This is a genomic window from Georgenia sp. Z1344 (assembly GCF_049856295.1).
Taxonomy (GTDB): domain Bacteria; phylum Actinomycetota; class Actinomycetes; order Actinomycetales; family Actinomycetaceae; genus JB111.
Window position 1 is genome coordinate 91,530 of record NZ_JBNDMZ010000003.1, and the last position, 57,511, is coordinate 149,040.

47 protein-coding genes and 4 tRNA genes are annotated in these 57,511 nt (G+C 74.0%); 20 read left to right on the top strand and 31 right to left on the bottom strand.

Going from position 1 to position 57,511, the window contains the following annotated elements:
- Positions 1–98: 98 nt before the first annotated feature.
- The 9 genes from ACPYO6_RS03910 to ACPYO6_RS03950 form a co-directional block, all read right to left on the bottom strand.
- Positions 99–3,995, bottom strand: a complete 3,897-nt coding sequence (locus tag ACPYO6_RS03910) for a DNA-directed RNA polymerase subunit beta' (protein WP_425713584.1) — start codon at positions 3,993–3,995, stop codon at positions 99–101.
- Positions 3,996–4,052: 57 nt separating this feature from the next.
- Positions 4,053–7,550 carry a DNA-directed RNA polymerase subunit beta gene (rpoB, locus tag ACPYO6_RS03915; RefSeq protein WP_425713585.1) on the bottom strand — a complete coding sequence of 1,166 codons (3,498 nt, stop codon included), beginning with the start codon at positions 7,548–7,550 and terminating at the stop codon, positions 4,053–4,055.
- 443 nt (positions 7,551–7,993) lie between these two features.
- On the bottom strand, positions 7,994–8,389 hold the full coding sequence (gene rplL, locus ACPYO6_RS03920; RefSeq protein WP_425713586.1) for a 50S ribosomal protein L7/L12: 396 nt from the start codon (positions 8,387–8,389) through the stop codon (positions 7,994–7,996).
- A 63-nt stretch (positions 8,390–8,452) separates the two neighbouring features.
- Positions 8,453–8,977, bottom strand: a complete 525-nt coding sequence (gene rplJ / locus ACPYO6_RS03925; RefSeq protein ID WP_425713587.1) for a 50S ribosomal protein L10 — start codon at positions 8,975–8,977, stop codon at positions 8,453–8,455.
- 389 nt (positions 8,978–9,366) lie between these two features.
- Positions 9,367–10,083 carry a 50S ribosomal protein L1 gene (rplA, locus tag ACPYO6_RS03930; protein WP_425713588.1) on the bottom strand — a complete coding sequence of 239 codons (717 nt, stop codon included), beginning with the start codon at positions 10,081–10,083 and terminating at the stop codon, positions 9,367–9,369.
- A gap of 92 nt (positions 10,084–10,175) precedes the next feature.
- Positions 10,176–10,607, bottom strand: a complete 432-nt coding sequence (gene rplK / locus ACPYO6_RS03935; protein ID WP_425713589.1) for a 50S ribosomal protein L11 — start codon at positions 10,605–10,607, stop codon at positions 10,176–10,178.
- A 54-nt stretch (positions 10,608–10,661) separates the two neighbouring features.
- Positions 10,662–11,516 (bottom strand): transcription termination/antitermination protein NusG, encoded by an 855-nt coding sequence (gene nusG, locus ACPYO6_RS03940; RefSeq protein WP_425713590.1) that lies wholly within the window; start codon positions 11,514–11,516, stop codon positions 10,662–10,664.
- An 82-nt stretch (positions 11,517–11,598) separates the two neighbouring features.
- Positions 11,599–11,850 carry a preprotein translocase subunit SecE gene (gene secE, locus ACPYO6_RS03945; protein WP_425713591.1) on the bottom strand — a complete coding sequence of 84 codons (252 nt, stop codon included), beginning with the start codon at positions 11,848–11,850 and terminating at the stop codon, positions 11,599–11,601.
- A 110-nt stretch (positions 11,851–11,960) separates the two neighbouring features.
- A tRNA-Trp gene (locus ACPYO6_RS03950) sits at positions 11,961–12,033 on the bottom strand.
- Between the two features lie 194 nt (positions 12,034–12,227).
- Between ACPYO6_RS03950 and ACPYO6_RS03955 the strand changes: the two genes are divergently transcribed.
- The 3 genes from ACPYO6_RS03955 to ACPYO6_RS03965 all read left to right on the top strand — a co-directional run bounded on the left by ACPYO6_RS03955 (position 12,228) and on the right by ACPYO6_RS03965 (position 16,016).
- Positions 12,228–13,439: a pyridoxal phosphate-dependent aminotransferase gene (locus tag ACPYO6_RS03955; RefSeq protein ID WP_425713592.1), complete on the top strand. Its 1,212-nt coding sequence runs from the start codon at positions 12,228–12,230 to the stop codon at positions 13,437–13,439.
- Between the two features lie 220 nt (positions 13,440–13,659).
- Positions 13,660–15,342, top strand: a complete 1,683-nt coding sequence (locus ACPYO6_RS03960; protein WP_425713593.1) for an ATP-binding protein — start codon at positions 13,660–13,662, stop codon at positions 15,340–15,342.
- A complete protein-coding gene (locus ACPYO6_RS03965) occupies positions 15,342–16,016 on the top strand; it encodes a response regulator transcription factor (RefSeq protein ID WP_425713594.1) in 675 nt (224 codons plus the stop codon). The genes ACPYO6_RS03960 and ACPYO6_RS03965 overlap by 1 nt, the downstream gene beginning before the upstream one ends.
- A gap of 119 nt (positions 16,017–16,135) precedes the next feature.
- Here ACPYO6_RS03965 and ACPYO6_RS03970 read toward each other — a convergent pair whose 3' ends face one another.
- The gene (locus tag ACPYO6_RS03970) at positions 16,136–16,534 is read right to left on the bottom strand and encodes a hypothetical protein (RefSeq protein WP_425713595.1); all 399 of its coding nucleotides are present in this window, start codon (positions 16,532–16,534) and stop codon (positions 16,136–16,138) included.
- Positions 16,535–16,692: 158 nt separating this feature from the next.
- On the bottom strand, positions 16,693–17,988 hold the full coding sequence (locus ACPYO6_RS03975) for a phosphotransferase family protein (protein ID WP_425713596.1): 1,296 nt from the start codon (positions 17,986–17,988) through the stop codon (positions 16,693–16,695).
- Between the two features lie 99 nt (positions 17,989–18,087).
- Here ACPYO6_RS03975 and ACPYO6_RS03980 point away from each other — a divergent pair, with 99 nt between their 5' ends.
- The 3 genes from ACPYO6_RS03980 to ACPYO6_RS03990 are packed head-to-tail and all read left to right on the top strand — an operon-like array spanning position 18,088 to position 20,890.
- The gene (locus ACPYO6_RS03980; protein ID WP_425713597.1) at positions 18,088–19,110 is read left to right on the top strand and encodes an adenosine deaminase; all 1,023 of its coding nucleotides are present in this window, start codon (positions 18,088–18,090) and stop codon (positions 19,108–19,110) included.
- The gene (locus ACPYO6_RS03985) at positions 19,107–20,096 is read left to right on the top strand and encodes an alpha/beta fold hydrolase (protein WP_425713598.1); all 990 of its coding nucleotides are present in this window, start codon (positions 19,107–19,109) and stop codon (positions 20,094–20,096) included. The genes ACPYO6_RS03980 and ACPYO6_RS03985 overlap by 4 nt, the downstream gene beginning before the upstream one ends.
- On the top strand, positions 20,093–20,890 hold the full coding sequence (locus tag ACPYO6_RS03990) for an esterase/lipase family protein (RefSeq protein WP_425713599.1): 798 nt from the start codon (positions 20,093–20,095) through the stop codon (positions 20,888–20,890). The genes ACPYO6_RS03985 and ACPYO6_RS03990 overlap by 4 nt, the downstream gene beginning before the upstream one ends.
- Before the next feature lie 20 nt (positions 20,891–20,910).
- On the opposite strand, the gene ACPYO6_RS03995 is transcribed toward ACPYO6_RS03990, so the two are convergent.
- The 9 genes from ACPYO6_RS03995 to ACPYO6_RS04035 form a co-directional block, all read right to left on the bottom strand.
- The gene (locus ACPYO6_RS03995; protein ID WP_425713600.1) at positions 20,911–21,345 is read right to left on the bottom strand and encodes a protein-tyrosine phosphatase family protein; all 435 of its coding nucleotides are present in this window, start codon (positions 21,343–21,345) and stop codon (positions 20,911–20,913) included.
- A 19-nt stretch (positions 21,346–21,364) separates the two neighbouring features.
- Entirely contained in the window at positions 21,365–22,510 is a 1,146-nt protein-coding gene (locus ACPYO6_RS04000; RefSeq protein ID WP_425713601.1) for a hypothetical protein, read from the bottom strand.
- A 16-nt stretch (positions 22,511–22,526) separates the two neighbouring features.
- Entirely contained in the window at positions 22,527–23,633 is a 1,107-nt protein-coding gene (locus ACPYO6_RS04005) for a UDP-N-acetylmuramate dehydrogenase (protein ID WP_425713783.1), read from the bottom strand.
- Positions 23,634–23,638: 5 nt separating this feature from the next.
- Positions 23,639–24,067 carry a MaoC/PaaZ C-terminal domain-containing protein gene (locus ACPYO6_RS04010; RefSeq protein ID WP_425713602.1) on the bottom strand — a complete coding sequence of 143 codons (429 nt, stop codon included), beginning with the start codon at positions 24,065–24,067 and terminating at the stop codon, positions 23,639–23,641.
- Positions 24,064–24,537, bottom strand: coding sequence for an FAS1-like dehydratase domain-containing protein (locus tag ACPYO6_RS04015; RefSeq protein ID WP_425713603.1), 474 nt, complete (start codon positions 24,535–24,537; stop codon positions 24,064–24,066). Before ACPYO6_RS04015 ends, ACPYO6_RS04010 begins: the two co-directional genes overlap by 4 nt.
- 43 nt (positions 24,538–24,580) lie before the next feature.
- Complete coding sequence (gene rpmG, locus ACPYO6_RS04020) at positions 24,581–24,751, bottom strand: 50S ribosomal protein L33 (protein WP_425713604.1); 171 nt, start codon at positions 24,749–24,751, stop codon at positions 24,581–24,583.
- 56 nt (positions 24,752–24,807) lie between these two features.
- Positions 24,808–24,881 (bottom strand) — tRNA-Met (locus ACPYO6_RS04025).
- A 54-nt stretch (positions 24,882–24,935) separates the two neighbouring features.
- Positions 24,936–25,008, bottom strand: a tRNA-Thr gene (locus ACPYO6_RS04030).
- 162 nt (positions 25,009–25,170) lie between these two features.
- A tRNA-Tyr gene (locus ACPYO6_RS04035) sits at positions 25,171–25,251 on the bottom strand.
- 128 nt (positions 25,252–25,379) lie between these two features.
- Between ACPYO6_RS04035 and ACPYO6_RS04040 the strand changes: the two genes are divergently transcribed.
- Positions 25,380–25,877: a YajQ family cyclic di-GMP-binding protein gene (locus ACPYO6_RS04040; protein ID WP_425713605.1), complete on the top strand. Its 498-nt coding sequence runs from the start codon at positions 25,380–25,382 to the stop codon at positions 25,875–25,877.
- A 15-nt stretch (positions 25,878–25,892) separates the two neighbouring features.
- Here ACPYO6_RS04040 and ACPYO6_RS04045 read toward each other — a convergent pair whose 3' ends face one another.
- The 3 genes from ACPYO6_RS04045 to ACPYO6_RS04055 are packed head-to-tail and all read right to left on the bottom strand — an operon-like array spanning position 25,893 to position 29,095.
- Positions 25,893–26,612, bottom strand: coding sequence for an SDR family NAD(P)-dependent oxidoreductase (locus ACPYO6_RS04045; protein WP_425713606.1), 720 nt, complete (start codon positions 26,610–26,612; stop codon positions 25,893–25,895).
- A gap of 51 nt (positions 26,613–26,663) precedes the next feature.
- On the bottom strand, positions 26,664–27,701 hold the full coding sequence (locus ACPYO6_RS04050) for a CNNM domain-containing protein (RefSeq protein WP_425713607.1): 1,038 nt from the start codon (positions 27,699–27,701) through the stop codon (positions 26,664–26,666).
- Entirely contained in the window at positions 27,698–29,095 is a 1,398-nt protein-coding gene (locus ACPYO6_RS04055; protein ID WP_425713608.1) for a hemolysin family protein, read from the bottom strand. The genes ACPYO6_RS04050 and ACPYO6_RS04055 overlap by 4 nt, the downstream gene beginning before the upstream one ends.
- A 172-nt stretch (positions 29,096–29,267) precedes the next feature.
- Here ACPYO6_RS04055 and ACPYO6_RS04060 point away from each other — a divergent pair, with 172 nt between their 5' ends.
- Positions 29,268–30,056 carry a hypothetical protein gene (locus tag ACPYO6_RS04060; RefSeq protein ID WP_425713609.1) on the top strand — a complete coding sequence of 263 codons (789 nt, stop codon included), beginning with the start codon at positions 29,268–29,270 and terminating at the stop codon, positions 30,054–30,056.
- A gap of 24 nt (positions 30,057–30,080) precedes the next feature.
- Here the strand turns inward: ACPYO6_RS04060 and ACPYO6_RS04065 are convergent, their stop codons facing one another.
- The 4 genes from ACPYO6_RS04065 to eccD all read right to left on the bottom strand — a co-directional run bounded on the left by ACPYO6_RS04065 (position 30,081) and on the right by eccD (position 35,758).
- Positions 30,081–31,481 (bottom strand): FAD-dependent oxidoreductase, encoded by a 1,401-nt coding sequence (locus ACPYO6_RS04065; RefSeq protein WP_425713610.1) that lies wholly within the window; start codon positions 31,479–31,481, stop codon positions 30,081–30,083.
- An 81-nt stretch (positions 31,482–31,562) separates the two neighbouring features.
- Positions 31,563–32,903: a S8 family serine peptidase gene (locus tag ACPYO6_RS04070; RefSeq protein WP_425713611.1), complete on the bottom strand. Its 1,341-nt coding sequence runs from the start codon at positions 32,901–32,903 to the stop codon at positions 31,563–31,565.
- Positions 32,900–34,417: a type VII secretion protein EccB gene (gene eccB, locus ACPYO6_RS04075; protein WP_425713612.1), complete on the bottom strand. Its 1,518-nt coding sequence runs from the start codon at positions 34,415–34,417 to the stop codon at positions 32,900–32,902. The genes ACPYO6_RS04070 and eccB overlap by 4 nt, the downstream gene beginning before the upstream one ends.
- On the bottom strand, positions 34,418–35,758 hold the full coding sequence (eccD, locus tag ACPYO6_RS04080) for a type VII secretion integral membrane protein EccD (protein WP_425713613.1): 1,341 nt from the start codon (positions 35,756–35,758) through the stop codon (positions 34,418–34,420). It lies immediately after the preceding gene.
- 378 nt (positions 35,759–36,136) lie between these two features.
- Here eccD and ACPYO6_RS04085 point away from each other — a divergent pair, with 378 nt between their 5' ends.
- The 8 genes from ACPYO6_RS04085 to ACPYO6_RS04120 all read left to right on the top strand — a co-directional run bounded on the left by ACPYO6_RS04085 (position 36,137) and on the right by ACPYO6_RS04120 (position 43,669).
- The gene (locus ACPYO6_RS04085) at positions 36,137–36,436 is read left to right on the top strand and encodes a WXG100 family type VII secretion target (RefSeq protein ID WP_425713614.1); all 300 of its coding nucleotides are present in this window, start codon (positions 36,137–36,139) and stop codon (positions 36,434–36,436) included.
- A 35-nt stretch (positions 36,437–36,471) separates the two neighbouring features.
- Positions 36,472–36,768: a WXG100 family type VII secretion target gene (locus tag ACPYO6_RS04090; RefSeq protein ID WP_425713615.1), complete on the top strand. Its 297-nt coding sequence runs from the start codon at positions 36,472–36,474 to the stop codon at positions 36,766–36,768.
- Positions 36,769–36,904: 136 nt separating this feature from the next.
- Complete coding sequence (locus tag ACPYO6_RS04095; RefSeq protein ID WP_425713616.1) at positions 36,905–37,282, top strand: hypothetical protein; 378 nt, start codon at positions 36,905–36,907, stop codon at positions 37,280–37,282.
- Positions 37,283–37,313: 31 nt separating this feature from the next.
- Complete coding sequence (locus ACPYO6_RS04100) at positions 37,314–39,254, top strand: hypothetical protein (RefSeq protein WP_425713617.1); 1,941 nt, start codon at positions 37,314–37,316, stop codon at positions 39,252–39,254.
- Positions 39,255–39,333: 79 nt separating this feature from the next.
- Positions 39,334–39,684 carry a hypothetical protein gene (locus ACPYO6_RS04105; RefSeq protein WP_425713618.1) on the top strand — a complete coding sequence of 117 codons (351 nt, stop codon included), beginning with the start codon at positions 39,334–39,336 and terminating at the stop codon, positions 39,682–39,684.
- A 46-nt stretch (positions 39,685–39,730) separates the two neighbouring features.
- On the top strand, positions 39,731–41,695 hold the full coding sequence (locus ACPYO6_RS04110) for a hypothetical protein (protein ID WP_425713619.1): 1,965 nt from the start codon (positions 39,731–39,733) through the stop codon (positions 41,693–41,695).
- An 85-nt stretch (positions 41,696–41,780) separates the two neighbouring features.
- Complete coding sequence (locus ACPYO6_RS04115; protein WP_425713620.1) at positions 41,781–42,143, top strand: WXG100 family type VII secretion target; 363 nt, start codon at positions 41,781–41,783, stop codon at positions 42,141–42,143.
- A gap of 17 nt (positions 42,144–42,160) precedes the next feature.
- A complete protein-coding gene (locus ACPYO6_RS04120; protein ID WP_425713621.1) occupies positions 42,161–43,669 on the top strand; it encodes a hypothetical protein in 1,509 nt (502 codons plus the stop codon).
- A 127-nt stretch (positions 43,670–43,796) separates the two neighbouring features.
- Here the strand turns inward: ACPYO6_RS04120 and ACPYO6_RS04125 are convergent, their stop codons facing one another.
- Entirely contained in the window at positions 43,797–44,468 is a 672-nt protein-coding gene (locus ACPYO6_RS04125; RefSeq protein WP_425713622.1) for an RDD family protein, read from the bottom strand.
- Positions 44,469–45,883: 1,415 nt separating this feature from the next.
- Complete coding sequence (locus ACPYO6_RS04130) at positions 45,884–47,263, bottom strand: hypothetical protein (RefSeq protein ID WP_425713623.1); 1,380 nt, start codon at positions 47,261–47,263, stop codon at positions 45,884–45,886.
- A gap of 207 nt (positions 47,264–47,470) precedes the next feature.
- Here ACPYO6_RS04130 and eccCa point away from each other — a divergent pair, with 207 nt between their 5' ends.
- The 3 genes from eccCa to ACPYO6_RS04145 all read left to right on the top strand — a co-directional run bounded on the left by eccCa (position 47,471) and on the right by ACPYO6_RS04145 (position 53,988).
- A complete protein-coding gene (gene eccCa / locus ACPYO6_RS04135; RefSeq protein ID WP_425713624.1) occupies positions 47,471–51,559 on the top strand; it encodes a type VII secretion protein EccCa in 4,089 nt (1,362 codons plus the stop codon).
- 105 nt (positions 51,560–51,664) lie between these two features.
- Complete coding sequence (locus tag ACPYO6_RS04140; protein WP_425713625.1) at positions 51,665–53,056, top strand: mannitol dehydrogenase family protein; 1,392 nt, start codon at positions 51,665–51,667, stop codon at positions 53,054–53,056.
- On the top strand, positions 53,053–53,988 hold the full coding sequence (locus ACPYO6_RS04145; protein WP_425713626.1) for a carbohydrate kinase family protein: 936 nt from the start codon (positions 53,053–53,055) through the stop codon (positions 53,986–53,988). The genes ACPYO6_RS04140 and ACPYO6_RS04145 overlap by 4 nt, the downstream gene beginning before the upstream one ends.
- Here the strand turns inward: ACPYO6_RS04145 and ACPYO6_RS04150 are convergent.
- The gene (locus tag ACPYO6_RS04150) at positions 53,985–54,380 is read right to left on the bottom strand and encodes a RidA family protein (RefSeq protein ID WP_425713627.1); all 396 of its coding nucleotides are present in this window, start codon (positions 54,378–54,380) and stop codon (positions 53,985–53,987) included. The two genes, ACPYO6_RS04145 and ACPYO6_RS04150, sit on opposite strands and share 4 nt — an antisense overlap.
- Positions 54,381–54,505: 125 nt before the next feature.
- Between ACPYO6_RS04150 and ACPYO6_RS04155 the strand changes: the two genes are divergently transcribed.
- Positions 54,506–55,471, top strand: a complete 966-nt coding sequence (locus tag ACPYO6_RS04155) for a helix-turn-helix transcriptional regulator (protein ID WP_425713628.1) — start codon at positions 54,506–54,508, stop codon at positions 55,469–55,471.
- A gap of 33 nt (positions 55,472–55,504) precedes the next feature.
- On the opposite strand, the gene ACPYO6_RS04160 is transcribed toward ACPYO6_RS04155, so the two are convergent.
- Complete coding sequence (locus ACPYO6_RS04160) at positions 55,505–57,511, bottom strand: thioredoxin domain-containing protein (protein ID WP_425713629.1); 2,007 nt, start codon at positions 57,509–57,511, stop codon at positions 55,505–55,507.

A 57,511-nucleotide genomic window follows, 5' to 3' on the forward strand; every position in this document is an offset into this window, starting at 1 on the left:
TAGAGTTGGGGGGGGTTGTTCCACTACCCGGTGTTTTTCTCTCCTTCTCCGGCGCCGGGTGGCAGGGGGCGCGGGAGAGCGTCGCTCCCCCGCGGTCCTCAGCGGAACTCGGGGTAGGTCTCGCCGCCGTAGGCGGAGAAGTCGATCTCGTCGAGCAGGACGGGCTCGCCCGCACGGCTCCCGACGAAGTCGAGCTCGGAGTACCCCAGCTCGGTGAAGGCCATCTGGCGCGCCTCCTCCGTGGGCTCCACGACCACGTCGTGGTAGCGCGGCAGGCCCGTCCCCGCGGGGATGAGCTTACCGAGGATGACGTTCTCCTTGAGGCCCAGCAGCGGGTCGCGCCGACCGCTCATGGCCGCCTCGGTCAGCACCTTGGTGGTCTCCTGGAAGGAGGCCGCCGAGAGCCACGAGTCGGTGGCGAGCGACGCCTTGGTGATGCCCATGAGCTCGGGCCGGCCGGCGGCCGGCTTCCCGCCCTCGGACACCACGCGACGGTTCTCGTCGTTGAACGCGGCCCGGTCGATGAGCTCGCCCGGCAGGAGCCGGGTCTCGCCCGAGTCGAGCACGGTCACGCGACGCAGCATCTGCCGCACGATGACCTCGATGTGCTTGTCGTGGATGTCCACGCCCTGCGAGCGGTAGACCTCCTGGACCTGCGCGACGAGGTGCTCCTGGGTCCGCCTGGGACCGAGGATGCGCAGCACGGCCTTGGGGTCGACGGCGCCGAACACGATCTGGTCGCCGACGGCGATGTGCTGGCCGTCCTCGACGAGCAGGCGCGACCGCTTGGAGACCGGGTAGACCACGTCCTCCTGGCCGTCGTCGCGGGTCACCCGGATCGAGCGGCCCTTGTCCGTGTCCTCGATCGTCACCCGACCGGCGGCCTCGGAGATCGGGGCCTCGCCCTTGGGCGTGCGGGCCTCGAAGAGCTCCTGGACACGGGGCAGACCCTGGGTGATGTCGTCGGCCGAGGCCGCACCACCGGTGTGGAAGGTCCGCATGGTCAGCTGCGTGCCGGGCTCGCCGATCGACTGGGCGGCGATGATGCCCACGGCCTCGCCGATGTCGACGAGCTTGCCGGTGGCCAGCGAACGGCCGTAGCACTTCTGGCAGGTGCCGACGCGGGACTCGCACGTGAGCACCGACCGGACCTTGACCTCGGTGACGCCGGCCTCGACCAGCTGCCCGATGAGAACGTCGCCGACGTCGTCGCCCGCGCTCGCGAGGACGGTGCCGTCCTCCGCGGTGACGTCCGCGGCGAGCGACCGCGCGTAGGCCGAGGTCTCGACGGTGTCGTCGAGGACGAGGCCCTCGCCGGAGGCGGACGGCACGCCGATCGTCACGGGGAGGCCGCCGCGGGTGCCGCAGTCGGCCTCGCGGACGATGACGTCCTGCGACACGTCGACGAGCCGACGGGTGAGGTAGCCGGAGTCCGCGGTCCGCAGGGCGGTGTCCGCGAGACCCTTGCGGGCGCCGTGCGTGGCGATGAAGTACTCGAGGACCGACAGGCCCTCGCGGTAGTTCGACTTGATCGGGCGCGGGATGATCTCGCCCTTCGGGTCGGCCACGAGGCCACGCATGCCGGCGATCTGGCGCACCTGCATCCAGTTGCCTCGCGCGCCGGAGGACACCATGCGGAACACGGTGTTGTCCTTCGGGAAGTTCGCGCGCATCGCGTCCGCGACCGCGTCGGTCGCGTCGCCCCAGATGTCGATGAGCTCCTGGCGGCGCTCGTCGTCGGTGATCAGACCCATGTCGTACTGGTCCTGGATCGCCTCGGCCTTCGCCTCGTGCTCCTCGAGGATCCCCGCCTTGGCCTCGGGGGCTACGACGTCGGAGATCGCGATGGTCACGCCCGAGCGGGACGCCCAGCGGAAGCCGGCCTCCTTGAGCGCGTCGAGGCTCGCCGCGACGTCGACCTTGGGGTAGCGCTCCGCCAGGTCGTTGACGAGGCGGCCGAGCCGCTTCTTGTCCACGACCTCGTCGATGAACGGGTAGTCCACCGGCAGCAGCTCGTTGAAGAGCGTGCGGCCGAGCGTGGTGCGCAGCACGACGGGCTCGCCCGCCGCCGCGGCCGCGGCCTGCTCGTGCCCCTCGGGCAGGACGAGGTCGGTGAAGCGGATCGACACCTGGGCGCCGAGCTCGAGCTCACCGTTGTCCATCGCGAGGATCGCCTCGGCCACCGAGGAGAAGTACCGGCCGGCGCCCGTGCCCTCGTCGAGCTCGGTCGTCAGGTGGAACAGGCCGATGATCATGTCCTGGCTGGGCATGGTCACCGGACGGCCGTCGCTCGGCTTGAGGATGTTGTTGCTCGACAGCATGAGGATGCGGGCCTCGGCCTGCGACTCCGCCGACAGGGGCAGGTGGACCGCCATCTGGTCACCGTCGAAGTCGGCGTTGAACGCGCCGCAGACGAGCGGGTGCAGCTGGATGGCCTTGCCCTCGACGAGCTGCGGCTCGAACGCCTGGATGCCGAGCCGGTGCAGCGTGGGCGCGCGGTTGAGCAGCACGGGGTGCTCGCGGATGACCTCGTCGAGGACGTCCCACACCTGCGTGCGCTGGCGCTCGACCATGCGCTTGGCGGCCTTGATGTTCTGGGCGTGGTTGAGCTCGACCAGACGCTTCATGACGAACGGCTTGAACAGCTCGAGCGCCATCTGCTTGGGCAGGCCGCACTGGTGGAGCTTGAGGGTCGGGCCCACGACGATGACGCTTCGGCCCGAGTAGTCCACGCGCTTGCCGAGCAGGTTCTGACGGAACCGGCCCTGCTTGCCCTTGAGCATGTCCGAGATCGACTTGAGCGCCCGGTTGCCGGGGCCCGTGACCGGGCGGCCACGACGACCGTTGTCGAAGAGCGCGTCCACCGACTCCTGGAGCATGCGCTTCTCGTTGTTGACGATGATCTCCGGCGCACCGAGGTCGAGCAGCCGCTTGAGGCGGTTGTTCCGGTTGATGACGCGGCGGTAGAGGTCGTTGAGGTCCGAGGTCGCGAACCGGCCACCGTCGAGCTGGACCATCGGCCGCAGGTCCGGCGGGATGACCGGGACGCAGTCGAGGACCATGCCGAGCGGCGAGTTGCCGGTCGTGAGGAACGCGTTGACGACCTTGAGGCGCTTGAGGGCGCGGGTCTTGCGCTGACCGGTGCCGCCGGCGATGGTCTCGCGCAGCGACTCGGCCTCGGCCTCGAGGTCGAACGTCTCCAGGCGCTTCTGGATCGCCGTGGCGCCCATCGAGCCCTTGAAGTAGATGCCGAAGCGGGCGTTCATCTCGCGGTAGAGCGACTCGTCGCCCTCGAGGTCACCGACCTTGAGCGACTTGAAGCGGTCCCAGACCTTCTCCAGGCGCTCGATCTCGCCGTCGCCCTTGCGCCGGATCTGGTTCGCCTCGCGCTCGGCGGACTTGCGGACCTTGTCCCGCGCGGAGGACTCGGTGCCCGCGGCCTCGAGCTCGGCGAGGTCGGCCTCGAGCTTCTGCAGGCGCTGCTCGACCGCGAGGTCACGAGCCTTGGTCAGCTCGGACTTCTCGAGGTCGACCTCGTTCTGCAGGGTCGTCTGGTCCTCGTGACGACCGTCCTCGTCGACCTCCGTGATCATGTACGCCGCGAAGTAGATGACCTTCTCGAGGTCCTTCGGGGCGAGGTCGAGCAGGTAGCCGAGGCGCGACGGGACGCCCTTGAAGTACCAGATGTGCGTGACGGGGGCCGCCAGCTCGATGTGGCCCATCCGCTCGCGGCGGACCTTGGAGCGGGTGACCTCGACGCCGCAGCGCTCGCAGATGATGCCCTTGTAGCGCACCCGCTTGTACTTGCCGCAGTTGCACTCCCAGTCCCGGGTGGGACCGAAGATCTTCTCGCAGAACAGGCCGTCCTTCTCCGGCTTGAGCGTGCGGTAGTTGATCGTCTCCGGCTTCTTGACCTCGCCGTGCGACCACTCGCGCACATCGCCGGCGGTGGCCAGGGAGATGTGGAGCTGGTCAAACAGATTGACGTCGAGCAACGTGTCCTACTTCCTTCAGTTCAGGTAGCGCTCGTGCGGATGCCGCTGCGCGGCGGGTCAGAGCTCGTCGACGCTCGAGGCGTCGGGGCGGCGGGAGAGGTCGATGCCGAGCTCCTCGGCCGCGCGGTACACCTCGTCGTCGGAGTCCTTGAGGTCGATGAGCGAGCCGGACGAGTCCAGCGCCTCGACGTTCAGGCACAGCGAGCGCATCTCCTGGATGAGCACGCGGAAGGACTCCGGGATGCCCGGCTCGGGGATGTTCTCGCCCTTGACGATGGCCTCGTAGACCTTGACGCGTCCTGTGACGTCGTCCGACTTGATCGTCAGCAGCTCCTGCAGGGCGTGCGCGGCGCCGTACGCCTCGAGCGCCCACACCTCCATCTCGCCGAACCGCTGGCCACCGAACTGGGCCTTACCGCCCAGGGGCTGCTGCGTGATCATCGAGTAGGGGCCCGTCGAGCGCGCGTGGATCTTGTCGTCGACCAGGTGGTGCAGCTTGAGGATGTACATGTAGCCGACCGAGATGGGCTCGGGGAACGGCTCGCCGGAGCGCCCGTCGAACAGGCGCGCCTTCCCGTTCGGGGCGACGACGCGCTCGCCGTCCCGGTTGGGCAGCGTGTGTGCGAGCAGCCCCTGGAGCTCCTCCTGCTGGAGCCCGTCGAACACCGGGGTCGCCACGGTCGAGCCGGGCTCGGCACGGTGCACGTGCTCGGGCAGGCTCTTCGTCCACTCCTCCGCGGCCTTGACCGCCTCGGAGATGTCCCAGCCGTTCGCGGCCGCCCAGCCCAGGTGCAGCTCGAGGACCTGGCCGACGTTCATGCGGCCGGGGACACCGAGCGGGTTGAGGATGACGTCGACCGGCGTGCCGTCCGGCAGGAAGGGCATGTCCTCGACGGGGAGGATCTTCGAGATGACGCCCTTGTTGCCGTGGCGGCCGGCGAGCTTGTCGCCGTCCGTGATCTTGCGGCGCTGCGCGATGTAGACGCGCACCTGCTGCTTGACGCCCGGGGGCAGCTCGTCGTCGTCCTCCGTGAACTCGCGGACGCCGATGACGATGCCCGACTCGCCGTGGGGCACCTTGAGCGAGGTGTCGCGCACCTCGCGCGCCTTCTCGCCGAAGATCGCGCGGAGGAGGCGTTCCTCCGACGTCAGCTCGGTCTCACCCTTGGGCGTGACCTTGCCGACGAGGACGTCGCCGGCGCTGACCTCGGCGCCGATGCGGATGATGCCGCGCTCGTCGAGGTCCGCGAGGATCTCCTCGGAGACGTTGGGGAGGTCACGGGTGATCTCCTCCGCGCCGAGCTTCGTCTCGCGGGCGTCGACCTCGTGCTCCTCGATGTGGATCGAGGTGAGCATGTCGTCCGTGACGACACGCTGCGACATGATGATCGCGTCCTCGTAGTTGTAGCCCTCCCACGACATGAACGCGACGAGGAGGTTGCGCCCGAGAGCCAGCTCGCCGTCGTCGGTCGACGGGCCGTCCGCGAGGACGGAGCCGATCTCGACCCGCTCCCCCTCGTTCACCAGCACACGCTGGTTGTAGGAGTTGCCCTGGTTCGACCGGTTGAACTTCATGATCCGGTGCGTGAAGCTCGAGCCGTCGTCGGCAAGCACGACCACCGAGTCGGCGGAGACCTCGGTGACGACGCCCGCGACCTGCGAGGTGACGACGTCGCCCGCGTCGACCGCGGCCCGACGCTCCATGCCGGTGCCCACCAGCGGCGCCTCGGCGCGGATGAGCGGGACCGCCTGACGCTGCATGTTGGCGCCCATGAGCGCGCGGTTGGCGTCGTCGTGCTCGAGGAACGGGATCATCGCCGTGCCGACGGAGACCATCTGGCGCGCGGACACGTCCATGAACGCGATCTCCGCGGGCTCGACGAGCGCCGGCTCGCCGCCCGGGGTGCGGCACAGGACGCGCTCCTCGACGAACGTGCCGTCCTCGTTCAGCGGGGCCGACGCCTGGGCGATCGTGTGCCGGTCCTCGTCGTCCGCCGTGACGTACTCGATCTCGCCGGTGACGCGACCGTCCTTGACCTGGCGGTACGGGGTCTCGACGAAGCCGAAGGGGTTGATGCGCGCGAAGGTCGCGAGCGAGCCGATGAGGCCGATGTTCGGGCCCTCAGGGGTCTCGATCGGGCACATGCGGCCGTAGTGCGAGGGGTGGACGTCACGGACCTCCATGCCGGCGCGGTCGCGCGACAGACCTCCGGGGCCCAGCGCCGAGAGCCGGCGCTTGTGGGTGAGGCCCGACAGGGGGTTGTTCTGGTCCATGAACTGCGACAGCTGGCTGGTGCCGAAGAACTCCTTGATGGAGGCGACGACCGGCCGGATGTTGATGAGCGTCTGCGGCGTGATGGCCTCGACGTCCTGCGTGGTCATCCGCTCGCGCACGACGCGCTCCATCCGCGACAGGCCGGTGCGGACCTGGTTCTGGATGAGTTCGCCGACGGCGCGGATGCGACGGTTGCCGAAGTGGTCGATGTCGTCCGTCTCGACGCGGACGTCGACCTTCTCGCCCTCGCGGGTGCCCGGCAGCGTCTCGACACCCTTGTGCAGGGCGAGGATGAACCGGATCGTCGACACGATGTCCTGCACGCGCAGGAGGGACTCCCCCGGCGGGGTCGTCATGCCGAGCTTCTTGTTGATCTTGTACCGACCGACCTTCGCGAGGTCGTAGCGCTTGTGCGCGAAGTAGTAGGAGTCGAGCAGGTTGCGGCCGGCCTCGACCGTGGGCGGCTCGCCCGGACGGATCTTGCGGTAGATGTCGAGGAGCGCCTCGTCCTGGGTCTTGACCGTGTCCTTCTCGAGCGACTCGAGCAGGACCGGGTAGTCCTCGAAGTGGCCGCGGATCTCGGACTCGGTGAGGCCGAGCGCGCGCAGGAAGACCGTGACCGACTGCTTGCGCTTGCGGTCGATGCGCACGCCGATGGCGTCACGCTTGTCGATCTCGAACTCGAGCCAGGCACCGCGGGAGGGGATGACCTTCGCCGTGAAGATATCCTTGTCCGACGTCTTGTCGGGGGTGCGCTCGAAGTAGACGCCCGGCGAGCGGACGAGCTGGCTGACGACGACGCGCTCGGTGCCGTTGATGATGAACGTGCCGCGGTCGGTCATGAGCGGGAAGTCGCCCATGAAGACCGTCTGCGACTTGATCTCGCCGGTCGTGTTGTTCATGAACTCCGCCGTGACGAAGAGCGGAGCGGCGTAGGTGAGGTCCTTCTCCTTGCACTCCTCGGCGGTGTACTTCGCGGGCTCGAAGCGGTGGTCGCGGAACGACAGCGACATGGACTCCGAGAAGTCCTCGATGGGCGAGATCTCCTCGAAGATCTCCTCCAGGCCCGAGATGGTGTGGGTCGACCCGTCGGGGTTCGCCTCGAGCCGGGCGCTCCAGGCGTCGTTGCCCAGGAGCCAGTCGAAGCTCTCGGTCTGCAGGCCGAGCAGGTCTGGCGCCTGCATCGGCTCGTAGATCTTGGCGAACGACAGCCTGGGCGACGCGAGGCGCTTCGCGACGAGGTCGGCGGACGGGGCGGCAGAGGTGCGCGAGGCAGCCAAAGGGGGTCCTTCCCTGCGGAGAGGTGTGCACGCGGCGCGCGTCGACTTCCGTGTCATGCCTCCGGAGTGACGCGCCTGGTGGCGCGGCTCGGGGTGACCAGGGCACATCGGTGCTCGGATGGGTGGAGGCAGGGCAGGCGTCGGCTAACGCAAGTGTCCACCTTACACACGGCTCCGTGTCCCGTCCAGACGCGCGCACCCGAGGGTGCCCGTGATCCCGCACTCACCGACGTGAGCCCGTGAGACCCGTCGGGCGTCCTTGCCCGGCCGGACCGGCCACCCGTGGGCGACCGCGACCAGTGTAGGGCACGCGTGCACGCGTCGCGCCAGACCTGCGGCCCGAGCGCCCGGCGTGTCCCGACGCAGGAACGGCTCGAGGCCGGGACCCGTACGGGTCCCGGCCTCGGGCCGGTGGATCGGGGCGCCCCCTCAGGGGGCGACGATCACTTGATGGTGACGGTGGCGCCGGCCGACTCGACCTGCTCCTTGGCCTTCTCGGCGGCCTCCTTGTCGACACCCTCGAGGATGGCCTTGGGGGCGGCGTCGACCAGGTCCTTGGCCTCCTTGAGGCCCAGCGACGTGAGCGCGCGCACCTCCTTGATGACCGCAACCTTCTTGTCGCCGACGGACTCGAGGACGACGTCGAACGAGTCCTGCTCGGCGGCGGCGTCCGCGCCGGCGTCGCCGCCGGCAGCGGCGGGGGCGGCACCCGCGACGGCGACCGGCGCGGCCGCGACGACGTCGAAGGTCTCCTCGAACTGCTTGACGAACTCCGAGAGCTCGATGAGCGTGAGCTCCTTGAACGCCTCGATGAGCTCGTCGGTGGTGAGCTTGGCCATGGTGGCTTTCCTTCCGTTTCGGTCCTGCTACGCGAGCAGAGGTGGGGTGTACTGCCGGGGCTCTCAGGCCTCGGCTGCTGCCTGCTTCTCGCGCAGGGCGTCGATGGTGCGGGCGGCCTGGGTGGCCGGCGCGGTGAACATGTAGGCCGCCTGGAACAGCGCGGCCTTGAAGGCACCCGCCGCCTTGCCCAGGAGGACCTCGCGGGACTCGAGGCTCGCGAGCGTGGTGACGTCGTCCGCGGACAGCTGGTTGCCGTCGAGGACACCGCCCTTGATGACGAGCTGCTCGTTGTCCTTGGCGAAGTCGCGCAGCGCCTTCGCGGTCTCCGAGACCTCGCCGTGGACGAACGTGATCGCCGTCGGGCCCGTGAGGGACTCACGGTCGATCTCGACGCCGGCCTGCTTCGCGGCGATCGCCGCGAGGGTGTTCTTCGCGACGACGTAGCGTGCCGAGCCCGCGAGCGAGCGGCGCAGCTCCTTGAGCTGGGCGACCGACATGCCGCGGTACTCGGTGAGCAGCACCGCCTGAGCCTCGCGGAAGCCCTGCTCGAGCTCGGCGATGGCCTCGGTCTTGTCCGGCCTTGCCATGAGCCCTCCTTCCGATATGGGACCGTCGGGTGTCCGCACATGGAAAGAGCCCCGCGCGCAGACGGCACGGGGCTCGGGGGCATCACGGGATGCTTCGGCTTCGTAGCTCGCCTGCGCCGGCTCCACCTGGGTGGACTTCGATCCGGGGCAGGTACCCCGCATGACCGACGGTCTGTGGCGTCGTCCATGGTAGCGGCAGGCGGGGGCCGGCGGACCCCCCGCCCGGCGTGGGCCTGCTCACCTCCCGGCCCGCAGGCGGCCGGGTGGGCGGGCGGCCTGCGGTCGTGCGGTGCCGCCCGCCCCGGGGCACGCTGCGCCGCGTGCTCCTGACGACGCCGCGGGCCCGGCCCCCACGGGGGGACCGGGCCCGCGAAGCGGTCAGCGTGACGTCAGGAGGCGTCCTCGGAGGTGAGGTTGCGCGTCTTGGTGGCGTCGAGCGGGATGCCCGGGCCCATCGTCGTGCTCATCGTGGCCTTGGTGATGTAGCGGCCCTTCGAGCTGCCCGGCTTGAGGCGGAGGACCTCCTCCTGGGCGGCGGCGTAGTTCTCGACCAGCTTGGTCTCGTCGAAGGACGCCTTGCCGATGACGAAGTGCAGGTTCGCGTGCTTGTCGACGCGGAACTCGATCCGACCGCCCTTGATGTCGTTGACGGCCTTGGCCACGTCCATCGTGACCGTGCCGGTCTTCGGGTTCGGCATGAGGCCACGGGGACCGAGCACGCGGCCGAGGCGGCCGACCTTGCCCATGAGGTCCGGGGTGGCGATCGCCGAGTCGAAGTCGGTGTACCCGCCGGCGACCTTCTCGATGAGCTCGTCGCCGCCGACCTCGTCGGCCCCGGCATCGATGGCCTGCTGCGCACGGTCGCCGACGGCGAAGACCAGGACCCGGGCGGTCTTGCCGGTTCCGTGCGGGAGGTTGACGGTGCCGCGGACCATCTGGTCCGCCTTGCGGGGGTCGACACCGAGGCGGAAGACGACCTCGACGGTCTGGTCGAAGCCGGTGCTCGCACCCTCCTTGGCCAGGCGCACGGCCTGGAGCGGGGCGTAGAGCTCGCCGTCGTGGATCTTCTCGGCTGCCTTGCGGTAGTTCTTGCTGCGCGTGGTCATGCTGCTTCTCCTGTGCTGGTACGTGAGCAGTCGTGGTCGGTCGGGCCCACGCCGGGCCCTGCCACTACGCCGCGGTCGCGGCGTCTGCGGGGTCAGCCGTCGACGGTGATCCCCATGGAGCGGGCCGTGCCCGCGATGATCTTCTCGGCGGCCTCGATGTCGTTCGCGTTGAGGTCCTCCGCCTTGGTGCGGGCGATCTCCTGGACCTGCTCGCGGGAGATCGACGCGACCTTGTCGGTGTGCGGGGTCGAGGACCCCTTCTGCACGCCGGCGGCCTTCTTGATGAGCTCCGCGGCGGGCGGCGTCTTCGTGATGAACGTGAACGAGCGGTCCTCGTACACGGTGATCTCGACGGGCACGACGTTGCCGCGCTGCGACTCGGTCGCGGCGTTGTACGCCTTGCAGAACTCCATGATGTTGACGCCGTGCTGACCCAGGGCGGGTCCGATCGGCGGCGCGGGGGTGGCTGCTCCGGCCTGGATCTGGAGCTTGATGTAGCCGGAGATCTTCTTCTTGGGAGGCATTCGGGTCCTTCGGTGTGTGGTTCCACGCCCGCGGCGGCGACCGCGGGCCGTCCCCTAGGCCTTGGTGACCTGGGAGAACGAGAGCTCGACCGGGGTCTCCCGGCCGAAGATGCTGACGAGCACCTGCAGCTTCCGGCTCTCCACGTGGATCTCGGAGATGGTGGCCGGCAGGGTCTCGAACGGACCGTCGGTGACGGTGACCGTCTCGCCGATCTCGTAGTCGACGAGGACGGGGACGGCCTCGCCCTGGGGCGTGGCGGTCTCGCCGGGGGTCTCGACGGCGCCCGCGGCGGGCTGCGCGAAGGAGACGTTGAGCATGGAGATCGCCTCGTCGAGGGTGAGCGGCATCGGGTCGTGCGCGTTGCCCACGAAACCGGTGACGCCCGGCGTGTGACGGACGACGCCCCACGACTCGTCGGTCAGCTCCATGCGGACCAGCGTGTAGCCGGGGATCCGCACGCGGTTGACCATCTTGCGCTGGCCGTTCTTGATCTCGGCCACGTCCTCGGTCGGCACCTCGACCTGGAAGATGTGGTCCTCCATGTTCTGGGTCGTGATGCGGTGCTCGAGGTTGGCCTTCACGCGCTTCTCGAAGCCCGCGTAGGTGTGCACGACGTACCAGTCGCCCGGGAGCATCCGCATCTCGAGGCGGTACGCGGCCTCGGGGTCGGCCTCAGGGGCGTCGGCCTCAGGGGCGTCGGCCTCGGCGTCCGGGGCGCCCGCCCCGGGTGCGTCCGTCCCGGCGTCGTCGGGCTCGCCCCGCTCGTCGGCGGGGGTCGCCTCCTGGTCGACGGCGGTGTCCGCCTCGGCGCCCGGGTCGGCGCCGTCAGGGGTCGACCCGGCAGCCTCGGCGGTGACGCCGAGGTCGTCGGTCGACGTGCTGTCGTCGCCCTGGAAGTCCACAGACACGAGGGAACATCCTCCTTGGATGTGTCGGTCGCGCGACCGGTCGGTCACGCGAGATTCACGGCCCGGGGGCCCGGCGATCGGCTCAGCCGAACGTCCACAGCGCGAGCTGGCCGAACACGAGGTCCAGCACGCCGACGATCGCCATCATCACGAGGACGAAGAGCACGACGACGAAGAAGTACGTGATGAGCTCGCGACGGGTGGGGCGCACCACCTTGCGCAGCTCGGCGAAGACCTGCCGGATGAAGCGCGCGATGCGGGCGAACAGCCCCCTGCGGGGCTCGACCTCCGACTTGCGCCCGGAGCCGCCCTCGGCGGCCGTCGTCTCGCTCACGTCTACCTGTCCCTCGCCTGTCGCCGGTGGCCCGCTCCCGGCAGGGTGCGGGCACGCCCACCATCGGTGGGTCGGGCCCGACGGCTGTGATCGTCCTGCGCCGTCAGGTGCAGGGCAGGAGGGACTCGAACCCTCAACCGCCGGTTTTGGAGACCGGTGCGCTGCCAATTGCGCCACTGCCCTTCGGCGGAGACTGCAGCCGTGCGGGCACGGGTGAGTCTGCGGTTCGTCACCGCCGATGGACCATAGTACGCACCGCGAGGGGTGGGGTCGACCGAGGTGCGGAAGGTCACGCGTCACACCGTGCACGACCGGACCGGTCCCGGGACGTGGGCCGGCACGAGACGCGGCGCACGCCTCGTGCCACGATGGTCGTCGTGACCGAGACAGCCGAGACCCGTCCCCGCATCTCCGCCCGACTCGCCGGCATCGCCGAGTCCGCGACGCTCGCCGTCGACGCCAAGGCCAAGGCGCTCAAGGCCGCCGGCCGGCCCGTCATCGGCCTGGGCGCCGGCGAACCCGACTTCCCGACGCCGAGCTACATCGTCGACGCGGCCGTCGCCGCCGCCCAGGACCCGGTCAACCACCGCTACTCCCCCGCCGGCGGCCTGCCCGTCCTCAAGGAGGCGATCGCGGCCAAGACGCTGCGCGACTCCGGCTACGAGATCTCGCCCGGCAGTGTCCTCGTGACGAACGGCGGCAAGCAGGCCGTCTTCCAGGCGTTCGCGTCGATCGTCGACCCGGGCGACGAGGTGCTCCTTCCCTCGCCGTACTGGACCACGTACCCCGAGGCCATCACCCTCGCCGGGGGCGTCCCGGTCGCGGTGTTCGCCGGGGCCGAGCGCGGCTACAAGGTGGACGTCGACCTCCTCGAGGCCGCGCGGTCGAACCGCACGAAGGTCCTCGTCCTGTGCTCGCCGTCGAACCCGACGGGTGCCGTCTACACGCCGGAGGAGACCGAGCGGATCGGCCGCTGGGCGCTCGAGCACGGCATCTGGGTGGTCACCGACGAGATCTACGAGCACCTCGTCTACGGCGACGCCGAGTTCACGCCCGTCCTGCGCGTGGTCCCCGAGCTGGCCGACACCACCATCGTCCTCAACGGTGTCGCCAAGACCTACGCGATGACCGGCTGGCGGGTGGGCTGGCTCGTGGGCCCCACCGACGTGGTCAAGGCCGCGACGAACTTCCAGTCGCACCTCACCTCCAACGTCGCGAACGTGAGCCAGCGCGCCGCGCTCGCCGCCGTCTCGGGCGACCTGTCCGCGGTCGCGGACATGCGCACCGCGTTCGACCGTCGCCGTCGGCTCGTCGTGGACCTCCTGCGCGGGATCGACGGGGTCGAGGTGCCCGAGCCGAAGGGCGCGTTCTACGCCTACCCGTCGGTCGAGGGCCTTCTCGGCCGGACCTTCCGCGGTCGGACGCCGCAGACGTCTGCCGAGCTCGCCGCGCTCGTCCTCGAGGAGGTCGAGGTCGCGGTCGTGCCCGGCGAGGCGTTCGGTCCCTCGGGCTTCCTGCGCCTGAGCTACGCCACGTCCGACGAGAACCTCACCGAGGCCGTGGGCCGCATGGCCGAGCTGCTCGGCTGACCCCACGCCCCGCAGCACCCGACGGGCCCGGCGCACGAGCGCCGGGCCCGTCGTCGTCCCGGCCCGCACGCGGAGCCCGCCGCACGGACGGCCGGTGCCGCCGGCCGCGGAGCCCGCCCGTCATGTGAGCGCCCCCTCCCGACTCTCATCTCCGCCTCATGCGGGTCGCGGACACTACCGTGGGGCGGGCCGCGCCGGGCGGCCCCGAAGGAGGCGCGACGTGAGTGGACGCGAGGGCGGCACCCGCCCGCGGTTCGTCGCCGCGTCGCGCGACACCGTCGCCCGTGACGCCGCCTCGCGTGCCGCGGTCGCCTCCGCCCCCACGCCCGACGACGCCACGACCACGACGCCGGACGGATCGTCCGCGCCTCCCCCGGCCCACCGACCCTGGTACCGCCGCAGCACGGTGCGCGCGACGATCATCCGCACGGTGCTCATGCTCACCGGGCTCACGCTCCTGCTCGTGGGGAGCACCGCGGTCTGGCTCGAGCGTGGCCGCGTCCTGGACTCGGTCGACGCCACCCTCACGCGCACCACGCAGGAGATGGCCGGCCTGCTGAGCGACGGACAGAGCGTCGACGCCGAGGACGGGATCTCCGGGGCGATCTGGACCGCGATGTCCTCGGAGGTCCCCGCCGACAACGAGGGCGCGATGGGCTTCGTCGGGACGGACGCGCGCTGGTGGCAACCCGGCGGGCTCGACATGGGTGCCGACACCGAGCTCATCGCGGAGCTCACCGAGGCGGTCGAGCGGGGTGAGGGCACGATCAGCTCGGTGACGACGTCGATGTCGACCTACCGCTACGCGCTGCTCCCGGTGACCGTCGACGACGGCTCGGACCCGTCGGGCGCCCCGACGTCGGGCGCCGTGGTCATCGCGTTCGACATGGACGCCGAGCTCGCACCGGTGTGGGCGTCCGCGCGCACCTACCTCGTGGTGTCCGTGGTCTCGATGCTCGTCGTCGGCCTCGTCGCCTGGGTCGTCTCGGGCCGTCTCCTCGCCCCGCTGCGCGAGCTGCGATCCACGGCCGAGCGGATCACGGAGACCGACCTGTCCGGTCGCATCGAGGTCCACGGCTCGGACGACGTGGCCGACCTCGCCCGCACGGTCAACGCGATGCTCGCCCGCCTCGAGGCGTCGTTCCACTCCCAGCGCCGCCTCCTCGACGACGCCGGTCACGAGCTCCGGACTCCCATCACCATCGTCCGCGGCCACCTCGAGCTGATGGATCCCACGGACGCCGACGACGCACGGCAGACCCGCGAGCTGACGATCTCCGAGCTCGACCGGATGCACCGGCTCGCGGACGACCTCGTCATGCTGGCCAGGGCGGACGGTCCGGCGTTCGTCCAGCCGGGGCCGACGGACCTCGGGCCCCTCCTCGACAACGCGCTCGACCAGGTCCGCCAGCTCGGCGACCGGCGGTTCGTCGTCGACGCCCGGCTCGAGGCGGAGGCCGTCGTCGACGGTCAGCGCCTGACCCAGGCCCTCATCCAGCTCGCCGCGAACGCCGTGAAGTTCTCGGAGGACGGCTCGACGGTCGCGCTCGGGAGCGCCGCCGAGGCGGGACGGCTGCACCTGTGGGTCCGCGACGAGGGCCGCGGCATCGCGCGGGAGGACCAGCGGCGGATATTCGAGCGGTTCGAGCGGACGAACCGGCCCGGCGAGGCGCGCACGGAGGGCAGCGGCCTCGGCCTGGCGATCGTCTCGGCGATCGCCGAGGCGCACGGCGGTCGGGTCGACGTCGACTCCACGCCCGGTCGCGGCTCGATCTTCCTCCTCGACCTGCCGGCGCGGTCGCTCGCGCTGGACCACGACGTCCCGCTGGACGCACCCGACGGCGACGGACCCGGCGAGCTGCCGGCGGACGCGTCGGACGACGAGAAGATCAGGAGCAGGTAGTGGCACAGATCCTCATCATCGAGGACGAGGTCGGCATCGCCTCGTTCGTCACCAAGGGCCTGACGGCGGCCGGACACCAGTCCACCGCCGTCACCACGGGCAAGGAGGGCCTCGACCACGCCCGCACGAGCGGGTACGACCTCGTGGTCCTCGACGTCGGGCTGCCGGACATCGACGGCTTCCAGGTCCTGCAGACGCTGCGCGGCGAGGGGCACACGCTGCCGGTCATCATGCTGACGGCGCGGTCCTCGGTCGACGACACGGTGACCGGGCTCGATTCCGGGGCCGACGACTACATGCCCAAGCCGTTCCGGTTCGAGGAGCTGCTCGCCCGCGTGCGGCTCAGGCTGCGCTCCGCCCAGCAGACGAGCTCCGGCGCCGACCCCACCCAGCTCCAGGTCGCCGACCTCTCGCTCGACGTGCGCACGCGTCAGGCGACCGTGGCGGGGCGGACCGTCGATCTCTCGGCGCGCGAGTTCTCCCTGCTGGAGACCTTCATCCTGCACCCCGGGCAGGTGCTCTCTCGCGAGCAGATCCTCTCGCGCGTGTGGGGCTACGACTTCGACCCCGGCTCCAACGTCGTCGACGTGTACGTGCGCTACCTGCGCAAGAAGATCGGCGCCGAGCGGATCCAGACGGTCCCGCGCATGGGCTACCGGCTCGTCACCGGCTGACCGGGATCGCGCTCACCCGCACTCTCGACGGGAACGGGCCACGCTCACCCGCGCTCTCGACCGGGACGGGAGTCGACGGAGCGGGTCAGTCGCCGGAGCGGGTCAGTCGACGGAGCGGGTCAGTCGCCGGAGTCGGCGCTCTCGGCGGACACCGGGGAGGCCGGCGAGTCGGGGCTCTCGACCGGCGCCGGGCGGGGCGCCGGCACGGGCGCCGGAGCCGGCGCGGGGGCCGGAGCCGGGGCGGGAGCGGGGGCAGGCGCCGGAGCGGGCTCGGGAGAGGCGGCGGTGACGGCGCTGCGCTCGGGCGGCACGGTCGTCGCCTCGTCGGTCGTGGGCTCCTCCGTGGTGGGCTCCTCGGTGGTCGGCTCCTCCGTCGTCGGCGACTCGGCCTCGTCGGTCCCGCCCGAGGGCGAGACACGCGCCGGGGGGATGGTCACGGAGTCCACCGTCTCGTCGTCGGGGTCGGCGCTGGCGAGCACCGTGCCACCGGCGACGGCGATCGCCGACAACGTGCCCACCGCGATCCACGAGCCCCTCGAACGCATCCTCCGCCGCCTCCCGGTCAGGTCGTCCTCACGCCGGCGCCGCGCCGACGGGTCCATCGTCGTCGGAGGCCGTGAGTCCACGACCAGCGCGAGATGAGAGGACTCTCATCCGTGCAGCCCCGGAGCCCCGGTCAGCCGACCGGCGGCGGCACGACGAACGGGCCGGTCACGCGCCCGGCGGTGAAGTCCCGGGCCCGGGCGAGCCACGCCTCCGCGGTGACGAGTCGCCCCTCGGCGTCGGCCCGCCACCGGCCGTCCGCCCGCTTCGCCCCCGCCACGAGCGAGAGCGTGACGCCGGCGGCGCGCGTGCACACCTGGACCGGGTCGACCATCTGCTCGCACAGCTGCGTCCACCGGGCGAGGACGTGCGGCACCGCCGGGTACCGGTCCGGGGCGAGGTGGACGAGGACCGAGACGTGCCCGAGGAGGCAGGCGAGGTCGTCGCTGCGGTGCCCCGGGCCGAGCGAGTCGACGTCGAGGAGGCTGGAGACCGCGGTGATCCCCTCGCGCGGGTCCATGAGGACGTTCGCCTCGTAGAAGTCCCCGTGCACGGGGACGACGGGCTGGGGCGGCCCCGAGTGCAGCAGCTGGTCGATCCCGGCGGCGAGCGCCCTCGTGCGCCCCTCCGCCTCGGGGACCACGGTGGCGGCGGCGTGCGCGTAGTGGCTCGCCCGCTCCGCCCAGGCCGAGCGGCGGGCGAGCTGCAGGGCCGCCGGCGGCAGCTGGTCGAGCGTGCGGACGAGGGCATGGAGGACGGCGTCGGTCTCGTGCCCCGGTCCCCGGTGGAGCACGCGGGCGAGTGACTCGCCCTGGCCCTCGGCGAGGACCGCGAGCCCGGCGGGCTCCTCCGCGACGACGGCAGGCGCCGGTACGCCGGCGGAGGTGAGCATGCGGTGCCGGCCCACGAGGTCGCCGAGCGAGACCGGGCGGACGACCTTGACGTAGTGGACGCGGCCGGACGCACCCGTCGCGCGCAGGACCGCGCGGCGCGTGGGACGGTACGCCACGAGCTCGAGCGTGACCTGCTCGCCGAGTCGCTGCGACATCTTCGTCGAGTCGCACGCGGTCGCGAGGGCGGGCAGCTCGGGGTCCGCCGGGTGCCGCCACAGATGGACCACCGGACCCCGGCCGTCCGGCGGCTCGAGCCGGACGAGGCCCGGACCGGCGGCCCGGGTCAGCCGCGCCGTGGTGGCGCACAGGTACTCCTCGGTGCGCTTGCGCGAGCCGTCGGACGCGGTGCGCTCGACCGTGGCGGTGTACCCCACCGTGACGCCCGCGCCCGGGCGGTGGTGGACGGTGTGGACGGCCCACTCCACGAGGCGGCCGTCGTCCGGGACGAGGGCGGACGTGAGGACGTCGCCGGCGTCGGGCCCCGTCAGCAGGGCGACGTCGGCCGGCTCCCTCATCGCCGCCGCCGAGATGCTCATGACGCAAATGAGATCACACGCCGGCGCCCGACGCGCCATCGGGCCCCGCGGAGCCCTCCCCTCGGCGTCGACGGGCCCGCGTCCTGGCATGATGTCCCGATGCGCGACCTGGGCCTGCTCCCCAAGGCGCACCTCCACCTCCACTTCACGGGCTCGATGCGCGTGTCCACGCTGCTCGAGCTCGCCGAGGCCGAGGGGGTCCGCCTGCCCGCGAACCTCACGGACGACGTGGCCCTGCGGGTCCCCGCCGACAAGCGCGGCTGGTTCCGGTTCCAGCGGGCCTACGACGCCGCGCGCGCGGTCGTGCGCTCCGAGGCCGCCATGCGCCGGATCGTCGCCGAGGCCGCCGCCGACGACGCCGCCGAGGGCTCCCGCCGGCTCGAGATCCAGGTCGACCCCACGAGCTACGCGCCGTTCGTCGGCGGGATCACCCCGGCGCTCGAGATCGTGCTCGACGAGGCCGCCGCCGCGTCCCGCGCCTCCGGCGTCCAGGTCGCCGTCGTCGTGGCGGCGTCCCGAACCCGGCACCCGCTCGACGCGCGCACCCTCGCCCGGCTGGCGGCACGCCACGCCGGGGACGGGGCCGGCCAGGTCGTCGGCTTCGGGCTGAGCAACGACGAGCGCCGCGGGACCACGTCGGACTGGGCGGCGGCCTTCCGGATCGCCCGTCAGGCCGGGCTCGCCGCGATGCCGCACGGCGGGGAGCTCCTCGGCCCGGACCACGTGGCCGACGTCGTCACCCACCTGCGCCCCGACCGGCTCGGGCACGGTGTCCGCCTCGCCGAGGCCCCCGACCTCCTCGCCCGGGTGGTCGACGCCGGGATCGCCCTCGAGGTGTGCCCGGCCTCCAACGTCTCCCTCGGCGTGTACCCCACCCTCGCGGACGTCCCCCTGCGCACGCTGATCGACTCGGGAGCGACCGTCGCGCTCGGCGCCGACGACCCGCTGCTGTTCCTCTCCCGCCTCGCCGACCAGTACACGGCCGCGCGCGAGGTCCACGGGCTGTCCGACGCCGAGATCGCGACCCTTGCGAAGGGGTCGCTCACCGCCTCGCGGGCCGACCGGCGGGACGTCGCCCGGTGGGCGGCCGAGGTGGACGCCTGGCTCGCGGACGACGCATGAGCGGCGGACGCCTGCGGTGGTGGCGACGGCTCACGGTCGCCGCGGCGGACCTCGTCTCCCCGCCCGCCGGGCAGCAGGTGCGCCTGCGGCCGGGGTCCCGGCGCACGGTCGCCAGGCTCTCGCGCACGGTGACCTCGATGCGCCTGCTCGACGGCGCGTTCGTCCGCGTCCACCGTGTGGGCGCACCAGGGGCCGGCGCGGAGCGGCACAACCCCGACGTCCCCGGGGACGGCCGGGTGACGTTCGTGCTCCTCCACGGGGTCGGGCTCTCGTCCGTCTACCTGCTGCCGCTCGCGGAGGACCTCGCGGTCCACGGGGAGGTCCTCCTCGTCGACCTGCCCGGGTTCGGCGACGTCCCGCCGCCTGCCCGCACGCTCGGCATCGACGGGCTCGCGGAGGTCGTCGACGACGTGCTCGTGGCCGCCGGCGTCCACGACCCGGTGCTCGTCGGGCACTCGATGGGCGCCCAGGTGGCGGTCGAGCTGATGGCGCGCCGTCCCGAGGCCTACCACCGCACGGTGCTCGTCGCGCCGCCGGTCAACGCCGCCGAGCGCCACCCCCTCACCCAGCTGTGGCGCTACCTCCAGTCGGCCGTCCACGAGACGCACCGCCTCCGGCTGCTCGCCACCCGCTCCTACCTCACCGCGACGACCCGGTGGGTGGCCGACATCCTGCCCGAGGTGATGGGCTACCGGATCGAGGAGCGCCTGGCGCTCGCCTCGGCGGAGGCGACCGTGTCGATCCTCCACGGCGAGCACGACCGGCTCGTCCCGCCGGACTGGGCGACGGACCTCGCGGGCCGGGTGACCCGGTGCGAGGTCGAGCTCGTGCCCGGCGCCGCGCACTCGGTCGTCGTCGAGGACCATCCCGCGGTGGTGCGCGCCGCGCTCGCGCACCTCGCCGTCGACGAGCGGAGCGGACCGGGCTCGGCGGTCCCCCCGGGTTCCGCGTCCGACGACGGCCGGAGCCTGACGGACGAGTCGTGAGCACGGCCTCCCCCGGTCCTGCCGGCCCCGCGGGTCCCGCCGCCTCCGCCCGGCGCGCCGCGCGCCGCGGTGCCGAGCTCCTCACCCGCCCCCTCGCCCACGGGCTCGACTACGCGTGGGTCGCGGCGACGGCGGCGCGCTCGGCCGGCGGACTCCTGCGCCGGGACCGCTGGCGTCCCGGCACCTCCGCCGGCACCGACACCGCCGCCGCGCCGGTCCTTCTGCTCCCCGGCGTGTACGAGTCGTGGCACATGCTCGCCCGCGTCGGCCGGGCGATCGTCGATGCGGGCCATCCGGTCGGCGTCGTCCCCGACCTCGGCCTCAACGGGCGTCCGGTGGCCGACGGGGCGCGGCGCACCGCCGACCACCTCGCGCGGCTCGGCCTGCGCGGGGTCGTCCTCGTCGCCCACTCCAAGGGCGGGCTGGTCGGCAAGGCGACGATGCTCGGGCCCGAGGGGCACCGGGTGGCGGGCCTCGTGGCGGTCGCGACGCCGTGGCGCGGCTCGGTGTGGGCGCGAGCCTTCCCGCCGCGATCGGCGGTGGGCGCCCTCAGCCCGCGTGGGCCGGACCTCGTCCGGCTGGCGGGGCGGACCGACGTGGACTCCCGCATCGTCTCGCTCGCGCCCGCGTGGGACCCGCACATCCCGGGCGGCTCGTTCCTGCCGGGCGCGCGCAACGTGCGGCTGCGCGAGCGCGGACACTTCCGCCCGCTCGGCTCACCCGCGGTGCACGCCCTGGTGGTGGCGCACGTCCGCCTGCTCGCGGCGGACGCTCAGGGCGGGCAGGACAGGTAGGACCAGGTGAGCCTCCTGAGTCACCCGAGCCGCCGCGCGACCTCCATGACCCACTCCCGCTGGCGCCTCGTCTCGACCGCCCGCCGGCGGTAGTGCCCGCGCACCCGGTCGACCGCCCGATCGGGCGGCAGGCCGCTGAGGACCGCGAGGACGGGGAGCGCCGTGCCGGTCCGCCCCGTCCCGCCGCCGCACGCGACCTCGACCCGTTCGGTCACCGCCCGCGCGTGCGCCTCGCGCAGCGCGTCGAGCGCGTCGTCGGTCGAGGCGGGCAGGCCGAAGTCGCGCCAGCGCACCCAGCGGTGGGGCCACCCGACGTCCCGCGGCGCGCGCCCGAGGAGATGGACGGCCAGGTCGGGCGGCTCGACGCCGCCGCGCGGGCGACGGACCCCGGTCCCGCGCACGCGCCGCCCGTCGGGGAGCTCGACAACGCCGGGGACGTCGCCCCAGGCTGTCACGCGTCCGCGCTCGGGGCAGTCACGCGGTGTCGCGCCAGATGCCGCCGGTCCGCTCGACGGCCCGGGCGAGCGCCGGGCGCGCGTCCGGGGCGAGGTCGAAGGCGTTGACGACGACCTCGAGCGGCCCCCGCGCGAGCGGCGCCAGCTCCTCCAGCGCCCACAGCAGCGACTCGACGACCAGGGCGTGCGGGTTGCCGAACACGCCCCCGCCGACGAGCGTGAGGACGACCCGCTCCCGGCCGGTGGCGAGCGCCCCGAGCAGCGTCCCCAGGTAGGCGGCGCGCAGCAGCTGCCGCATGACGTCGAGGTGGGCGCCGGTGGTCGCCCCGTCCCCGTAGCCGCCGTGCGCGAGCGCCGCGGTGAGCACCTGCGCGATGCGGGGGCGCCCGTCGACCCGCCCGTGCCACCCGGCGCCGAGCACCACCTCGACGTCGTCCTGCACGCCGACCCGGATGTCCTCGAAGCGCTCGGCGAGCGCCTCGGCGACCGCGGGGAGGTCGGCGAGGTACTGAGCGCTGAGGTACCCGGACCGCACGGCGCCGAGGTGCGCGGGCAGCGCGTCGGCCAGGAGGTCGACCTGCCGCCCCGCCCTCTGCTCGAACGTGCCGCCGGCGCCGTCGGGCGCCGCGTAGTGCCGCAGAAGCGTGCCGGGGAAGGCGCCGATCGAGGCCCGCGGTCCCTGCGTCGGGTCGGAGAGGTAGTCCGCCACCGGTACGAGGGACGGGCCGGGCGACTCGAGGCAGTTGAACTGGGAGGCGACCTGGAAGAGGGTCCCGCCCGCCGCGAACGCCTGGAGCGCACCGATGTCGGCCGTCGTGCCGCCGCCGTGGAGGACGGACAGCACCGGTGACGAACCGCGCTCGCCGGACCGGGCGGTCGCGCCGGACTCGCCGGCGTCGACGGCACGCCGCCGCAGCTCCCCGATCGTCGGCGTGGAGAACCGGCCGGCTCGGTACGTCCGCTCCCCCACCACGAGGTCGTACCCGCCCGCCGGGTCGCCGACGAGCGCGCCGCCGGCCCGTGCCGCCGCCTCCGCGGCACCCACGAGCGCCCGTGCCCGTCCCGGCGTCGCGTCGCCCTGCCGGCTCGCGGCCACGAGCCGCTCCGCCTCGCGGCGGTCCGCGTCGCTCCCGGTGAGGGCGACGTCGAGGAGGTCGCGGTCCATCAGCGCAGGACGCCCGTCACAGCTCGACGCCGAGGAGCACCGGCTCCGGGACGAGCTCGACCCCGAAGGCCGCCGCCACGCCGTCCCGCACCTCGCGGGCGAGCGCCACGAGGTCGACGGCGCGCGCGCCACCCCTGTTCGTCAGGGCGAGCGAGTGCCTGGTCGAGATCGCCGCGGGACCGGGCATGGCGTGCCCCTTGTGGAAACCGGACTGGTCGATGAGCCAGGCCGCCGAGGACTTCACCCAGGTCTCGCCCGACCCGTCCGGCGCGGGCGCGTCGAACCGGGGGGCGTCGTCGGGCAGGTTCGCCGCCTGCGCGGGCGGGAGGATCGGGTTGGTGAAGAACGATCCGGCGGACCACGTGTCGTGGTCGGCGTCGTCGAGCACCATGCCCTTGCCCCGGCGCAGCTCGAGGACGGCCTCGCGGGCCTCGCTCGAGCGCACGCGGGCACCGACCTCGACGTCGAGCCGCCGGGCGAGCTCCGGGTAGCGGATCGGCGCGGACATGATCGTCGGGGGCGTCTGGAAGGCGACGTCGAGGACGACCCACCGCCCCGTCGGTCCCCACGTGCGGCCGCCGCCGGCGTCGGCGTCGCTCAGCGAGCGCTTGAGGACCGACGTGCGGTAGCCGAGGCCGAGCTCCGTGAGCGCGAGCGTGCGCGGGCGGCCCGCGAGGCGGTCCCACACCCGGACGTGGCTGAGCACGCCGGCGACCTCCTGCCCGTAGGCCCCGACGTTCTGCACGGGGGTCGCTCCCGTCGAGCCGGGGATCCCGGAGAGGGCCTCGAAGCCGGAGGCCCCCTCGGCGACGGCGCGGGCGACCACGTCGTCCCACACGGCGCCGGCCGGGGCGGTGAACTGCCCGCCGCCGCAGCCCTCGACGCTGTCGACCTCGAGCTCGCGCCGCATGTCCCGCACGACGACGCCGTCGAACCCCTCGTCGGCCGCGAGCAGGTTGGAGCCGCCGCCGAGGACGAGGACGGGCGTGCCGGCGTCGTCGGCGGCCCGGACGGCGTCGACGATCTCGTCCGCGCTGTCGGCCTCGACGAGCTCGCCGACCGGCCCGCCGACGCGCAGCGTGGTGAGGTCGGCGAGCGTGGGGGCCGCGGTGCGTGCTCCCACGGCGCTCACAGCGCCCTCGCGAGGTCGACCGTCACCCGGGCGCGGGTGAGGACGGCGACGCCCTCGTGCCGGACGTCGACGTCGACCCGGACCGTGGTCCCCTCGACCTGGCCGGCCACACCGACGACCTCGAGGCTGGTGCCCTCGCCGGCGGGGACGACGACGGGGCGGGCGAACCGGGTCTGGACGTCGAGGACGGCCGCCGGGCCGCCCGCCCACGTCTCGACGAGGGCCGCGGCGATGCCGAGCGTGGCCATGCCGTGCGCGATGACGCCGGGCAGGTCGACCGACGCCGCGACGGCGTCGTCGTGGTGGATGGGGTTGAAGTCGCCCGACGCGCCGGCGTACCGGACGAGGGACGTGCGCGTGACGGGCACCGTCTCGCGCAGGAGCTCCTCGCCCACCTCGGGGACGGGGCGCGGCGCGGCGGTCATGCGTCCCCCCTGACGGCGAGCGTGGAGGTGACGGTGGCGACCGGGTCGCCCGTGCCCTCCTCCGCGATGTCCGCGCGGGTGGTGACGAGCGTGAGGGCGCCGCGGGCGAGGATCCGCTCGACGACGACGGTGGTGCGCAGCCGGTCGCCGTCGACGATGGGCCGGTGGTGCGAGAGCCGCTCGTCGGCGTGGACGACGCGGGAGAAGTCGATGCCCGACTCCGGCGAGGCGACGTACGCCTGCTCGGCGCGCTGCGCGAGGATCACGGCGAAGGTGGGCGGGGCGACCACGCCGGGGTAGCCGGCGGCCCGTGCCGCCTCCGCGTCGGTGTGGAGGGGGTGGGTCGCGCCGGTGGCCACCGCCATCTCGGCGATCTTCGCGGCGGAGACGACGTACGTCTCGGTGGGGGCATAGGTGCGCCCCGCGAGCGTCGTGTCGACGCCGGCGGGGCGCGGTGGAGTCTCGGTCATCGGCCCAGGCTAGCCGCGGGCGACGACGGCGTGCTCCGAGTGGTCAGCGGGTCTCGCGGTGACCGGTCTTCGCGTTGCAGCGGGGGCAGAACTTCTGCAGCTCGAGGCGGTCCGGGGTGTTCCGCTTGTTCTTCTTGGTGATGTAGTTCCGGCCCTTGCACGTCTCGCAGGCCAGGGTGATCTTCGGGCGGATGTCCGCCGACTTGGTGGCCATGATGTCCTCGTTCCTGTCGCTGAGCCCATCACCGCCGATGTGCGGTGCGGGCGCGGTAGCGGGAGGGGGGCTCGAACCCCCGACCTCACGATTATGAGTCGTGCGCTCTGACCAGCTGAGCTACCCCGCCACGCGTCCACGAGTGCGTCCACGCGTGGGCGCAGGCGGTGATGCTCGTGAACCGAGCCCCGAAAGGGAATCGAACCCTTGACCTTCTCCTTACCATGGAGACGCTCTGCCGACTGAGCTATCGGGGCGTGCCTCGGTCAGCTCACCGAGGCAGCGCGGACGAGCCTACAACGCGGCGACGGGGCCGGGCCAACCACAGAGGCCTCCTCCCGCGGTGAGTGTGCTCACAGGGCCCTGCCCACCCCCGGAACGACGAGGGCCGGACCCGCGCTGCGGGTCCGGCCTCTCGGTGGCGAGTGCAGGATTCGAACCTGCGAAGCTTGCGCGGCTGATTTACAGTCAGCTCCCTTTGGCCGCTCGGGCAACTCGCCTCGGCACCCTCGCGGGTGCGGATGGCACGATATCAACATCCGGGCGCCGGTCCGAAGCCGTCAGGGCGAGTCCTGCGTCACCCATCCGTCCCGTCCGCGACGGGACCCGTTCCTCATCGGAGGCTCACATGGCCGACTCCTCGTTCGACATCGTGTCCAAGGTCGACCGCCAGGAGGTCGACAACGCGGTCAACCAGGCCGCGAAGGAGATCGGGCAGCGCTACGACTTCCGGAACGTCGGCGCGTCGGTCGAGCTCAAGGGGGACGTCGTGGCGATGGCGGCGAACACGGCCGAGCGGGTGCTCGCGGTCCTCGACGTGCTCGAGACGAAGCTCGTCCGCCGCGGCGTCTCGCTCAAGGCGCTCGACCTCGGGGAGAAGGAGCCCGTCCAGTCGGGCAAGGAGTTCCGCCTCGCCGGCCCGCTCAAGGAGGGCCTCGACCAGGACGTGGCGAAGAAGATCACCAAGCTGATCCGCGACGAGGGGCCCAAGGGCGTCAAGGCGAACATCACCGGTGACGAGATCCGCGTGAGCAGCAAGTCCCGCGACGACCTCCAGGCCGTCATCGCCCTGCTCAAGCGGGCCGAGGACATCGACGCGGCGCTCCAGTTCGTCAACTACCGCTGACGCGGGAGCGGCGTCTCAGGCGGTCGCGCCGAGCAGTCCCTCGAGGGCGTCGACCGTCGGGGCCGCGATCGTCTCGTCGCGCAGTCCGGGCGTGGCGACCACGTGCGCGACGGCCTCGCCCGCCTGGTCGGCCGTCAGCCATTCCTTCTTCCCCTGCGGGCGGGAGCGGCTGACGATCGGTCCGAGGACGAGGGAGACGGCGCGCGGCGAGCCGGCCGCCTCGGCGCTGACGACCTGGCGGAGCATGAGCTGGGCCGCGCCCGCCATGCTCACCGGGCCGGCCGTCGCGACGGCCTCGACCGAGGCCGTCCCGGTGATGAACGTGTACGAGCCGTCGGCGGGCAGGGCGCGGACGAAGGCCCGGGCGAGCGCGACGTGCGTAGTGACGGTGCTGAGGAAGTCCCGGCGCCAGGTCTCCTCGGTCAGCTCCCAGACGTGCTCCCCCTGGTGCCAGCCACCGATCGCCGCGACGGCGTCGGTGAGCCCGTGGTCCGCGAGGCGGTCGGCGAGCGCCGCGGCGTCGTCGAACGACTCGTAGGGGTGGTCGACGAGCTCGAGCCGCGCGGCCCGCTCCGCCCCGAGCAGCTCGCGCAGCTCGGCCAGACGGCCCGGGCGGGCGCTGGGGACGACCACGCGCGCCCCGGACGTCAGGAGTGCGCGGACGATCCCCTCGCCGACGTTGCCGGTGCCACCGGCGACGAGGACGGTGCGGGCGGACAGGTCGTGCGCGCTCATGGCTGCTCCCGGTGCGCCGGGACGGCGGCGCGGGGACGACGATACGCCCGCTCAGACGGCCGGGCGACCCTCCTCGGTGCCCTGCGCCGGCTCGCCGGACAGCGCGAGCAGACGCGGGAGGAGGTCGGCGAGGGTGACCACGCCGACCCGGCCGTCCGTGCCCGTGACGAGGGCGATGTGGTGGCGCCCCACGCGCATGAGCTGTGTCGCCTCCGTCAGCGGCGTCGACGCGTCGAGGGCGAGCAGTGCGCGCACGTGCGGCGCCACGGGCGACCCCGGGGGTGCCATGAGGGTGTCGCGCACGTGCAGGACACCCGTGTACCGGCCGGCCTCGCCGACGACGAGCCGCAGGTGCCCCGAGGTGCGGGCGAGCTCCTGTGCGTCGGCCGCCGTCGCCCCCGGCGGGATCGCCGTCACCTCGTCGTCGCCCAGGACGTCGGCCATCGTCGCCGCACGCAGGTCGAGGACGCGCGTGAGCGACTCGTACGAGGTGGGGTCGAGCGCCCCGACCTCGGCGGAGTGCTCGACCAGGTGGCGCAGGGCGTCGGGGTCCTGCCCGGCCTGGACCTCGTCGACGGGCTCGACCCCGGCCTTGCGGGCGAGCCAGTTGGCCTGGCCGTTGAGCATCCGCAGCAGCGGCCGGGTGAGCGTGAGGAAGCCGCGCATCGGGAGGGCGAGCAGCATCGCGGAACGCTCGGGGTGGGCGATCGCCCACGACTTCGGGGCCATCTCGCCGACGACGAGGTGGATGAACGTGACGACGACGAGGGCAGCCACGAACGCCACGACGTCGGCGGCCACGTACGGCATGCCGGTGAGCTCGAGCAGCGGGGTGAGCGCGTGGTGCACCGCGGGCTTCGTCGTGGCACCCAGCGCGAGCGTGCAGACGGTGATGCCGAGCTGGGACCCGGCGAGCAGGAGGGTGAGCTCGGAGCTGCTGCGCAGGGCGGCGCGGGCCGAGCGGGACGTGGGCGCGAGCTCCTCGATGCGGTGCCGCTTCGCGGACACCAGCGAGAACTCGGTCGCCACGAAGAACGCGCTGGCCGCCACGAGACCGATCGTCACGAGGACGACGACGAGGGGGCTCATGCCTGCTCCTCCGCGTCGTCGGCGCGCAGGGCGTCGCCGAGCAGCGGCTCGTCGCTCTCCGGCCGGGTGACGGTGAGGCGGATCCGGCTCGGCACCCACCGGTCGATCTCGAGAACCTCGGCGTGCAGCACGCCGGGCTCGGGGTCGTCGCTGCGGGCGAACTCGCCGGGGTCGATGGGGAGCTCGACGTCGACGGCCTGACCCACCTCCGGCAGCCCGTCGGCCACGTCGATGACGAGGCCGGCGATCGTCTCGTAGTCGCCGTCGGGGAGCGTCAGTCCGAGCGCCCGCTCGATCTCGTCGAGGTGGACGTCGCCGGGGGCCTCCCACTCGCCGGGCTCCCGGCCCGGGGCGAGCTCCTGCGGGGCCGGGTCGTGCTCGTCGGCGATCTCGCCGATGAGCTCCTCGGCGAGGTCCTCGAGCGTGAGGACGCCCGTGAAGCCGCCGTACTCGTCGACCACGCACGCGATGCGGCCGCCGTGGCCGAGGTCCTCCATGGCCGTGGTCAGCGAGGACAGGTGGGAGACGACGAACGGCTCGCGCATGATCTCGGTGACGGGTGCGTCGCCCGGGAGCTCGGTGCTGAGGAGGTCGTTGAGGTCGACGATCCCGAGGACCTCCTCGGAGTCCTCCGCCAGCACGGGGTATCGGGTGTGCCCGCCGGCCATGACCTCGCGCAGGCCGGCGACGGTCAGGGTCTCGCGGACCACGTCGACCTGGGCGCGCGGGATCATCGCGTGCTCGACGTCGCGCTCGGGGAAGTCGAGGACGCGGTCGAGCAGCGTGGACATCGAGGGCGAGAGCGTCGCGGCCTCGCGCGACTCGGCGACGATGCTGCGCAGGTCACGGGCGGAGGCGGAGTGCTCGACGTCGTGCACCGGCTCGATGCGCAGGAGCCGCAGCAGCAGGTTGGAGGCGGCGTCGAAGACGCGGATGAGCCAGCCGAACAGCCGCAGGTACCACGTGGTCGACGGCGCGAGGCGGTCGGCGAGCGGGCCCGGGGACGCGATCGCCACGTTCTTGGGGAACAGCTCCCCGAAGAGCATCTGGACGTAGGTGGACAGGACGAGGGCGAGCACGGCGCCGATCCCGACGGCGACCGCCGTGGTCAGGCCGGCGGAGCCGAGGATCTCCCCGAACGCCTGCCCGACGAGCGGCTCGGCGACGTAGCCGACGAGCAGCCCGGTCACCGTGATGCCGAGCTGGGCGCCCGAGAGCATGAACGACGTCCGACGCGTGATCGCGAGGGATCGCGCGGCGGTCCGGTCGCCCGCGGCGGCGCGGGCGGCGAGCCTGGAGCGGTCCACCGAGATGTAGGCGAACTCCTGGGCGACGAAGTAGGCGGTGGCCGCCGTGATGAGGACGATGACGAGAACGCCGACGGCGATCGACACCGCCGGGATCACTCCGCACCCCCCGGGCGTGGTCGGGCAGGGGGCACGGGGCTGGTACTTCGGCCGGGCATCGGTGTCCTCGGGTCGCGGTGGAGCGGGTGCACGCAGGCTACAAGCATGCGACGCCCCTCGTGCGCATCGACGGCCCCCGACCCCGATCTACCCTGTCCCCGTGCCCCACGACCCCTCGAGCTACGGCGCGGCACCGCCGCCCGGCCGCGCGTCGACGAACCCGTACGGGAGCCCTCCGTCCGGCGGTCCCGCGGCGGGCTCCGACGTCGAGGCGATGCGGGTGGCCGCCGACGCATCGCCGTGGGCGCCCGTCGCCACCCGTGCCGACCACGAGCACCCGCGGGCAGCGCAGGGGTACGGCCGCCACGCGTCGCCCTGGTCGTGGCACTCGCTCCGCCCGAGGGTCGGCGCGACCCTGCACGGGCTCGTCCGGATCGGCCGCTGGCTCCTGCTCCCGCTCCTCGTGATGCTCGTCGTCGCGATCGTCCTGCACTCCCGGATGAGCAACGGGCGGGTCGACGTCCCCCTCGACGGGACGCCGACGAGCGTGACGGTCGAGCGCGGGTCCGACGTCTGGCTCTGGGTGCCCGAGGACGCGCCGGGCGTCGACTGCTCGGCCACCGACTCCGAGGGGCTCGGGCTCGAGCCGCGCTGGCTCCTGCGGCAGCTGACGAACGACGACCTCGTCTCGGCGCTCGTCATGCCCAGCGGGTCGACCGGCACGTTCGAGATCGCGTGCGAGCCGGCGGACGACGGGCAGCTCGTGCCCGCACCGGCCACGGCGCACGTCGGGGTGGCACCCGCGCCGTCCGCCGACCGGGTCGCGGCGTACTACACGCTCACGCGGGTGAGCACGGCGGGGCTCGTCGTCGTCGGGGCCGCCACGGTCGTGCTGTGGATCCTGTGGGGCGTCCTGCGCGCGGCGCGCGTCCTGCCCCGGCTGCGCTGACGACCGGCCGGACGGGACGACCGCTCAGACGAGCGGGCCGACGTCCTCCTGGCCCCGCGCGATCGCGGTCATCGCCTCGCGGGCGACGACCTTGACGCGCTCGCGCACGTGGGCGTCGGTCTCGCCGAGCCGCCGCTCGAACGCGTCGAGGGCCTCCCAGCCGGTCCAGTCCGTCCACGGGACCCCGGCGGCGTCGAGCTCCGCGGTCAGTCCGTCGCGGCCGGCCCGCTCCGGGCCCGTCCCGAGGACCCCGGCCTCGACGTCCTCGACCACGTGGCCGATCGTCTGCTGGGCGTCCGACTTCGTCGACCCGATGAGGCCGACGGGGCCGCGCTTGATCCATCCGGTGACGTAGACGCCGGGGACGAGCTCGCCGTCGTCGCCGAGGATGCGGCCCTCGACGTTGGGGATGACGCCGCCGCGGACGTCGAACGGGAGGCCGTCGATCGGCGCCGAGTAGTAGCCCACGGCCCGGTAGACCGCCTGGACGGGGGTCTCGACGAGCTCTCCGGTCCCGCGGACCGACCCGTCGCCGGTCAGCTCCGTGCGCTCGGTGCGCAGCGCGGTCACGCCCTCCTCGGGCGTGCCGAGCACGGCCGCCGGCGAGTGGAAGAGGTGGAGGTGGATCCGCCGCGACGCGGTGAGCGTCGCGGGGTCCCGCATGGCGAGGTCCATGAGGGTGTTGACGACCTGCTTGGTCTGGTTCGACGAGCGGATCGCCTCCTCGGACCCCTCGTCGAAGTGGAAGTCCTCCTCGTCCACCAGCAGGTCGACGTCGGGCACCTTGGCGAGCTCGCGGAGCTCGAGCGGGGTGAACTTGACCTGGGCGGGGCCGCGGCGGCCGAACAGGTGGACGTCGGTGACCGGGGAGGCCTCGAGGCCGGCGACGACGTTGGCCGGCACCTCGGTCGTCAGCAGGTCCTCGGGGTGCTTGGCGAGGATCCGGGCCACGTCGAGCGCGACGTTGCCGACGCCGAGGACGGCGATCTCGCGGGCCGTCAGGGGCCACGTCCGCGGCACGTCGGGGTGGCCGTCGTACCAGGACACGAAGTCGGCGGCGCCGTGCACGCCCGGCAGGTCGACCCCCGGGATGTCGAGCGGGGCGTCGGCGTCGGCGCCGGTCGAGACGATGACGACGTCGTAGAGCTCGCGCAGCCGCTCGAGGCTGACGTCCTTCCCGACGTCGACGTTGCCGAGCAGGCGGACGTCGCCGCGCGAGAGCACCTTCTCGAGGGCCCGGATGATGGCCTTGATCCGCGGGTGGTCCGGGGCGACCCCGTAGCGCACGAGCCCGAACGGGGCGGGCAGGCGCTCGAGGAGGTCGATGCGGACGTCGAGCCCGGAGGCCGAGAGGATGTCGGCGGCGTAGGTGCCGGCCGGGCCGGCGCCCACCAGGGCGACGTGCAGGGGGCGTGCGCTGGTCACTGCGTCCTCTCGGTGCGCGGAATGGTCCGTCGGCCAGTGTAGGTCCGCCCCGCCGCGCCGGGAGTGCCGTCCGGCGTGAGGTCAGCCGCGTCTGCGGGGCGAGCGGGCGAGCAGACCGGCTCCCCCGACGACGACGAACGCCCCGAACACCCACCAGGCCGCCGTGCCCTTGACCGCGTCGAGCGGGTCCGCGGGCCGCTCCGGCACGGGGACGTACGTGGGCGCGTCGGCGCTGGGGGCCTCGTGGACCGGGCTCGGCGGGCCGGGGGCCGCGCCGTCGTCGACGAACGCGAGCGCGTCGTAGGGCGCGACGATGCCCCAGCCGAGCTGGTCGGTGCGCTCGTCCGGGACCGCGCGCACCGCCGTGGACATGAGTCGGTGCTCCCACTGCGCGGGCGTCTCGTCCGGGTACTCGGCGGCCACGAGCGCGGCGATCCCGGCGACGTACGCCGTCGACCAGCTCGTCTGCCCGCCGCCCGGGGAGGAGTAGCACGGGCCGAGGTCGAGGTACTGGTACCAGGCCGGGTCGCCGGGTGCCGCGACCTCGACGTGCTCGCCGGGGATCGCGTCCTCGGTCACCTCGCCCTCGATCGTCGAGGCGGTCACCGCGAGCGCGCCCGGGTAGGCCGCCGGGTAGCGCGGGCCCGGCTCGACGTTGTCGGTGGTCCCGGCGTTGCCGGCACTGGCCACGACCAGCGAGCCGGAGGCGGCGGCGTGGGCCACCGCGTCACGCATCGCCGGGTCGTCCCGGTCCTGCGACATCGAGACCGAGATGATCTGCGCGCCCTGGTCGGCGGCCCAGCGGATGCCCTCGGCGATCCGGCCGGCGTCGGTGCCGTAGCCGGCCTCCTGGAGCTCGTCGTCCTGGTCGGTGACGTAGACGCGCACGGGGAGGATGTCCGCCTCGGGGGCGAGGCCGACCACCTGCGTGCCGTCGACGTCGCGGGCCGCGATGAGGCTCGCCGCGGCGGTGCCGTGGGAGTGGACGTCGGTGCGGCCGTCGGAGCTCGAGAGCGCCGGACCCTCGGTCACGCTCTCCGAGCCGGGCACGGTCCCCATCGGGTCGAAACCGGGCAGGACGACGTCGTCGGCCGGCATCTGCGGGTCGCTCGGCAGGACGCCGGAGTCGACGACGGCCACCGTGACGCCCTCGCCCCGCGAGATCTCCCAGGCCTGCTCCATCCCGAGCGCCGGGAGCAGCGGCGACGGCTCGGTCGGTTCCTCCTCGGGCGTGCAGCCGTCGGGCAGCTCGAGCTCGGTGACCGGGGCGACGGGTCCCGGCGCCGCCTGCGCCAGGGTGCCCGGGCCGAGCGCGCCCAGGACCGGTGCGGCGAGGATCGCACCGCCCGCGAGCGCGGCGGCGAGCGCTCCCGCGGGCCGGTCGGCGCGGCCGGTCCTGCACCGCGCGTGACGTCCGGTCACGAGCCGTCGCTCGCGGTCTCGCCAGATCCTCCGGTCGCCGTCTCGCCGCCGGTTCCACCGGTCGCGGTATCGCCGCCGGAACCGGTGTCGTCGCCGGAGGACTCCTCGGGGGTGGTGGCGGTCCCGCTGGGCGACTCGCCGTCCGGGGCGCCGAGCGCCGGGAGGTCGAGCGGCTGGAGGCCGGGCCCGTGCGGGAAGAGCCGGACCCACGGGTTCGGCACGGTGGCCCGGTCCTCGAGCTCGTAGCCGAGCATCCCGAGGGTCTCGCCCCGCGCGCCGAGCAGCGGGTAGGCCCGCCCGGTCTCGTCGATGAAGAAATCGGCCGTGAGCAGTCCGCCGCCGGACCCGGAGACGAGGGCGCCGGAGCTGCCCTGGACCACGACCGTGTCGTCGCCGACCTCCGGGACGTCATGGCCCGCGACGAGCACCGACGAGGCGGACGCGTCCATCGCGTCGGACACGAGCTGGGCGCAGGGTGCCACCCCCTCGTCGTCGACGACCGGTCCGGCGATCTCGTCTGGCCAGTCGGCCGGGTCCGCGTCGTCGCCGCTCGGCATCTGGCCGAGGTCGCCGGCGCTGACCGCCATGGCGTCGCGCTCGAGGTGCTCGCCGTCGCCGAGCCGGTACATCTCGTAGCCGACCGCGCTCAGCGGCTGCAGCTCACCGGCGGCGCCGAGGATGTAGTACGAGACGTCGTCCCCCTCGCCCATGGAGACGGCCTGCCCCGCGAGGACGTCGGGCATCCCCTCGATCGGTTCCGGCATCGGGTCGCCGGCGCCGGGGTTCGACATGGGGCCGAGCGGCGTGCCGGGGGCGAAGAGCTCGAGCCAGGCGGCGGAGGTCTCGACGACGGGCGCCGAGTCGAGGCGGAGCGCCCGGACGATGGCCTCCTCGTGCTCGGCGTCGATCTCGTGCCGCGTGGCGCCCGAGACGAGCCACAGGACGCCCTCGACGCGGACGACGGTGGCGCGGTCCTCCGCGGGCTCGGCCGAGACCTGGGTGCCGTCGGTGTCGATCGTCGGGCGCCCGACCGCGGTCCACGAGGCCCCCGACGGCGCGAGGCAGGAGAGCCACTCGTCGTTGACGAGGTCGCCCGGCTCCGGGAGGGAGTCGGGGGCGTCCGGGATCCCGACCGTCGGGCCGCGCGTGACGCCGGCGACCTCCTCCTGGGACAGGGTGTGGACGTCCATCTCGCCCGCGCCGAGGACGAGCCGCGCGGAGGCCGTGTTGAGCACCGGGTACATCACGCCCTCGGACGTGACGTACCGGGAGCCGTCCTCCTCGATGATGACGAGCGACCCGGCCTCCCAGCCCTCCGGGGTGCCCGGGGCGAGCCACCGAGAGACGAAGCCGCCCGCGAGGATGAGCCCGACGAGCACGAGGCCCCCGACGACGCCGCGCCACGGCTTGCCCGGCTCGAGCTCGCGTCCGTCCGGCGCGCCGGAGACGAACGAGGTGACGAGGCGCTGCCGGTTGAACCTCTGCGCGTCGAGGATGTCCTTGTTGGAGGCCACCTACACCACACCCGTGGCGAACGCCGCGAGGGGCAGGACGGCGAGCACGCAGATCACCTCGAGGGTGTCGCCCACCCGCTGGAGGGCGGGCCGGGGCCCGGGGCTGAGCACGGCCATGCCGACGATGCCCACCGTGAGGGCGGCGACGACGATCGCGACAGCGAGCCACCAGTCGGGGTGGACGACGACGGCGGTGAGGCCGACGAGCGCCGCCCCTGCGACACCGGTCGCCGTCATGACGATGACGTCGCGGCGCGCGTAGATCTCGCGCACACCGAGCACGAAGGCCACGCAGATGACGAGGACGAGCGCGGTCCCCCACACCCCGGTGGCGACCGCGTGCGGCGTGGCGAGCAGGATGGCCGCGGCGCCCGAGAGACGCATCGCCAGCAGCAGCCGGGACCCGCGGAGGAACTCGGACCGGACGCGCGCGGCGCGGATCTCCTGCCGTTCGGCGTCGAGCTCGGCCTGGTTGCGGGGAACCGTCACCCGGATGCCCGTCATCGACAGGGCGATCCAGGGCGCGGAGGAGAGCACGATGCCGGACACGGCGACGATGCCGGCGGCCACCTGGCCCGTCCGCAGGTCGGTGACGAGCGGCAGCCCGCCGAGCGCGAGGAGGGCGAGGCCGACGAGGACCGGGACGCCGGCGTACTCCCGCACGGACCCGAGGAAGGGCAGGGCGAGGGCGCCGACGGCGAGGACGCCGAGCCCGCCGTAGGCGAGCGGCTCCCCCGTCATCGGCCCCACGCCGAGGGCGAGGCCGGCGGTCAGGGCGAGGATCGAGGTCGCGCCGAGCATCGTCAGGCTCGCGGCGCCCCGGCCGAGGGCGGCGAGGACGCCGGTCACGCCGAGCGAGAGCACGGCGGCCGCGCCGGCGACGACCGGGACGAGGAGGGAGGAGTCGTCGGCGGTGAGCAGGACGACGCTGCCCGTGACGACGAGGACCAGGGTGGCCACGAGCGTCATGCGGGCCGAGTCGGCGGGCGTCCATGCCTTGTGCTGGTCCTCGACGGCGTCGGAGACGGCCTCGACGAGGTCGTCGTAGACGCGGCCCGCGGTGCCGGCGTCCCGGGCGACGAGGGCGAGCAGGGCGCCGTCCTCGATGCCCTGGGCGGCGAGCGACTGGTCGGGGGCGAGCTCGGTGCCGTCGGTGCGCGTGAGCCGGTAGCCGGTGACGGCGGCGCGAACCTCGAGCATCCCGAGCCTGCGGGCCAGGCCCGGCACGATCTCGGCGACCGGCACCGAGCCCGGCAGCGCGAGGTCCGTGCGGTCGTCGCCCTCGACGAGAGTCACCCGGACCACGGTGCCGACGGCGCGGCGGCTGACTGCCTGGCTCACGCGGTGCCCTCCCTCGACGCGATGTGTCGCGCCCGTGTCCTGAGCGCCCGCACGAGGATATCTGCAGCGGGCGGCGGGACAGGTCACGGACGTCGCACGACCGGTCACGTCCCGTGCCTGGAAGGTGTCCGGAGGGTGACGGATCGGTGACCGTCGCGTGCTCCCCTGGCGGGTCGTCACCGACCGCACGAACACTGGTCCCCGACCAGGTCGCAGGGGTGGGGAGGTCTCCCCGAGGAGGGCGGCTCCCGGCATCCGTCCGTGGCCGTAACGTGATGGTCGACGTCGAGAGCGGGTCAACCGGATCGGCGGAGTCAGGCCCCACGGGGCATCGGGTCCAACAGGTCCCACTCACGAGAGATTCAGTAGGAGGACAGCATGAACACCGTTGAGGCAGGCGAGGGCGCACTCGAGACCGCCGCTGGTCGTGTGGACGAGACCAAGGCCACCGTCGAGGGCGAGTTCACCCGACTGGGTGGCCAGCTCCAGGGCATCGGCATGCAGTGGACCGGCGCCGCGCGCCAGGCGTTCGACCGCGCGATGGTCCGCTGGGACGAGGAGGCCCGCCACACGAACGAGGTGCTCACCACCCTCGCCGAGAACCTGCGAGGCACGCAGTCCTCGTTCACCGCCCAGGACGAAGAGGGCACCGTCAACTTCAACCAGCTGCTCGGCTGACCCGACACACGACCTAAGAATTGGGAGCTATCCAGATGAACGACATCCGCGTCACTCACGCAGCCCTTCAGTCCGGCGCCGCCGACATCAGCTCGGCCGGCCAGCGGATCCGTCAGCACCTCGACGACCTGCACAGCGGGACCGCCGACCTGCGCGAGCGCTTCCACGGTGAGGCCCGCCAGGCCTGGGACACCGCCAAGCACCACTGGGACCAGAACATGGAGGACGTCGACTCCATCCTCATGCTCATCGAGTCCCTCGTCCTGCGCAGCCAGGGCAACTTCGCCGACGCCGACCGCATCTCGGCCGGCAACTTCGGCGGCAACGTCTGACACACGCAAGCCTCGGTCGCACCGGGACCGGACGGTCCCGGTGCCTCCGTGGCTCTCGTGCGTCGGCGCGTGTGGTGCCGTCCGGCCGAGCGCCGTTCCCGGTGCGGCGGAGAGATGAACTGGAGAGAGGTCCGGAATGAACATTGTCCTGGAGCCCGAGGTGCTGCGCGCTCGCGTGAACTACCTCGACACCGTCGTCACCGAGCTGACCAAGCTCAACGACGACATGAACAACGACGGCGTGAGCCAGCAGGCCATGTGGTCGGAGCTGTCGACGGTGAGCCGCATCGGGTCACCGCTGGCGACCGCGACCTTCGACCTCGCGACCGGGGTCACCGAGCTGCTCCGCAGCGCGGACAACATCCGCCTCGCGCTCGTGCGCGCGGCAGAGAACCTCGCCGAGACCGACGAGACGCTGATGGCGGACCTCGAGGCCATCGGCGAGCAGATCGACGAGGCCACCCCGCCGCCCCCGCCCGGGCCGCGCGGCGGACCGACCCCGATTGCGGTCTGAGCACGAGCCAGGACGATCGAGAGCTGACGAGATGACGTACCACAAGACCCAGCCGACCACGCTCACCGAGACCCTCGCGCGGATCCAGGGGCTCGAGAAGAGCGGCCTCCAGGGCATCGAGACCAACTTCACCGGCTACGCCGACCGGCTCGACGACCTCGCGTACGAGATGCGCACCCGGCGTGCGGAGCTCGGCATCGAGGGAGAGACGGGCGACGCCGCCGGCGCCGGATTCTCCGACCTCGAGGCGTGGGCCCGGCACCGGGCCGCCGAGGCCGAGGAGATCGGCAACGCGGTCCGCGAGGCGCGGACGGCCGGCGACGAGGCGCACTCGACGTACCGGATGGAGAGCGGCGACTGGTCCAACGACTCCGCGCGGGAGCGCTGGGACGAGATGACGGACGACGAGCAGCGCGAGCTCATCCAGCGCTACGACCTGCCGGCCGGCGAGACCATCGAGTCGCTCGACTACCGCGTCGAGGACGCGATCGACATGATCCCCGAGATCACGCCGGCGACCGGCTCCCCGTTCAAGGACCGGCACTACACCCCGGACCGCGGCGGCACGGACCACACCCGCTCGGGCGCGCCGCTGCCGGGGGGAGGTGGCAGCGGGACGGTCCCGACCTCTCCCCCGCCGCCGAGCGGGCCGGAGGGGCCGCGGGTCGGCGTCATCACCCCGACCCCGCCCGCTCCCGACCTGCCCGAGCCTCCGGGGACGAACCCTCAGCCGCCGCCCGGCGTCATTCGTCCCACGCCTCCCGACCTGCCGCCGACCGTCCCGCCGCAGGACCCCTGGGAGCCGCCGGTCGTCCTCCCGCCCCCGGGGCTCCCGGTCGACCCGCCGGCGCCGCCGCCGAACATCGACGCGCCGATGCCTACGGTCCCGACGCTGCCGGCCCCGCCGACGCCGACCCCGAACCCGATCATGCCCGGCCCGGCGCCGGTCCCGCCGCCCGGTGGTGGCGGCATGCCCGTCCCTCCGCCGATCGCCCCGGGCATCCCCGGTCCCGGCCTCGGCGGCCGTCCGCCCGGCGGTGGAGCCACGCCCGGACGCCCGCCGATCCACACCATCGGTGGCCCCGGTGCGGGCCGCCCCGGCGGCGCCGCTCGCCCCATCGGGGGCGGCGCCGGCGGTCGCGGGCTGCCCGGCGCACCGGGTCGTCCCGGCGCGGGTGCGGGCATGCCGCCCGCGGGCCGCGGCGGAGCCGTGGCCGGACGCGGCGCCACCGGCGCGCGCGGCGGTGCCGCGGGCACGCCTGGACGCGCCGGCATGGCCGGAGCCCCGGCCGGTGGATCACGCGGTGCGGCCCGGCCCGGCGTGGCCGGAGCCCCCGCGCGTGGAGCAGGTGCGGCAGGCCGCCCCGGCGCCGCAGGTCGGCCCGGAGCCGCCGGTGCGGGCGCCGCAGGACGCGGTGCAGGCGCGGTCGGCCGTCCCGGTACGGGTGCGGCGGGCCGTCCCGGAGCGGGAGCCGGCGCAGCCGGACGCGGTGCTGCCGCGGCCGGGCGCCCCGGTGCAGGCACGTCCGGACGTCCCGGAGCGGTCGGAGCTCCCGGCGCCGCCGGTCGCGGCGGCGCGGCGAACGGTGCTCGCGGGGCGGCTCGTCCCGGCACCCTCGGCTCCCCGGCCGGTGCGGGTTCGACGGGCGCGGCCGGTCGGGCCGGCGCGGGGGCCGCTGGTCGCGGCGGTGTCCGTCCGGCGTCGCCCGCCGTCGGCCGGTCGGGTGCGACCGCCGCTCGCGGCGGTGCCGCCGGCGGCTCGGCGCGCGGCCCCATGGGCGGCATGATGGCCGGCCGCCCGGCCGGGAAGGACAAGGAGCGCAAGCAGGGGGAGGTCGAGCACATGGACCTCGTCGAGCAGCTCGAGACCGAGAAGGCGCCCACGACCGCCGCGGGTGCTGCCAAGGGCTCGCGCACCGACTCCCGCTCGGCGCCGACGATCGCGACCGAGACCGAGAACGACGACTGGTGAGTGGTCCGGGAGCGGCGCACCCCGCACGGTGCGCTGCTCCCGACCGATCCCGTCCCGCTGATCCGCGAGAGGAACGACGATGGCGATCGAGCTCCAGCCCGAGGTGCTGGCGGCGCGGGTCCGGCTGCTCTCGACCACCGTCGAGGAGGTCCAGGAGATCCGCACCGAGGCGTGGAGCGGTCGCTACGACCACAAGCCCGGCTGGTCCGACCTCTCGACGATCAATCGGATCAGCGACCAGGTCTCGGAGCGGATGTATGAGCTCGGGGACGCGATGACGGCGCTGCTGTTCGAGCTCGACGGGCTCTCCCGCGCCCTCGAGGACTCCGCGGCACTCATCCAGGGGGTCGACGAGGAGACGACCGACCTGCTGGAGAAGACCCGGGAGCGACTCAGCGACATGGAGCTCGGCAACTTCAACGACCGCTAGGACGACCGACGCGTCCGCGCGCGGGGAGAGGACACAGGACCTTCCGATGAGTGACGAACCGACGACCCTGACCGAGACCCTGCGCAGGATCGGCCCGTTCCAGACGAACCCGATCGACAGCTACTCCACGAACCTCACCGGCCTGGCGTCGCGCCTCCGCACGCTGGCGGAGGACCTCGGCGCTGCGTCCGGGAACCTCGGGATCGAGGGCCAGGCCGGCGACGAGGCCGTGCTGGCGTTCGGTCGGGTCCAGCGCTGGGCCGAGCACAGGGCCGACGAGGTCGACCAGGTCGCCGCCGCCGTGGACTACGCGCGCGGGGCCGGCAGCTCCACGCAGACCTACTACTTCGACCTCAACGAGAGCTACACGGCCGCTCACGAGGGCGACAACTGGGACGACTCGCGTGTGCAGGAGTACAACCTCGCCGCCGGCGAGGCCATCGAGTCGCTCGACTATCAGGTCGAGGACGCGATCGCCATGCTTCCGGACATCGCCGACCCGAGCGGCGAGATCCCCGGTGCGAGCGGCGAGGAGCCGCCCGGCGGCGGCGGGCTCCCTCCCGGCGGTGGCGGCGGGCTCCCTCCGGGTGGCGGCGGCGGACTGCCGCCCGGTGGCGGTGGTGGCGGTGGGTCGCACGTCGTGCCGCCCCCCGGCGGGCCTGGCGGTCCCGGCGTCCCGCCTCTTCCGTTCAACCCGCCCCAGCCTCCCGAGCCGCCGTACTACCGCGACCCGGACGTCGACCCACCCGGGCCGCCGGACGACCGCTACCCGTGGCCGGACCCGCCCGAGCGTCCCGAGCGCCCGGTTCCGCCGGACGACCGCTACCCGTGGCCGGACCCGCCCGAGCGTCCCGAGCGCCCGGTTCCGCCGGACGACCGCTACCCGCGGCCCCAGCCTCCCGAGTACCCGGGTCCGCCCGACCGCACGGGCCCGCCGGGGAACGAACCGCCTCGACGGCCGGACTTCTACCGGCCGCCGCTGCCCCCGATCCCCGACCCGGGCCCACCACCGTCGGTCGACTCGCAGCTCCCGACGCTGCCCGGCGGCCCCGGCGCAGGTCCGGGCCTGGGCGGACCAGGCACACTTCCCGGCGCCCCGGGCGCAGGCCCCGGCATCGGTGGACCCGGTGCACTTCCGGGCGCCCCCGGTGGCGGCGTCGGCGTCGGCGGTCCCGGGGCTCTCCCGGGCGCACCCGGCGCCGGCGGGTCCCCCGGGATGATCGGCCCCATGATGGGTGGCGCCGGAGGCGCCGCCGCTCGAGGCGGACCGGGTGCGCGCGGGGGCGTCGGAGCTCGTCCGGGCGCCGCGGGGCGCCCTGGCATGGTCGGCCCCATGATGGGCGGGGCCGGCGCGGGCGCCGGTGGCCGTGGTGGCGGCCGGGCAGGTTCCGGCCGGGCGGGTGCCGGTCGCGCCGGTGCCGGGCGCGCAGGCACCGCGGGCCGCGCCGGCATGGCCGCGCCGCTCATGGGTGGCGCCGGCGGCTCGAGCGGACGAGGCGCCAACGGCCGCGGGGCGGCCCGCCCGGGCGTCTCCGGACGCACCGGCGCCGCACGCGCGGCCGGACCCGACGCAGGACGCTCCGGCGCAGCCGGTCGACCGGGCGCCGGCAGCGGCAGCGCCGGTCGAGCCGGCGCGGGCGCGGCGGGCCGCGCGGGCATGGCCGGTCCCCTCATGGGTGGGGCCGGCGCAGCAGGCGCTGCGGGTCGCGGCACCGGCGGCCGTTCGGGCGGCGCGGGTGCCGGGCGCGCGGGAAGCGCCGGACGTGCCGGAAGCGGCGGAGGTGCCGGCCGGGCCGGGGTCGCCGGCCCCGGGGTCATGGCAGGCGCCGGTGGCCGTGGTGGCGGCCGTCGCTCGAAGGACCAGGCGAACGAGGCCGAGCACATGGACCTCGTCGACCAGATCGAGACCGACGAGCGACCCGCTCGCGGTCTCGCCGACCGAGGAGGGCGCCGCGGCGAGTCCCGCCCGGCGCCCCGGCTGAGGACTCCCGACGAGTCCGACGAGTGGTGAGACGACGACAGAAGTGACGACCAAGAATCGGGGCGCATCGCCGTAGTAGCCGGACGGGCGCTCCATGATCCCGAGGGGGGACGAGATGAACGAGGTGGAGCTGAATCCGGACGTGCTCGAGGCCCGGGTGCGCCTGCTCGCGAGCACCGTCGACGACATCGCGGGGCTCAAGCAGCGCGTCAGCGACGAGATCGGGCACCAGGAGACAAGCTGGGGTGAGCTCCCCGGCCCCACGCGCATGCGGTTCGCCGTGGTGCAGGAGCTCAACGACATCAACGGCAGCATGTCGATCCTGCTGTCGCAGCTCGATGAGCTCGCTCAGTCGCTGACCGAGTCGGCGGCGCGCATCGAGGACGTCGACGAGGAGGTCTCCACCCTCCTCGCGTCGACCCGCTCCCAGCTCGAGGGGCTCGACCTGCCCCGCACGCCGGCCGCCGTCGAGGCCTGACGAGGAAAGGACGCAGCATGACGAACGACGACAACATCCCCACGGTCCTCACCGAGAACATGCGGCGGATCGAGACCTTCCAGGAGCCGGCCACCCTCGAGCTCTCCGAGGGGCTCGACGGCATCGCCCAGGAGCTCGCCCGGGTGGCCGACGAGCTCCGGAGCTCCCAGGGCGAGCTCGGCATCACCGGCGAGGCTGGTGAGAACGCGGTCGAGGTCTTCTCACGCGTCGAGCGCTGGGCGAGGCACCGCTCGGGCGAGGTCTGGGAGGTCAGCTCCGCGGTCGAGCACGCGCGCAGCGGCGCCGACACGGCCATGCGGACCTACGAGGACACGATCCAGAGGTACGAGCAGGATCGCGCGAGCGGCAACTACGACGAGTTCGACACCTTCCGGTACAACGCCCACGCGAGCAACTCCCTGTGGGACCTCGAGGACACAGTCCAGGAAGCCGTCGAGATGATGCCCGAGATCACCGCCGGCGGGGAACCGTGGCGCGAGGACGCGGGCGGACTCGCGCGCGCCCGCACGGCCAACGGCCCGTCGGTCATCCCCCCGCCCCCGGAGGAGGGCATGGCGATCGCCCAGCGGACACCGCCGCCCGAGGTGACTGGCGTGCCGGCGTACCGCTCGCTCCCGCCGGAGCCCGAGATGCACCGGATCATCGCGACTCCACGGCCGGGACGTACTCCAGACACCCAGATCCCCGAGCGGGACCTGCCCGGCCACGGGGCGCCGATCCTCTTCGGGGACCAACCGCGCGACACCTTCCCGCGGCCGGGCGGCCCGAGCTGGGGTCCGCCGGACACCCAGATCCCCGAGGCCGACGGTCCGTTCCTTCGCGATCCCTCCGTCGACGCGGCCCCGCCGCCGGGTGCCGGCGGTCCTGGCTCCGGCGGCCCGGGGACCGGTGGTCCTGGCGCCGGAGCTCCCGGCACGACGGCACCGCCCGTCGCCGGCGGACCGGGCACCGGAGCACCTGGCGCCGGTGGACCCGGCGCACCCGGCGCCGGTGGACCCGGGGGTGGCGGCTCCGTCGGCGTCGCTCCGGGCGGTGTCGCCGGTTCCGGCGGTCCGGGCGGCGGTGCTGTCGCGCCGATCGGCGGCGTCGCGGGCGCCCCGGGTGCAGGGGGCGGTCGGTCCGGGGGCACGACCCCGCCTCAGCCACGGACGCTGGCCGGACCTGCAGGTTCAGGGACCGGCACGGGTACCGGCGTCGTCGGGGCCGGCCCCGGCGGTTCGTCCGGATCCTCGAGCTCGACGGGCGCCGGAGCAGGCGGCCGGGGACCGATGATGGGCGGCATGCCGATGGGTGGCATGGCCGGCGGCCGCGGATCAGGGAAGCGGAAGAAGCGCAAGGACGGGGAGGACCCGGCCGAGGAGCTGGAGGCGACACCGCAGGAGGAGCCGCAGCGGCCGACGGTCATCGCACGCCCCGCGGGTGCGTACGGCGGCGACCGGACCGACAGCCGACCCGCGCCCGACGAGCTGCGCAAGGGCGACGACCAGAGGACGGACGAGTGGTGACCACCCGCTCCTGATCCGCGAGCGAGCGGCCCCGCCGACCGAACGGTCGGCGGGGCCGCTCGCTGTCCGCGCCGTCACGGGTGAGCCGTCCGCACACCGCCGGCGCCCGTTCGGTCCCGACTCCCGCTCAGTCCCGTCGGGTGCCGGACCCGTGCCGCGGGTCGTCGCCGAGCCGGGTGACCTGGCGACCGAGATCGATGCGGTCGGCGGGCAGCGGCGCCATCGTCGCGCGCACGCGCCGGCCGCCGTCGGGCTCCGTGGCGAGCTCCTTCGCGATCCGCCGCGCGGGCAGGACCCGCGTGCGTCCGACCCGGTCGTGCCAGGCCCGGCCCCGCTTCTGCGGGTCGAACAGGCCGGACAACGAGAGCACGAGGCCACCGACGACGGTGACGTGCGAACCGCCGAGGATGCCGGAGCGCGCGGCCTCGCGGGACAGGCCCGGGGCGAGGTGGTTGGTGCGTCGGGCCGCCCGGAGCCCCAGCACGAGCCCACCGGGCGTCACGCCGGTCCGCGCGCGGAGCAGGACGAGCAGGGCCGCGAGCTCGACCACCGTGATGACGGTGAGCACGATCGACTCGGTGAGGAACCAGACGCCGACACCCGGTCCGACGACGACGATCAGCGTGATGACGTACGACGCGAGCTGGAGCAGCGAGCTCGTGGTCGGGCGGCCGTCCGGGAACCGGCCCGGGTCGGCCCCGGTCGGCGCGGTGAGGTGACCGGACCTCGCTGCCTCGTCGTCCGTGCGGCCGCGGCCGCGCGGCTGCTCGCGCCGCCCCTGCGCGGGCACCCCGTCCATCGGTCGTGACCCCGCGGGCCGCGGACCGCCGCCACGAGCCGGCGACTGGGCCACGGGCGCGGACGGAGCCCCGGACGACGCGACGGCGGACGAGCCCGCGGACGGCGCCGAGGGCTGCTGCCACGGCTGCCCCTGCGCTCCAGGGCCGCGGTCGGCGGGTCGCTCGGGCGCCCGCGCGCCACCGGCGGGCGTCGCCGGCGGCGGTCCGGCGGGCCGGCTGCCCGCCCCGCGCGGCGGCTGGTACGCACGGCCGTCCGGTGCGGGGGCCGCGTCGGGGCCGGACGGGGCCGAGGGGAGGACCGCGTTCGGGCCGAAGCGCGCGTCCCAGTCGGTGTGCCCGGCCTCCGGTGCCGAGGCTCCGGACGGTGCCGGGGCCGAGCCGGCGACGGGCGCCGATCCCCCGGCCCGGCGCGGCGGTGGGGCCGTGGACGCCTCCGGTGCCGAGGCTCCGGACGGTGCCGGGGCCGAGCCGGCGACGGGCGCCGATCCGCCGGCCTGGCGCGGCGGTGGGGCCGTGGACGCTTCCGGCGTCGGACGACTCGCACCCGGAGCCGGCAGACCGGCGCGCGGACCGTCGGGAGCGGCGGCGGGAGCCCCGGCGCGCGGCTGGACGCGCAGCGTCTGCCGGTCGCGGTACGGGTCCTCGGTGCGCGAGCTCGGGTCGGGTGTGCCGGGAGGCGCCGCCTCGGACCGGGCGGACCCGGGGTCGGCCGGAGCGCCGTGGGGCCGTGCGGGCGGGAGGCCGGCACGCGCGCGGTCGCCCGAGGTGCGGCCCACGGTGCCCGTCGCGGCGGACGATCCCTGACCGGGTGCGCCGGGCGTGCTCGTCCCCTCGCCGACCGGCGTGGATCCGCCGGCCAGCGGTGAGCCGCTGCGCGGACCGCGCCGGCGGCCTCCCCCACCGACGATCGGTCCGGTCGCGCCGGTCCCGTCATGCCCACCAGGCGCCGGGCGCGACCCACCGGTCGGCGCGGGCCCCGAACCACCCGCGGGCGCCGGTCCTGGGCCGCCCGCGGAGCGCGAGCCCGCCGCGGGCCGAGACCCACCGGCGGGTCGAGAACCGCCGGGCGCCGGGCGCGAGCCACCTGCCGAGCGTGAACCGGCCTGGGCCGCCGGCCGGGATCCGCCCCCGGGCGCCGGGCGCGAGCCACCTGCCGAGCGTGAACCGGCCTGGGCCGCGGGACGTGAGCCACCATCGGGACGCGGAGCGCTGTCCGCGGGTCGCGAACCACCCGCGGGCCGGGACCCACCGGCCGGGCGCGCCCCACCTCGGGCGCCCCTCTCGCCCTGACCGGGCACCCCCTGGGCGGGCGGCGCGGCGTCGTCGGACGGGGGTGTCCCTCCCGGCGTCGGCGACTCCGGCCGGCCCTGCTCCCGGCGGTCGCGCCGGCGCGGTCGGGGGTCGTTGCCCTCGGTCACAGTCCCACCTGCCTCACCCAGTGGATGGCGCCCGCGGCCACGGCTCCGGCCGGCAGGGCGAGATGCGTGGCGAACCCCTGGACGATGTCCCCGAGGCGCGCGAGCGCGACGTTGCTGAGGCCGCGCGCCACGGCGATCGCGAGCCCGGCGATGACGAGCGCCGCGACGACGGCGACGATCCCGACCGTCAGCGCCTCCGCACGCCCGCCGACCACGGCCGCCCACGCGATCTGGCCGATGACGACGAACGCGGCCACGCGCGGCAGCACGCGCACGGTGCGGGCCCGGGCCCCGCGCGGGACGAGCAGCAGCGCGAGCACGAGCAGCACCACGGTGACGAGCGCCGCCCACCCGCGGATCCCGCCGACCGGGACGATCGCGAGCACGGACGGCGCGAGCATCGCGGCGAGCAACGACATGAGCACGACGACGAGGTCCTGCCGCAGCCGCGCGGTCGTGACGACCCGGCGCACGCGGGGCGCCGTCACCTCCGCGGGCGCCTTCGGCGCGGCCTGGCGGACACCGGTGGCGTCGCGGGAGACGTGCTCGAGGTCGAGCAGCTGGTCGTCGGGGACGTCGATCGCGAGGTCGGGCATCGCCAGCAGCAGCGGGGGGACGGCGCCGACGACGAGGGCGCCGACGACCGACATGCCGGTGTCGATCTCGAGGGTGGCGAGCGCGGCGATCGCGGCGCCGAGCCACACGGTGGCGACGAGGGCAGCGGCCGAGGCGGTGCGGTCCCGTCTCCGCTCGGCCGCGCCGGCGCGCAGCGCGAGGGCGGCTCCCGCCACGGCGGGGGCGACGACGAGCGCGAGCCGCAGCTGGGCGGGCCCGTCCGCGGGGACGACGAGGACGCCGGCGGCGACCGACACGAGCGAGAGCGCCGCGATGTCGAGCAGCACGACCCCCTCGCGCCCGCGCCGCAGCGCCAGCCCGAGCGCGGCGAGGGCGAGCAGGGCGACCACCGTCCCGCGCCACCAGGCGGGCAGCGGGTCGGTCATCCCCCACCACGCGGTGCCCGCGAGCAGCAGGACGCCCCCGACGACGAGGACCAGGCCCGCTCCGGCGACCGCGAACGAGTCGGCGCCGGCGGGCAGCACCCGGGCGCGACCCAGCTCGTCCGACTCGATCGACGCGCCGGCGGACCCGCGGGTGACGGTGAGCAGGACACCGTCGGGCACGTCGATCCCGATGACGTCGTCGGCGGCGACCCGCCAGCCGGAGGAGTCGGTGACGAGGACGGAGCGCGACCGCGCGTCGACCCGGAGGCGGCGCAGGACGTCGGCCACGGTGGCGCCGTCGGGGACGGCGACGTCGCGCACGACGGGTCCGAGGACCACGGTGGCGTGCACGCGCGGCTCGGCCGTCGTGGTCATCCGTTCCCCTCCCCCGTCCGGCGGGCACGATCTCGGCGGCCGTGGCACCTGATCAGGGCTGCCCCGTGCCGCCCCGGACCCTATATTAGGGGCGGCTCCGGACGTTCCGTCCGGTCGCGCGCACGCCGGCCCACCGGCCGGCGGCGCCGCGGTCCAGCCCCGGGGGAGGTAGGCACCTGGTCCCGGCGATCGACGTGGAGGAAGTCCGTGGTCCGTCCGTCCACCAAGGCGCCGCCGCCCCCGCCGCAGAGCGAGGAGACGCTGCAGGTCCCGCCCGAGCTCCCCGAGCCCGAGGGCCTGCAGAACATCCTCATGATGGTCGTGCCCATGATCGGTTCGATGGGCATGATGGGCGTGATGATGTTCGGGGGCGGCTCCGGCAACCAGCGGATGGTCCTCATGGGCGCCGCGATGATGTCCGCCATGGTGCTCATGGTGGCGATGAACATCATCCGCCAGCGCAACCAGCACAAGAAGGCGGTGATGGACTCCCGCCGGGAGTACCTCGCCTACCTCACGGACCTGCGCAAGAAGGTCCGTACCGCCGCGAAGATGCAGCTCGACTACTCGGCCTGGCGGATGCCCGACCCCCGGTCGCTCGCGGCCCTGGGCGAGGAGGGCTCCCGCACGTGGGAGCGCAGTTCCGAGGACGAGGACTTCCTGCTCACCCGCATCGGGTCGGCCACCCAGCCGCTGTCGCTCGACCTCAAGTCTCCCGAGATCCCCACGCTCGCCCAGCTCGACCCCGTCACGGCCTCCGCCGCGCACCGGTTCCTCGTCACCCACCGCGAGGTCAGCGGCCTCCCGCTCGGCATGGACCTCCAGGCGTTCGCCCGGATCGAGGTCGCCGGCTCCGAGGACTCCGCCCGCGCGCTCGCCCGCGGCGTCATCACCCACCTGGCCACCTTCGTCTCGCCCGAGGACCTGAAGATCGCGGTCATCGCGTCGGAGGACGCGCTGCCCGAGTGGGAGTGGATCAAGTGGCTCCCGCACGCCCTGTCCCCGCGGGTCAACGACGCCGTGGGCCCCGCCCGCATGCTGACGACCTCGCTCGCCCACCTCGCCGACCTCCTGCCCGCCGGCATCGCGGAGCGGCCCCGGTTCGGCCTCTCGGGCGGCGACCCGGAGCTGCCGCACGTGCTCGTCGTCGTCGACGGGGGTGACGTCCCCGCCGTCAACCCGGTGCTCACGCCCGACGGCGTCATGGGCGTGACCGTCGTCGACCTGCCCGAGACATGGGAGGCGCTCGTCTCCCCCTCGACGCTGCGGCTGCTGCTGCACGACGAGGTCGACGAGGGTCCCCTGACCGGCGCCACGCCGGTCGAGATCCTCCAGGTGGGGGCGGAGCCGCAGATCGGTGTCGCCGACCAGCTGAGCGTCGCCGAGTCCGAGGCGGCCGCGCGCCGACTCACCGCCCGCCTCGCCTCCATCCGCTCCGGCCAGGTCGCCGACGACTCCGGCGAGTCCGGCGAGGCGCCCGCGGAGGTCTCCGCCGAGCTGACGGACCTCCTCGGCCTCGGCGACGTGCGGGACTTCGACGTCAGCCAGGCTTGGCGACCGCGCCTGCCCCGCGACCGGCTCCGCGTGCCGATCGGGCTGACCCCCGAGGGCCGCGTGGTCCAGCTCGACATCAAGGAGTCCGCGCAGCAGGGCATGGGGCCGCACGGCCTCATCATCGGCGCCACCGGCTCGGGCAAGTCCGAGGTGCTCCGCACCCTGGTGCTCGCGCTGACGATGACCCACAGCTCCGAGGCGCTCAACCTCGTCCTCGTCGACTTCAAGGGTGGCGCGACCTTCGCCGGCATGGCGGACATGCCGCACGTCTCCGCGATCATCACCAACCTCGGCGAGGAGCTCACGCTCGTCGACCGCATGGAGGACGCCCTGCGCGGCGAGATGGTCCGCCGCCAGGAGCTCCTGCGCGCCGCCGGCAACTTCGCCAACGTCACGGACTACGAGAAGGCGCGGACGAACGGCCGCACCGACCTCGAGCCCCTGCCCGCGCTGATGATCATCTGCGACGAGTTCTCCGAGCTCCTCACCGCGAAGCCGGAGTTCGCCGAGCTGTTCGTCGCGATCGGCCGGCTGGGGCGCTCGCTGTCGATGCACCTCCTGCTGTCCTCGCAGCGGCTCGAGGAGGGCCGCCTGCGCGGCCTGGAGTCGCACCTGTCCTACCGGATCGGTCTGCGCACGTTCTCCGCGCAGGAGTCCCGCACGGTCCTCGGCGTGGCGGACGCCTACGACCTCCCGCCGATGCCCGGCGTGGGCTACCTCAAGCCGGACACGACGACGATGATCCGGTTCCGCGCCGCCTACGTGTCCGGCGCGCCGCCCGTGCGGCGCCGCCGCAAGCGCTCCGAGGGTGGCGGGGCCGAGCAGCAGGTCGAGCAGATCGACATCGACATCTCGCCGTACACCGCGGCGCCCGTGCTCGGCGAGAGCCCCGAGGAACTGCAGCGGCGCCTCGAGGCGGCCGACGACGCGACCCGGGCGATCGAGGAGCGCAAGGCGGAGGAGGCCGAGAAGAAGGCCGAGGAGGAGCGGAAGAACCAGCCCTCCACCTTCGACATCGGCGTGAGCCGCATGGAGGGCCAGGGCCCGCCGGCGCACGTCGTGTGGCTGCCGCCGCTCGACGTGCCGCAGACCTTCGACGAGCTCATGCCCGACCTCACGGTCACCCCGGAGCTCGGCCTGCACTCGCCGCGGTGGCGAGGCGCCGGCGCGCTGACGATCCCGCTCGGCGTGGTCGACAAGCCCCTCGAGCAGCGCCGCGAGGACCTCGTCTTCAACCTCGACGGCGCGGGCGGCCACATGGCGATCGTCGGCGGCCCGCGGACGGGCAAGTCGACGGCCGTGCGCTCGATCGTCGCCGCGCTCGCCCTCACGCGCACGCCGCAGGAGGCGCAGATCTACGTCCTCGACTTCGGTGGCGGCACGTTCGCCGCGATGACGGACCTCGAGCACGTCGCGGGCGTGGCCACGCGCGGCGAGCCGGACGTCGTGCGCCGGATCGTCGCCGAGATGCGCCAGCTGGTCGACGAGCGCGAGGCGTTCTTCCGGGCGAACAAGATCGACTCGATCGAGACGTACCGGACCCGCCGGGCCGAGGGCCGGGTGGACGACGGCTACGGGGACATCTTCCTCGTGGTCGACGGCTGGCCCACGATCAAGGCGGACTTCGACGACCTGGAGATCCCCCTTCAGCAGCTCGCCGGCCGCGGCCTCACGTTCGGCTTCCACCTCATCGGCACCGCGAACCGGTGGATGGACTTCCGCATGCAGCTCAAGGACATGATCGGCTCGCGCCTCGAGCTCCGGCTCGGCGACGCGCTCGACTCCGACGTGGACCGCAAGCTGGCGAAGAACATCCCCAACCGGCCCGGGCGGGGCCTGGCCAAGTCGAAGCACCACATCCTCACGGCGCTGCCCCGCATCGACGGCGACGGCAGCTCGGGCACGCTCGGCGCCGGGGTCGACGACCTCGTGCGACGGGTCGGCGAGGCCTGGACCGGCCGCCCCGGACCCAAGCTGCGTCTCCTGCCCGAGCAGATCGGCCTCGACGAGATCCGCGCCCAGGCCACGCCCGAGGAGCTGGCCGGCGGCATCCTCCTCGGGGTCGACGAGGCCCGGCTCGCGCCGGTCGTGCTCGACCCGGCCGCGGACCCGCTCATGTTCCTCCTCGGCGACTCCAAGTCCGGCAAGTCGACGTTCCTGCGGGCCTTCGCCTCGGAGGTCGCGAGGCTCAACGGCCCCAAGGAGGCGCAGATCATCGCCGTCGACCTCCGGCGCGCGCTGCTCGGCGAGCTCCCGGAGTCGCACCTCGGTCTCTACCTGTCGACCCACGACATGGCGACGACCGAGCTCAAGGGGCTCGCCGGCTTCCTCAAGTCGCGCCTGCCCGGACCGGACGTCACGCCGGACCAGCTGCGCAGCCGCTCGTGGTGGTCAGGCGCGGAGGTCTACATCCTCGTCGACGACTACGACCTGGTGAACACCTCCGCCGGCAACCCGCTGAGCGCGATCCAGCCGCTCATGGCGCAGGCCAAGGACATCGGCCTGCACGTCGTGATCACGCGCCGGATCGGTGGTGCGTCGCGCGCGATGTTCGAGCCGGTCATGCAGACGATGACCGACCTCGCGGCCCCCGCCTACCTGCTGTCCGGCAACCCGGACGACGGGCCGGTCATCGGGCGCATCCGGGCGAAGAAGACGAACCCCGGCCGCGCGCAGATGATCACCCGCGACCGCGGCAACGAGGTCGGCCAGCTCGCCTGGCTGCCGAAGATCCACGGCTGACGCGGCCCGCGCCCGGACCCTTCAGGGGTGGCGGGCGCGGGGCCGCGTTGGCATCCTGGTGTCCCTCGGGCCGGACCCGGCCCGCGACGACCACGGGGGGCTGCGATGACGCAGATCGAGGGACCGACGTACGACACGGGCGCGCTGACCACGGGCATCGTCCATTTCGGGGTGGGCAACTTCCACCGCTCGCACCAGGCGATGTACCTCGACCGCCTGCTCGAGGCGGGCGGCGCCGAGGACTGGGCGATCTGCGGCGTCGGCCTGTTCCCGGGGGACAGGGCGATGCGGGACGACCTCGCCGCCCAGGACTTCCGCTACACGCTCGTCCTGCGCGACTCGCGCCGGCCGCTCGAGGCGCGCACGATCGGCTCGATCGTCGAGCTGCTCTACGCGCCCGACGAGCCGGATGCCGTCGTCGAGCGCATGGCCGCGCCCGAGACCCGGATCGTCAGCCTGACGATCACCGAGGGCGGCTACGGCGAGCACCCCGCCGAGGACGGCACGCCGAGCGCGTTCGACTACGTCGTCGACGCCCTCGCCGTGCGCCGCGAGCGCGGGACGCCGCCGTTCACGGTGGTCAGCTGCGACAACATCGAGGGCAACGGGCACGTGGCCCGGCGCAGCGTCCTCGGGCACGCGCGGGCCCGCGGCGGCGACCTCGCCGACTGGATCGAGAAGAACGTCGAGTTCCCGGCGAGCATGGTCGACCGCATCACCCCGGTGACCACGGACGACGACCGGGCGATGGTCAGGGACGAGCTCGGCGTCGAGGACCGCCGGCCCGTCGTGGGTGAGCCGTTCGTCCAGTGGGTGCTCGAGGACCGGTTCACGGACGGCCGTCCCGACCTGGAGTCGGTGGGCGTCCAGCTCGTCGACGACGTCGTCCCCTACGAGCGGATGAAGCTGCGCATCCTCAACGCCACCCACCAGCTGCTCGGCCACACGGGGCTGCTCGCCGGCCACACGTACGTCCACGAGGCGGTGACCGATCCGGTCCTCGGCCGGCTCGCCGCCGCCTACATCGCCGACGAGGCCGCCCCCACGGTGGGCGAGGTCGAGGGGATCGACCTCGCGGACTACGGGGCGACGATCGTCGACCGGTTCGGCAACGAGGCGATCGCCGACACCCTCGTCCGCATCGTCACGGATGCCTCGGACCGGGTGCTCGCCTTCGTCGTCCCGGTCGTCGAGGACCTCGTCGAGCGCGACCTGCCGGTGCGGGCCACCGCGTTCGTCCTCGCCGCGTTCGCGACCGTGTCCGCCACCGACACGCACCGGGAGGCCGTCTCCGACCGGCAGCGCGGCCGGCTCGACGAGGCCGTCGCCCGCCTTCGGGCGGACACCGGGACCTTCCTCGACGACGAGACCCTCTTCGCCCGGATCGGCGCCGACGACCGCTTCCGCGCGGCGTTCGTCGCCGCCCACGAGGCGATCGCCGCGGACGGCGTCGTCGCGGCGGCCCAGGCGCTGCTCGACGGCTCGGACGACGCATGAGCGGCACGGCGGCGGACGCTCCCGGCGCATCCCGCGTGCTCGTCGTCGGCGAGGCTCTCGTCGACGTCTTCCCGGACGAGGAGGGCGGCCCCGCGCGGGCGAGCGGCCGCGTGCCCGGCGGCAGCCCCGCGAACATGGCGGTCGGGCTGGCCCGGCTCGGCGTCGACGTCGCCCTGCTCACCCACATCGGCGACGACGAGGACGGCGCCCTCGTGCGGGACCACCTCGTCTCCTCCGGGGTCGAGGTGCTCGCGGGCTCGGTGACCCCGGGCCGCACGTCGACCGCCGTCGCCACGATCGACGACGCCGGGGTCCCGGCCTACGAGTTCGACATCGCCTGGGAGCTGCCGCCGGTCGCGGATCTCGCGATCCCGGCGGCGGTGCACGTCGGCTCCTACTCCGCGTTCGTCGAGCCCGGCGCCACGCGCGTCCGGGAGATCGCCGCGCGGGCGCGGAGTGCAGGGGCCCTCGTCTCCTTCGACCCGAACGTCCGCGCCGCCCTGCTCCCGCCGCTCGAGCAGGTGCAGTCCGGCTACGACGAGCTCGCCGCGCACGCGAGCGTCGTCAAGATCTCCGACGAGGACGCCGAGTGGCTCTTCCCGGGCCTGTCGGGGGACGACGTCGTCGCGCGCACGCTCGCCCTCGGCCCCCGGCTCGTCGTGCTGACGATGGGGGCCGAGGGGGCGATCGTCGCCGACCGGGAGCGGTCGGTGCGGGTCCCGGCGGCCGGGGTCGAGGTGGTCGACACCGTGGGCGCGGGCGACAGCTACATGGCCGCCCTCATCGACTCGCTGCTCAGACTGCCGGGCGACGCGCCGCTCGACCTCGAGGCGATCGGCCGGCGCAGCGCCGCCGCCTCGGGCATCACGGTGAGCCGCCGCGGCGCCGACCTGCCCACGGCCGCGGACCTCGAGGGTCTCGCGCCCCGCTAGGCGACCGCCGTCCCCTCGAGCTCGACCACCTGCCCCGGGATCGCGAGCCGGTCGACGCCGAGCATCGTCGTCGTCGGGGCGACGCCCGCTGCCCCGAGCCTCCCGGCGAGCATGCCGTAGTGCGGGAGCAGCGCGTCGATGTCGGTCGCGTAGACGTTGAGCCGGACGAGGTTCGCGAGGGACATGCCGGCCCCGGCGAGCACCGCCTCGAGGTTCTCCACGGCCAGTGCGAGCTGGGCGCCGACATCCCCGTCGTGCTGGGGGCGACCATCCGCGCTCGTCGCCGTCTGCCCGGAGATGTAGAGGGTTCGCGTCTCCCCCGACACCATCTCGCCCTGGTTGAAGCCCATCTCCTGCGACCACGTCACCGGGTTCACTGCCGTGCGTTCCATCGCGTCTCCTGTCCCACGTCGTGCACGCGCCCGGCGGCCCGACGACCGCCGTCCTCGACGCTGCCCCTCGAGCCTGGCAATCAATCACGACACCGCCTGTCGTGATTTCTGAGAGGGTGACCCCCGTGCGTGCGGATCGGTTGGTCTCGCTGGTGCTGCTCCTGCGCCGGCGCGGCCGCATGACGGCGGACCAGCTCGCGACGGAGCTCGAGGTGTCCACGCGCACGGTGCTGCGCGACATCTCCGCGCTCTCGACCGCGGGCGTCCCCGTCTTCTCGGACCGGGGCCGGTACGGCGGCTTCTCGCTCTTGCCCGGCTTCCGCACGGAGCTGACCGGGCTCAACCATGACGAGGCCTTGGCCCTGCTCACCGCGGCATCCGGTCGTGGAAGCTCCGTCCTCGGGCTCGGCGCGCCGCTGGCCGCAGCGATGCGCAAGGTCGTCGACGCGCTGCCGGCCGGTCACCGCGCACGCCTGGACGACGACGCCGGACGGCTGCTGATCGAGCCGCAGAACGACCTGCTGGCGAGACGAGCACCGGGCGAGGACCTCGCCGACGGCGTGGTGGACGCGGTCCGTTCCGCGGTTCTCGAGGGCCGACGGCTCCGCTTCGACTACGCGAGACCGGAGACGCCTCCGAGCCCACGGACGGTCGACCCGATCGGGCTGGTCACCGTGCGCGGCCGCACCTACCTGCTGGCCACCACGCACGGGAAGGACCGCACCTACCGGCTGTCCCGGATGACGGACGCCGAGGCGCTCCCGGAACCCGCCGAGCGCCCTGAGCGGGTCGACCTCGAACGCATCTGGGCGGAGCGCGCCGCGCAGTTCCTCGCCGAGAGCCACGTCTCCGTGGTCGTCGAGGTCCACCCGGACCGCCGGGACGATCTCCTGGGCTCCGCGCGGGCCGTCAGGGCCGAGGAGCCCCTGATGGACGGTCGGGTCCGGCTCGAGGTGACGTTCGACGATCTCCGGCATGCGGTCTGGGCCGTCTGGCAGCTCGGGACGGACGCCGAGGCAGTCTCGCCGGAGACCGTCCGCGAGAGCCTGCGCCGGCGTGCGGATGACCTGGTGGACAGATACCGCTCCTGACCGGCCGCTCCGCATGACGCGGACATCCTCGCGTCAGCTCCCGAGCAACCTCACCAGCTCGCCCGGAGTGGTGACCGGCCGGTCGCAGACGAAGTGCCGGCACACGTAGGCGGCCGGCTCACCACCCACGAGCGCCCGGTCCACGAGCAGCGGGATCCCCTCGGCGTCGGGCTCCCCCACGGCGAGCACGAGCCCGGGCGAGGCCGAGGCGCGCGCGACGGCCCCGAGCTCGTCGCGGCGCACTCTCCCGGGCCCGGCGTCCGGGCCGACGATCGCCACCTCGAGGGGACCGGCGAGCAGGGCCACGGCGGTCGCCAGGCTCCACCCGGCGAACCGCGGCGCCTGGCGGACGACCGACCCCGCCGTGGCGAGGGCCGCCTCCGCCGCCGTCCGGTGCCGCGTCGAGGCGGTGAGCGCCGCGTACGTGGCGAGCGCCCCGGCGAGCGCCGACGTCCCGGACGGCTCGGCGTTGTCCGTGGTCTCGCGCGGCCGGGTGACGAGCGCCTCGGCGTCGGCGGCGACGTCGAAGAACCCGCCGCCCGGGGCGGCGAACAGCTCGAGCGCGGTGTCGAGCAGGTCGTCGGCCGCTGTGAGCCAGCGCGCCTCGCCGGTGACCTGGTGGAGGGCGAGCAGGCCCTCGGCGAGGTCGCCGTGGTCCGCCGAGACGGCGGCGGCCGCGCCGACCGTGCCGTCGCGGGACAGGCGACGCAACCGGCCGTCGACCACGTGGACGTCGAGCACGAGCTCGGCGCACGTCCGCGCCGCGTCGACGTACCCCGGCTCGCCCAGCAGGGTCCCGGCCTCGGCGAGGGCGGCGATCGCCAGGCCGTTCCACGCCGTGACGACCTTGTCGTCCCGCTCGGGCTGCGGGCGCTCGGCCCGAGCGGCGAGCAGGCGCTCTCGTACGCCCGCCCACCACACCGGGTCCTCGGGGTCGGCGAGGAGCCGCAGCGTGGAGGCGCCGCCCTCGAACGTGCCCTGCGCCGTCACGCCCAGCAGCGAGGCGGCCCGCGCGCCGTCGTCGGGCCCGAGGACGTCCGTGAGCTCGCCGGGCGTCCACACGTAGGTGAGGCCCTCCTCGCCCTCGGTGTCGGCGTCGAGCGCGGAGGCGAAGCCGCCCTCGTCCGTGGCGAGGTCGCGCAGGAGGAAGTCGGCGGTCTCCCGGGCCGCCCGCTCGGCGAGACCGGCGACCCGCCCGTCCGGGACCGCCCGCACGAGGTGGACGAGGACGCGGAGCAGCTGGGCGTTGTCGTACAGCATCTTCTCGAAGTGCGGGACCACCCAGGCCGCGTCGACGGCGTACCGCGCGAATCCCCCGGCGATCTGGTCGTATATGCCCCCGCGCACCATCGCCTCGCACGTGGCCTCGACCATCGCGAGGGCGTCCGTCCCCTCGGAGCCCGTGCGCGCGTGGTGGCGCAGGAGGAGCTCGAGGACCATCGACGGCGGGAACTTCGGCGCTCCCCCGAAGCCGCCGTGCGCGGCGTCGAACTCACGGGCAAGGGTCGCGACGGCGCCGTCCAGCACCTCGGCGTCGAGGGGGCTCGGCGGGCCCGCGTCGCTCACGGCACGCAGGGCCTCGGTCAGGCCGGCCGACGCCGTGAGCACCTCGTCCCGTCGGTCCCGCCAGGCGGCACCGGCGGCCGTGAGCAGCCGGAGCAGCTGCTCGCGCGGGTAGTAGGTGCCGCAGTGGAACGGCTGTCCGTCCGGGGTGAGCAGGCAGGTCATCGGCCAGCCGCCCTGGCCGCTGACGGCAAGAGTGGCGGCCATGTAGACGGCGTCGACGTCTGGCCGCTCCTCCCGGTCGACCTTGACGGCCACGAACCCGGCGTTGACCACCTCCGCGACGCCGGCGTCCTCGAAGGACTCGTGCGCCATGACGTGGCACCAGTGACAGGCGGCGTAGCCGACCGACAGCAGGACGGGTACGTCCCGGCGCCGCGCCTCGGCGAACGCCTCCTCGCCCCACTCCCACCAGTCGACCGGGTTGTCGGCGTGCTGGAGCAGGTAGGGCGACACGGCGTCGGCGAGCCTGTTCAT

Excerpts from the sequence above, each read along its gene's own strand:
- rplL (WP_425713586.1), bottom strand. The coding sequence starts at position 8,389 with ATGGCCAAGCTCACCACCGACGAGCTCATCGAGGCGTTCAAGGAGCTC.
- rplJ (WP_425713587.1), bottom strand. The coding sequence starts at position 8,977 with ATGGCAAGGCCGGACAAGACCGAGGCCATCGCCGAGCTCGAGCAGGGC.
- rplA (WP_425713588.1), bottom strand. The coding sequence starts at position 10,083 with ATGACCACGCGCAGCAAGAACTACCGCAAGGCAGCCGAGAAGATCCAC.
- rplK (WP_425713589.1), bottom strand. The coding sequence starts at position 10,607 with ATGCCTCCCAAGAAGAAGATCTCCGGCTACATCAAGCTCCAGATCCAG.
- ACPYO6_RS03975 (WP_425713596.1), bottom strand. The coding sequence starts at position 17,988 with ATGAGCATCTCGGCGGCGGCGATGAGGGAGCCGGCCGACGTCGCCCTG.
- ACPYO6_RS03980 (WP_425713597.1), top strand. The coding sequence starts at position 18,088 with ATGCGCGACCTGGGCCTGCTCCCCAAGGCGCACCTCCACCTCCACTTC.
- ACPYO6_RS03985 (WP_425713598.1), top strand. The coding sequence starts at position 19,107 with ATGAGCGGCGGACGCCTGCGGTGGTGGCGACGGCTCACGGTCGCCGCG.
- ACPYO6_RS04000 (WP_425713601.1), bottom strand. The coding sequence starts at position 22,510 with ATGGACCGCGACCTCCTCGACGTCGCCCTCACCGGGAGCGACGCGGAC.
- ACPYO6_RS04010 (WP_425713602.1), bottom strand. The coding sequence starts at position 24,067 with ATGACCGCCGCGCCGCGCCCCGTCCCCGAGGTGGGCGAGGAGCTCCTG.
- ACPYO6_RS04015 (WP_425713603.1), bottom strand. The coding sequence starts at position 24,537 with ATGACCGAGACTCCACCGCGCCCCGCCGGCGTCGACACGACGCTCGCG.
- rpmG (WP_425713604.1), bottom strand. The coding sequence starts at position 24,751 with ATGGCCACCAAGTCGGCGGACATCCGCCCGAAGATCACCCTGGCCTGC.
- ACPYO6_RS04040 (WP_425713605.1), top strand. The coding sequence starts at position 25,380 with ATGGCCGACTCCTCGTTCGACATCGTGTCCAAGGTCGACCGCCAGGAG.
- ACPYO6_RS04045 (WP_425713606.1), bottom strand. The coding sequence starts at position 26,612 with ATGAGCGCGCACGACCTGTCCGCCCGCACCGTCCTCGTCGCCGGTGGC.
- ACPYO6_RS04050 (WP_425713607.1), bottom strand. The coding sequence starts at position 27,701 with ATGAGCCCCCTCGTCGTCGTCCTCGTGACGATCGGTCTCGTGGCGGCC.
- ACPYO6_RS04085 (WP_425713614.1), top strand. The coding sequence starts at position 36,137 with ATGAACACCGTTGAGGCAGGCGAGGGCGCACTCGAGACCGCCGCTGGT.
- ACPYO6_RS04090 (WP_425713615.1), top strand. The coding sequence starts at position 36,472 with ATGAACGACATCCGCGTCACTCACGCAGCCCTTCAGTCCGGCGCCGCC.
- ACPYO6_RS04095 (WP_425713616.1), top strand. The coding sequence starts at position 36,905 with ATGAACATTGTCCTGGAGCCCGAGGTGCTGCGCGCTCGCGTGAACTAC.
- ACPYO6_RS04100 (WP_425713617.1), top strand. The coding sequence starts at position 37,314 with ATGACGTACCACAAGACCCAGCCGACCACGCTCACCGAGACCCTCGCG.
- ACPYO6_RS04105 (WP_425713618.1), top strand. The coding sequence starts at position 39,334 with ATGGCGATCGAGCTCCAGCCCGAGGTGCTGGCGGCGCGGGTCCGGCTG.
- ACPYO6_RS04110 (WP_425713619.1), top strand. The coding sequence starts at position 39,731 with ATGAGTGACGAACCGACGACCCTGACCGAGACCCTGCGCAGGATCGGC.
- ACPYO6_RS04115 (WP_425713620.1), top strand. The coding sequence starts at position 41,781 with ATGAACGAGGTGGAGCTGAATCCGGACGTGCTCGAGGCCCGGGTGCGC.
- ACPYO6_RS04120 (WP_425713621.1), top strand. The coding sequence starts at position 42,161 with ATGACGAACGACGACAACATCCCCACGGTCCTCACCGAGAACATGCGG.
- ACPYO6_RS04125 (WP_425713622.1), bottom strand. The coding sequence starts at position 44,468 with ATGGACGGGGTGCCCGCGCAGGGGCGGCGCGAGCAGCCGCGCGGCCGC.
- ACPYO6_RS04130 (WP_425713623.1), bottom strand. The coding sequence starts at position 47,263 with ATGACCACGACGGCCGAGCCGCGCGTGCACGCCACCGTGGTCCTCGGA.
- ACPYO6_RS04140 (WP_425713625.1), top strand. The coding sequence starts at position 51,665 with ATGACGCAGATCGAGGGACCGACGTACGACACGGGCGCGCTGACCACG.
- ACPYO6_RS04145 (WP_425713626.1), top strand. The coding sequence starts at position 53,053 with ATGAGCGGCACGGCGGCGGACGCTCCCGGCGCATCCCGCGTGCTCGTC.
- ACPYO6_RS04150 (WP_425713627.1), bottom strand. The coding sequence starts at position 54,380 with ATGGAACGCACGGCAGTGAACCCGGTGACGTGGTCGCAGGAGATGGGC.
- ACPYO6_RS04160 (WP_425713629.1), bottom strand. The coding sequence starts at position 57,511 with ATGAACAGGCTCGCCGACGCCGTGTCGCCCTACCTGCTCCAGCACGCC.